Annotated in this window: 55 protein-coding genes and 1 tRNA gene (2 of these 56 cut by a window edge); 30 read left to right on the forward strand and 26 right to left on the reverse strand. The window is 63.6% G+C overall.

Translation table 11 applies throughout. The features are described 5' to 3' along the window. On the forward strand, positions 1-202 hold the 3' portion of the coding sequence (locus tag AA309_RS16790; RefSeq protein ID WP_047190158.1) for a methyl-accepting chemotaxis protein. Its footprint begins 1,778 nt before the window's first position; 202 of the gene's 1,980 nt are visible here — the last part of the coding sequence; its start codon lies beyond the left edge, outside the window; its stop codon occupies positions 200-202. On the opposite strand, the gene AA309_RS16795 is transcribed toward AA309_RS16790, so the two are convergent. Next, positions 160-1,590: a class I SAM-dependent methyltransferase gene (locus AA309_RS16795; RefSeq protein WP_084731321.1), complete on the reverse strand. Its 1,431-nt coding sequence runs from the start codon at positions 1,588-1,590 to the stop codon at positions 160-162. The two genes, AA309_RS16790 and AA309_RS16795, sit on opposite strands and share 43 nt — an antisense overlap. Positions 1,591-1,658: 68 nt before the next feature. Then, positions 1,659-1,895 carry a DUF1674 domain-containing protein gene (locus AA309_RS16800; protein ID WP_047190159.1) on the reverse strand — a complete coding sequence of 79 codons (237 nt, stop codon included), beginning with the start codon at positions 1,893-1,895 and terminating at the stop codon, positions 1,659-1,661. Between the two features lie 132 nt (positions 1,896-2,027). On the opposite strand from AA309_RS16800, the gene htpX reads away from it, so the two are divergent. The 3 genes from htpX (at position 2,028) to AA309_RS16815 (ending at position 6,172) form a co-directional block, all read left to right on the forward strand. Beyond that, positions 2,028-2,948, forward strand: coding sequence for a zinc metalloprotease HtpX (gene htpX / locus AA309_RS16805; RefSeq protein ID WP_047190256.1), 921 nt, complete (start codon positions 2,028-2,030; stop codon positions 2,946-2,948). A gap of 5 nt (positions 2,949-2,953) precedes the next feature. Then, complete coding sequence (locus AA309_RS16810) at positions 2,954-4,264, forward strand: RsmB/NOP family class I SAM-dependent RNA methyltransferase (RefSeq protein ID WP_047190160.1); 1,311 nt, start codon at positions 2,954-2,956, stop codon at positions 4,262-4,264. 147 nt (positions 4,265-4,411) lie between these two features. Further along, a complete protein-coding gene (locus tag AA309_RS16815) occupies positions 4,412-6,172 on the forward strand; it encodes a heparinase II/III family protein (RefSeq protein WP_047190161.1) in 1,761 nt (586 codons plus the stop codon). A gap of 168 nt (positions 6,173-6,340) precedes the next feature. Here AA309_RS16815 and AA309_RS16820 read toward each other — a convergent pair whose 3' ends face one another. Beyond that, a complete protein-coding gene (locus AA309_RS16820) occupies positions 6,341-6,673 on the reverse strand; it encodes a GYD domain-containing protein (RefSeq protein WP_047190162.1) in 333 nt (110 codons plus the stop codon). 700 nt (positions 6,674-7,373) lie between these two features. Here AA309_RS16820 and purH point away from each other — a divergent pair. Both purH and AA309_RS16830 read left to right on the forward strand, forming a co-directional pair. Continuing rightward, positions 7,374-8,966 (forward strand): bifunctional phosphoribosylaminoimidazolecarboxamide formyltransferase/IMP cyclohydrolase, encoded by a 1,593-nt coding sequence (gene purH, locus AA309_RS16825; RefSeq protein WP_047190163.1) that lies wholly within the window; start codon positions 7,374-7,376, stop codon positions 8,964-8,966. A 42-nt stretch (positions 8,967-9,008) separates the two neighbouring features. Next, positions 9,009-9,329 carry a heavy metal-binding domain-containing protein gene (locus AA309_RS16830; RefSeq protein WP_047190164.1) on the forward strand — a complete coding sequence of 107 codons (321 nt, stop codon included), beginning with the start codon at positions 9,009-9,011 and terminating at the stop codon, positions 9,327-9,329. Between the two features lie 4 nt (positions 9,330-9,333). Here the strand turns inward: AA309_RS16830 and AA309_RS16835 are convergent, their stop codons facing one another. The 3 genes from AA309_RS16835 to AA309_RS16845 form a co-directional block, all read right to left on the reverse strand. Next, entirely contained in the window at positions 9,334-10,674 is a 1,341-nt protein-coding gene (locus AA309_RS16835; protein ID WP_047190165.1) for an MFS transporter, read from the reverse strand. 66 nt (positions 10,675-10,740) lie between these two features. Next, positions 10,741-15,591: an NAD-glutamate dehydrogenase gene (locus tag AA309_RS16840; RefSeq protein WP_047190166.1), complete on the reverse strand. Its 4,851-nt coding sequence runs from the start codon at positions 15,589-15,591 to the stop codon at positions 10,741-10,743. Between the two features lie 114 nt (positions 15,592-15,705). Continuing rightward, a complete protein-coding gene (locus AA309_RS16845; protein ID WP_047190167.1) occupies positions 15,706-16,056 on the reverse strand; it encodes a winged helix-turn-helix transcriptional regulator in 351 nt (116 codons plus the stop codon). A gap of 96 nt (positions 16,057-16,152) precedes the next feature. On the opposite strand from AA309_RS16845, the gene AA309_RS16850 reads away from it, so the two are divergent. Further along, positions 16,153-17,169, forward strand: a complete 1,017-nt coding sequence (locus AA309_RS16850; protein WP_047190168.1) for a zinc-binding alcohol dehydrogenase family protein — start codon at positions 16,153-16,155, stop codon at positions 17,167-17,169. A gap of 283 nt (positions 17,170-17,452) precedes the next feature. Then, complete coding sequence (locus AA309_RS16855; RefSeq protein WP_047190257.1) at positions 17,453-17,833, forward strand: DUF2794 domain-containing protein; 381 nt, start codon at positions 17,453-17,455, stop codon at positions 17,831-17,833. A 94-nt stretch (positions 17,834-17,927) separates the two neighbouring features. Here the strand turns inward: AA309_RS16855 and AA309_RS16860 are convergent, their stop codons facing one another. From AA309_RS16860 to AA309_RS16880, 5 genes are all read right to left on the reverse strand, one after another. Continuing rightward, on the reverse strand, positions 17,928-19,175 hold the full coding sequence (locus tag AA309_RS16860; protein WP_052954780.1) for an MFS transporter: 1,248 nt from the start codon (positions 19,173-19,175) through the stop codon (positions 17,928-17,930). Positions 19,176-19,184: 9 nt separating this feature from the next. Next, positions 19,185-19,721: a GNAT family N-acetyltransferase gene (locus tag AA309_RS16865; protein ID WP_047190169.1), complete on the reverse strand. Its 537-nt coding sequence runs from the start codon at positions 19,719-19,721 to the stop codon at positions 19,185-19,187. A gap of 96 nt (positions 19,722-19,817) precedes the next feature. After that, positions 19,818-20,582 carry a Bax inhibitor-1/YccA family protein gene (locus tag AA309_RS16870; RefSeq protein ID WP_047190170.1) on the reverse strand — a complete coding sequence of 255 codons (765 nt, stop codon included), beginning with the start codon at positions 20,580-20,582 and terminating at the stop codon, positions 19,818-19,820. Between the two features lie 233 nt (positions 20,583-20,815). Further along, entirely contained in the window at positions 20,816-23,401 is a 2,586-nt protein-coding gene (locus tag AA309_RS16875; protein WP_047190171.1) for an ABC transporter permease, read from the reverse strand. 13 nt (positions 23,402-23,414) lie between these two features. Further along, the gene (locus AA309_RS16880; RefSeq protein ID WP_047190172.1) at positions 23,415-24,107 is read right to left on the reverse strand and encodes an ABC transporter ATP-binding protein; all 693 of its coding nucleotides are present in this window, start codon (positions 24,105-24,107) and stop codon (positions 23,415-23,417) included. 72 nt (positions 24,108-24,179) lie between these two features. On the opposite strand from AA309_RS16880, the gene AA309_RS16885 reads away from it, so the two are divergent. From AA309_RS16885 to AA309_RS16915, 7 genes are all read left to right on the forward strand, one after another. Next, positions 24,180-24,839 (forward strand): arylesterase, encoded by a 660-nt coding sequence (locus AA309_RS16885; RefSeq protein ID WP_047190173.1) that lies wholly within the window; start codon positions 24,180-24,182, stop codon positions 24,837-24,839. 65 nt (positions 24,840-24,904) lie between these two features. Continuing rightward, positions 24,905-25,948 (forward strand): aldo/keto reductase, encoded by a 1,044-nt coding sequence (locus tag AA309_RS16890; protein WP_047190174.1) that lies wholly within the window; start codon positions 24,905-24,907, stop codon positions 25,946-25,948. A 191-nt stretch (positions 25,949-26,139) separates the two neighbouring features. Continuing rightward, positions 26,140-26,676, forward strand: a complete 537-nt coding sequence (gene thpR / locus AA309_RS16895; RefSeq protein WP_047190175.1) for an RNA 2',3'-cyclic phosphodiesterase — start codon at positions 26,140-26,142, stop codon at positions 26,674-26,676. Positions 26,677-26,713: 37 nt separating this feature from the next. Further along, the gene (locus AA309_RS16900; protein ID WP_052954781.1) at positions 26,714-27,352 is read left to right on the forward strand and encodes a histidine phosphatase family protein; all 639 of its coding nucleotides are present in this window, start codon (positions 26,714-26,716) and stop codon (positions 27,350-27,352) included. Between the two features lie 41 nt (positions 27,353-27,393). Continuing rightward, a complete protein-coding gene (locus AA309_RS16905) occupies positions 27,394-28,404 on the forward strand; it encodes a YeiH family protein (protein WP_047190260.1) in 1,011 nt (336 codons plus the stop codon). Between the two features lie 46 nt (positions 28,405-28,450). Then, positions 28,451-28,774 (forward strand): 4a-hydroxytetrahydrobiopterin dehydratase, encoded by a 324-nt coding sequence (locus AA309_RS16910; RefSeq protein WP_280136913.1) that lies wholly within the window; start codon positions 28,451-28,453, stop codon positions 28,772-28,774. A gap of 4 nt (positions 28,775-28,778) precedes the next feature. After that, positions 28,779-29,189: a GFA family protein gene (locus AA309_RS16915; protein ID WP_047190177.1), complete on the forward strand. Its 411-nt coding sequence runs from the start codon at positions 28,779-28,781 to the stop codon at positions 29,187-29,189. A 2-nt stretch (positions 29,190-29,191) separates the two neighbouring features. Here the strand turns inward: AA309_RS16915 and AA309_RS16920 are convergent, their stop codons facing one another. Next, on the reverse strand, positions 29,192-29,977 hold the full coding sequence (locus AA309_RS16920) for an SDR family NAD(P)-dependent oxidoreductase (protein ID WP_047190178.1): 786 nt from the start codon (positions 29,975-29,977) through the stop codon (positions 29,192-29,194). 120 nt (positions 29,978-30,097) lie between these two features. On the opposite strand from AA309_RS16920, the gene AA309_RS16925 reads away from it, so the two are divergent. From AA309_RS16925 to AA309_RS16945, 5 genes are all read left to right on the forward strand, one after another. Next, positions 30,098-30,448 carry a YkvA family protein gene (locus AA309_RS16925; protein ID WP_425286889.1) on the forward strand — a complete coding sequence of 117 codons (351 nt, stop codon included), beginning with the start codon at positions 30,098-30,100 and terminating at the stop codon, positions 30,446-30,448. A 280-nt stretch (positions 30,449-30,728) separates the two neighbouring features. Continuing rightward, a complete protein-coding gene (locus tag AA309_RS36555) occupies positions 30,729-31,469 on the forward strand; it encodes a hypothetical protein (protein ID WP_244470387.1) in 741 nt (246 codons plus the stop codon). 141 nt (positions 31,470-31,610) lie between these two features. Beyond that, positions 31,611-32,936 (forward strand): dual-specificity RNA methyltransferase RlmN, encoded by a 1,326-nt coding sequence (gene rlmN / locus AA309_RS16935; RefSeq protein ID WP_200902001.1) that lies wholly within the window; start codon positions 31,611-31,613, stop codon positions 32,934-32,936. Between the two features lie 102 nt (positions 32,937-33,038). Next, on the forward strand, positions 33,039-33,470 hold the full coding sequence (locus tag AA309_RS16940; RefSeq protein ID WP_047190179.1) for a hypothetical protein: 432 nt from the start codon (positions 33,039-33,041) through the stop codon (positions 33,468-33,470). Further along, entirely contained in the window at positions 33,467-33,976 is a 510-nt protein-coding gene (locus AA309_RS16945) for a hypothetical protein (RefSeq protein ID WP_047190180.1), read from the forward strand. Before AA309_RS16940 ends, AA309_RS16945 begins: the two co-directional genes overlap by 4 nt. Here the strand turns inward: AA309_RS16945 and AA309_RS16950 are convergent. Continuing rightward, a complete protein-coding gene (locus AA309_RS16950) occupies positions 33,948-34,589 on the reverse strand; it encodes a LysE family translocator (protein WP_047190181.1) in 642 nt (213 codons plus the stop codon). The genes AA309_RS16945 and AA309_RS16950 overlap by 29 nt on opposite strands. A gap of 149 nt (positions 34,590-34,738) precedes the next feature. Between AA309_RS16950 and AA309_RS16955 the strand changes: the two genes are divergently transcribed. Genes AA309_RS16955 through AA309_RS16965 form a run of 3 tightly spaced genes read left to right on the forward strand, consistent with a single transcriptional unit; the run spans position 34,739 to position 36,773 of the window. Continuing rightward, the gene (locus AA309_RS16955; protein ID WP_047190182.1) at positions 34,739-35,344 is read left to right on the forward strand and encodes a LemA family protein; all 606 of its coding nucleotides are present in this window, start codon (positions 34,739-34,741) and stop codon (positions 35,342-35,344) included. A 4-nt stretch (positions 35,345-35,348) separates the two neighbouring features. Further along, positions 35,349-36,164: a TPM domain-containing protein gene (locus tag AA309_RS16960; protein WP_047190183.1), complete on the forward strand. Its 816-nt coding sequence runs from the start codon at positions 35,349-35,351 to the stop codon at positions 36,162-36,164. Then, positions 36,165-36,773 (forward strand): TPM domain-containing protein, encoded by a 609-nt coding sequence (locus AA309_RS16965; protein ID WP_047190184.1) that lies wholly within the window; start codon positions 36,165-36,167, stop codon positions 36,771-36,773. A 3-nt stretch (positions 36,774-36,776) separates the two neighbouring features. Here the strand turns inward: AA309_RS16965 and AA309_RS16970 are convergent, their stop codons facing one another. The 8 genes from AA309_RS16970 to AA309_RS17005 form a co-directional block, all read right to left on the reverse strand. Next, positions 36,777-37,514 (reverse strand): DUF1223 domain-containing protein, encoded by a 738-nt coding sequence (locus AA309_RS16970; RefSeq protein WP_047190264.1) that lies wholly within the window; start codon positions 37,512-37,514, stop codon positions 36,777-36,779. Between the two features lie 29 nt (positions 37,515-37,543). Then, positions 37,544-38,503: a lipid A biosynthesis lauroyl acyltransferase gene (locus AA309_RS16975; protein WP_280136911.1), complete on the reverse strand. Its 960-nt coding sequence runs from the start codon at positions 38,501-38,503 to the stop codon at positions 37,544-37,546. Positions 38,504-38,618: 115 nt separating this feature from the next. Continuing rightward, positions 38,619-39,641: a zinc-binding dehydrogenase gene (locus AA309_RS16980; protein WP_047190185.1), complete on the reverse strand. Its 1,023-nt coding sequence runs from the start codon at positions 39,639-39,641 to the stop codon at positions 38,619-38,621. Between the two features lie 270 nt (positions 39,642-39,911). Further along, entirely contained in the window at positions 39,912-40,658 is a 747-nt protein-coding gene (locus AA309_RS16985) for an SDR family NAD(P)-dependent oxidoreductase (RefSeq protein ID WP_047190186.1), read from the reverse strand. A gap of 3 nt (positions 40,659-40,661) precedes the next feature. Next, positions 40,662-41,942 (reverse strand): beta-ketoacyl-ACP synthase, encoded by a 1,281-nt coding sequence (locus AA309_RS16990; RefSeq protein ID WP_047190187.1) that lies wholly within the window; start codon positions 41,940-41,942, stop codon positions 40,662-40,664. Positions 41,943-41,954: 12 nt separating this feature from the next. Then, positions 41,955-43,073 (reverse strand): beta-ketoacyl-ACP synthase, encoded by a 1,119-nt coding sequence (locus AA309_RS16995; RefSeq protein ID WP_047190188.1) that lies wholly within the window; start codon positions 43,071-43,073, stop codon positions 41,955-41,957. Next, positions 43,073-43,534, reverse strand: a complete 462-nt coding sequence (locus tag AA309_RS17000; protein WP_047190189.1) for a 3-hydroxyacyl-ACP dehydratase FabZ family protein — start codon at positions 43,532-43,534, stop codon at positions 43,073-43,075. The genes AA309_RS16995 and AA309_RS17000 overlap by 1 nt, the downstream gene beginning before the upstream one ends. Positions 43,535-43,661: 127 nt before the next feature. Continuing rightward, entirely contained in the window at positions 43,662-43,943 is a 282-nt protein-coding gene (locus AA309_RS17005; RefSeq protein WP_047190190.1) for an acyl carrier protein, read from the reverse strand. A 311-nt stretch (positions 43,944-44,254) separates the two neighbouring features. On the opposite strand from AA309_RS17005, the gene AA309_RS17010 reads away from it, so the two are divergent. Further along, the gene (locus AA309_RS17010) at positions 44,255-44,977 is read left to right on the forward strand and encodes a fused DSP-PTPase phosphatase/NAD kinase-like protein (protein ID WP_047190191.1); all 723 of its coding nucleotides are present in this window, start codon (positions 44,255-44,257) and stop codon (positions 44,975-44,977) included. A gap of 135 nt (positions 44,978-45,112) precedes the next feature. Here the strand turns inward: AA309_RS17010 and AA309_RS17015 are convergent, their stop codons facing one another. Continuing rightward, positions 45,113-46,894 (reverse strand): ABC transporter ATP-binding protein, encoded by a 1,782-nt coding sequence (locus AA309_RS17015; RefSeq protein WP_047190192.1) that lies wholly within the window; start codon positions 46,892-46,894, stop codon positions 45,113-45,115. A 179-nt stretch (positions 46,895-47,073) separates the two neighbouring features. Here AA309_RS17015 and AA309_RS17020 point away from each other — a divergent pair, with 179 nt between their 5' ends. Then, a complete protein-coding gene (locus AA309_RS17020) occupies positions 47,074-47,700 on the forward strand; it encodes a LysE family translocator (protein ID WP_047190193.1) in 627 nt (208 codons plus the stop codon). A gap of 174 nt (positions 47,701-47,874) precedes the next feature. Here AA309_RS17020 and AA309_RS17025 read toward each other — a convergent pair whose 3' ends face one another. From AA309_RS17025 to AA309_RS17035, 3 genes are all read right to left on the reverse strand, one after another. Next, positions 47,875-50,271 carry a transketolase-like TK C-terminal-containing protein gene (locus AA309_RS17025; protein ID WP_047190194.1) on the reverse strand — a complete coding sequence of 799 codons (2,397 nt, stop codon included), beginning with the start codon at positions 50,269-50,271 and terminating at the stop codon, positions 47,875-47,877. A 141-nt stretch (positions 50,272-50,412) separates the two neighbouring features. After that, complete coding sequence (locus AA309_RS17030; protein ID WP_047190195.1) at positions 50,413-51,561, reverse strand: AAA family ATPase; 1,149 nt, start codon at positions 51,559-51,561, stop codon at positions 50,413-50,415. A 113-nt stretch (positions 51,562-51,674) separates the two neighbouring features. Then, positions 51,675-51,749, reverse strand: a tRNA-Gly gene (locus AA309_RS17035). A 162-nt stretch (positions 51,750-51,911) separates the two neighbouring features. Here AA309_RS17035 and AA309_RS17040 point away from each other — a divergent pair. Genes AA309_RS17040 through AA309_RS17055 form a run of 4 tightly spaced genes read left to right on the forward strand, consistent with a single transcriptional unit; the run spans position 51,912 to position 54,337 of the window. Then, complete coding sequence (locus tag AA309_RS17040) at positions 51,912-52,439, forward strand: prolyl-tRNA synthetase associated domain-containing protein (RefSeq protein WP_047190196.1); 528 nt, start codon at positions 51,912-51,914, stop codon at positions 52,437-52,439. A 52-nt stretch (positions 52,440-52,491) separates the two neighbouring features. Next, positions 52,492-53,397 carry a thioredoxin gene (gene trxA, locus AA309_RS17045; protein WP_047190197.1) on the forward strand — a complete coding sequence of 302 codons (906 nt, stop codon included), beginning with the start codon at positions 52,492-52,494 and terminating at the stop codon, positions 53,395-53,397. A 29-nt stretch (positions 53,398-53,426) separates the two neighbouring features. After that, entirely contained in the window at positions 53,427-54,098 is a 672-nt protein-coding gene (locus tag AA309_RS17050; RefSeq protein WP_047190198.1) for an LON peptidase substrate-binding domain-containing protein, read from the forward strand. Positions 54,099-54,106: 8 nt separating this feature from the next. Continuing rightward, positions 54,107-54,337, forward strand: coding sequence for a Trm112 family protein (locus AA309_RS17055; protein WP_047190199.1), 231 nt, complete (start codon positions 54,107-54,109; stop codon positions 54,335-54,337). A 107-nt stretch (positions 54,338-54,444) separates the two neighbouring features. Here the strand turns inward: AA309_RS17055 and AA309_RS17060 are convergent, their stop codons facing one another. Next, the gene (locus tag AA309_RS17060; RefSeq protein ID WP_047190200.1) at positions 54,445-55,326 is read right to left on the reverse strand and encodes an HpcH/HpaI aldolase/citrate lyase family protein; all 882 of its coding nucleotides are present in this window, start codon (positions 55,324-55,326) and stop codon (positions 54,445-54,447) included. A 168-nt stretch (positions 55,327-55,494) separates the two neighbouring features. On the opposite strand from AA309_RS17060, the gene AA309_RS17065 reads away from it, so the two are divergent. Continuing rightward, a protein-coding gene (locus AA309_RS17065; protein WP_047190201.1) for a DUF429 domain-containing protein crosses the window boundary here: on the forward strand, positions 55,495-55,855 show its start. Its footprint extends 386 nt past the window's final position; 361 of the gene's 747 nt are visible here — the first part of the coding sequence; the start codon lies at positions 55,495-55,497; its stop codon lies off the right edge, out of view.

Here is a 55,855-nt window from a genome sequence, read left to right on the forward strand (position 1 = left end):
CAGAGAGATTTCGCGCAACGTGCAGGAAGCCGCCCGTGGCACGGAACAGGTGACCAGCAATATCGGCGTGGTGCGTCGCGGGGCGGGCGAAACCGGTGCGGCGGCTGCCCAGGTCCTGAGCGCCGCCCAGGAGCTATCGCGCCATTCGACCAGCCTCGGTCAGGAGGTCGACAGCTTCCTCGCGGGCGTACGGGCCGCATAGCCCGGCAGCCGAGCGGCTGCCTGGAGGCCAACCCGAGCGAGAGGTCGAATTTGCGAAGTGTCCGTTGTGAAAACAGCGGACATTTTCGGTTTAGCCATACAGACCGCCCGGCTCGGCGGCAGGCCTGATGGCCCACGCGTGCGCTTGGAAACCAGCGTCTGGTTCACGCCCACCGCTGCGCGCTCGAAGGCCAGCGAACAGCCGGCGAGGTAGAGAAGCCACATGCGGGTTTTCTCCTTGCCCACCATGGCCTCGGCCTCTTTGCGCCTGGCGCTCAAATTCTCCCACCACAGGCGCGTGGTGCGCTGGTAATGCTCGCGCCAGCCCTCCACGTCATGCACCTCGAAACCGAAGCGCTCAAGATTGGCGATCGACATGCCGAGGTGATCGAGCTCGCCGCCGGGAAAGATGTAGCGGGTGAGCGCCTTGGATTCGGGCTTGAGCTTGCGGAAGGCACGTTCGCTCCTCTTCGCGCGCCGCGCAATGGTGTGGTGCAGGTAAAGACCGCGCGGCCTCAAGAGACGATGCACCGAGCGGAAGTAGGTCGGGTAGTTCCTGATACCCACCTGCTCGAACATGCCGATGGAAGAGATCTTGTCGAACTCTCCCTCGATCTGGGTGAAATCCTTCAACAGAACCTCGGCCCGATCCTGCAGACCGAGACGGGCGATCTTGTCCCTGGCGAGCTTCGCCTGCTCCTCGGCCAGCGTCACGCCGGTGGCTTTCACGCCGTAGTGCTGTGCCGCATGGCAGATGAGAGCCCCCCAGCCACAGCCGATATCGAGGAAGCGGTCACCGGGTTTCAGCCGCAGCTTGCGGCAGATCATGTCGAGCTTGTCCGCTTGAGCGCGAGCGAGATCGTCATGCCAGTCCGGCTGGAAATAAGCGCAGGTGTAAACCATCTTCGGATCGAGGAAGAGCCGGTAGAAGTCGTTCGAGACGTCGTAATGGTAAGCGACGTTCCTCTTGTTGGTCTGTGGCCGTCCGTCCCTGGCCTGAGGATTCTCCTCCACCTTGTCGAGGGGGCGCGGCATGTCGGCAGGGGCGCGCAGAAAGTGATAGGCAGCCCTCAATGCCTTGACCTTGCTCACCTTTCTCAGGCGACGTCCGGCCTTCTGCGGGCGCTGGGCGGCGAGATCGAAGAGGGTGCCGTTCCTGAGGTCGAGCAGGCCCGAGACATAGGCGTTGAGCACCGTGTCCAAGTTCGGGCGGCGGAGAAGGCTCGCGATGACGTTCTCGTGCCGGATCACGAGGCGCATGGCATAGGACGCCAAGTCGGCGGGAATGGTAGAACCATCCCACAATTCGAAGCCGAACTGCAGATCGAGCGCCCGATGGGCCTCCTCCAGAAGATCGCGGAAAAGCCTGAGCCGCTCTGCCCCGTTCATCACCCCACAACCCTTGTTGCTTCGTGTTGTGCCCGACACTAAGCGGGGGTGCGCCTGGATACAATAACTTAAAAGTCGCTGGCGAGGCCTTTCACCTCCCAATCATCGTAGCGCACGGGCTCCAGACCGCCGCGGCCCTGGTGCTCTTTCTCCCTGGCGATTTCCGCCGCGCGGGCATCGATCTCCTGCCGCCGCCGGGCAGCCTCTTCCAGGGCCCGCCGGGCCGCAGGCGAGAGGGTTTTTCCGGGCGCAGCCCCTTCGAGGGCAGGAGCCAGAGTCTTTTCGGGGATGTCGCTGGTGTTCATGACAGGCCTTTATCAGCTCCTTGACCCTCATGGGAGAGGGTATCCCTGGTCGAGGGCACTCTTGGTCGAGAGCTGGACCATTCCCACATGAAGATTCAAACGGATGAAGTCCTTCTCGAGGTGGAGACCCCGATGAACACCGTCAAGACCGGAATGCTGCTAGCAGGCCTCATGGCCCTGTTTGGCGTTGTCGGCTACATGCTGGGCGGCGCGACCGGCATGATGATCGCGCTGGGCCTGGGCCTGGCGACCAACCTCTTTGCCTATTGGAACTCCGACCGGCTGGCGCTTGCCGCCCACCATGCCATCGAGGTGGATGAGAGAACCGCACCGGAGTTGGTCCATATGGTGGGTGATCTCGCCCGCAATGCGAACCTGCCGATGCCGCGGGTCTATATCATCGAGAACCCGCAGCCCAATGCCTTTGCCACCGGGCGCAACCCGGAAAACGCAGCGGTGGCTGCCACGACAGGCCTTCTCGACATGCTTTCCCATGACGAGATCGCGGGCGTGATGGCCCACGAGCTGGCCCATATCAAGAATCGCGACACGTTGATCATGACGGTCAGCGCCACGATTGCGGGCGCGATCGCGACGCTCGCCCAGTTCGGTTTCCTCTTCGGTGGGCGCGGCGATGACAGACCCAATCCCATCGTGATGCTGGCGACCATTCTCATTGCTCCCTTTGCGGCCATGATCATCCAGATGGCGATCAGCCGCTCGCGCGAATATGACGCCGATCGGATGGGCGCCGAGATCTGCGGCCAGCCTCTTTCGCTCGCCTCGGCGCTGGCGAAGATCGCGGGCGGCGTGGCCCATGTGCCCAACATGGATGCAGAGCGTCATCCGGCCACCGCGCCGCTTTTCATCATCAATCCGCTCTCCGGCCACGGCATGGACAATCTGTTCTCCACCCATCCGGCGACGGAAAACAGGATTGCGGCGCTGCACGCTTTGGCGCAGGAGATGGGAGCAGCGCCGCAACCCGGCTTCTTCGTGCAGAGTTCATCGAGTCCCTGGGGCCAGCCGCCCCGCCGCGGACCTTGGGGTTAAGTGTTTTGAATCAATCGGATGATCAGGTGGGCCTCGGCCCCCGTCGCCTCGCCTGGATGGCGGTGACGGAAACCATGAAGCGGCGCGTGCCGCTCGACGACGTACTGGAAGAGCTTTCCCCGAAGGAGAACCTCTCCCCGCGCGACGAGGCCCTGGCGCGGGCCATTGCCATCGTCACCTTCCGCCGCCTCGGCACCTTGGGACGCGCGCTCAACGAGCGGCTCAACCGCGGGCCGAAGGATGAGCGCCTCCTCCATCTTCTCGCCATCGGCGCCGCGCAGATCCTCTTCCTCGACGTGCCGGACCATGCCGCCGTGGACAGCGCCGTGCGGCTGGCGCAGGAGGATGCGAAGCTGGGTCACGCGGGCGGCTTCATCAATGCCGTGCTGCGACGCGTGGCGCGCGAACGCGACATGATCCTCTCTCAGCAGGAATCCTGGCTCGACACACCCACTTGGCTCGAAGAGCGCTGGGTGGCGCAATATGGCGAGGAGCTTGCGACGAAGATCGCCGAAGCCCATCGCTCCATGGCCTCGGTGGACATTTCCGTGAAAGGCGATGCAGCCGGGTGGGCCGAGCGTCTTGGCGGCATTTTTCTGCCCACGGGCAGTATCCGCCTCGTGGAACGCACCGCGATCCGCGATCTGCCGGGCTTCGATGAGGGTGCATGGTGGGTACAGGATGCCGCCGCAGCTCTTCCCGCACGTCTGCTTCACGCCAAGCCCAACGAGCGCATCGCCGATCTTTGCGCCGCGCCTGGGGGCAAGACGGCGCAACTCGCGGCAGCCGGAGCCGAGGTGCTGGCGGTGGATCGTTCTGCGAAGCGCCTGAAGCGGCTGGAAGAGAACCTCGCGCGCCTGAACCTCAAGGCCGCAACCCGCGCCATCGATGCGGAAAAGCTCGATGAAGCGCCGTTCGACGCGATCCTGCTGGATGCGCCCTGCTCCGCCACCGGTACCATCCGCCGCCATCCGGATGTCGCCTGGACCAAGAGCGAAGAGGACATCCGCAAGCTCTCCGGGCTGCAGACGCGCCTGCTCGACAAGGCGGCAAGCCTGCTCAAGCCCGGCGGACGCTTGGTCTATTGCACCTGCTCGCTCGAAGCCGAAGAAGGCGAACGTCAGGCGGAAGGCTTCCTCGCCCGTCACCCTGAATTTGTGCGTCAGCCCATCAGGGCGGATGAGATCGGGGGTCTTGACCAATGCCTCACGCCAGAAGGAGATGTGCGCACCCTGCCCTGCCATCTCGTTTCCCCTGAGCACGAGCGCAGCGGACTCGACGGCTTCTATGTCGCACGATTTGTGAAGGCTTCTTGATTCTCGCGTGTTTTGCTCTGTCCTCATCCTGAGGACAGTCGCTGTTTAAACCAATCAAAACAGCGGGTGCTTACGTGTTGTTAACCAGTCAGCAGGAACTCCCCTCTATGCTGGCGCGGACGAACATGACTTGAAGGAGCGCCACGGGTGGATTTCGGGCCAGATCGCTGGCGTCTCTACAAGCTTGCCTTATCCGAGGCAGGCCGCGCCATGCGTGGAGGAATGGTCTGGAGCCTATCCAAGGTGTTCGTAGGAACGCCGAGTCCGACGCGCCTGCTCTTCGCGCCGCAGGATCTGCGCACGGCCGATCCCACCATCGCCACCGATATCTATTCCGGCTTCTTCGCTTTTGCAGGCCGCGCCATCACCACGAGCGGACGCTCGCCCTTCGCTTTCACGCCACCGAGCAAGGCATGGGCCGAGGCGCTCTATGGTTTCGGCTGGCTGCGCCATCTGCGCGCGGCGGGCACCGCACTCGCCCAGGCCAATGCACGCTCGCTGGTGGACGAATTCGTCTCCTCGAAATTCGGCGACAGGAGCGTTGCCTGCGATACGCAGATCATCGCGCGCCGTCTCATGTCCTTCATCAGCCAATCGCCGCTGATCCTGGAGGGTGCGGATCACGCTTTCTACCAACGCTTCCTGCGCCTGCTGGGCCAGCATGTGCGCGAGTTGGAACGGCACGTGCGATCCGGCGCTCTGCCGCAGAAACAACTGATGGCGGCGATTGCGCTGTGCTATGCGGGCTTGTGCTGCGAAGGTCTCGACCGGCACCTGCGACGCGCAAGCCGTCTGCTCGCGCGCGAGCTGGAACGCCAGATTCTCGCCGATGGCGGACATGCGAGCCGCAACCCGCGCATCATCGTCGATCTTCTGTTCGATCTCCTGCCCTTGCGCCAGATGTTCGCGAGCCGTGAGGTCGATACGCCGGAGGCGCTCCTCAACGCCATCGACCGCATGCTGCCCATGGTGCGTATGTTCCGGCATGGTGACGGCACGCTCTCGCATTTCAACGGCATGGGTGTGACGGCGGCGGATCACCTCGCGACGCTGCTCACCTATGACGACATGCGCAGCCAGCCGATCCAGCACGCGCCGCATACCGGCTACGAGCGCATGGAGGCCGGCCGCACCCTGCTGGTGGTGGATGTGGGCGCGCCGCCGCCGACCTATCTGTCGACCGAAGCCGGCGCAAGCTGCCTCTCCTTCGAGTTCTCCAGCGCTTCGCAGCGCATCGTGGTCAATTGCGGCACGCCGCGGATCGCGGGCGACACGATCATCCAGGCGTCGCGCTCGACGGCGGCTCATTCGACCGCCTCGATCAACGACATCTCGTCCTGCCAGATGGTGGGCGACCGGGGCAATTGGCTGAACCGCCGGGTCGCACGTTGGCTCTTGCGCCGCATCGGGCCCGTGGTGCTGAGCGGCCCCGAGCGGATCGCCTCGGAGCGCAGCGAGCGCGAGCATGCGCAAGTTCTCACCGCCAGCCACGACGGCTACCGCGAGCGCTTCGGCCTGACCCACGAGCGGCGGCTGCAGCTTTCCCCCAAGGGCAACATCCTGGAAGGTGAGGACGTGTTCTGGGGCGAAGGCACAGGCGCCTCCTCGGCGGAAGCCGTCATCCGCTTCCATCTCGCCCCCGGCATCAAGGCGAGCCGCGCCCAAGGCGGGCGGGTCGTCATGCTCGTTCTGCCGAACCAGGAGGCTTGGCAGTTCACCGCCGTCCCGGTCGGGGCCCATGTGGAGGACAGCGTGTTCCTCGCCGCCCCCGACGGCATGCGTCGCACCGAGCAGATCGTGCTCAGCATCCGCCCGAGCGAGACTCCTTCCGTCCGCTGGCGCTTCGAGCGCTTGGCCCGCACGTTCAATCCGGGTCAGTCGGCAGAGGCTACGCCAGAGCCGATCTGAACGCAGGCTTGGCGACCCGCTGACTATGCCACGTGGGGGTTTCAAGTCCCTTGCCTCTGCCCCAAGTCGGCATAACGGCAAGCCGTATTCCGACAGGGCCGTCTATGGAATCGGGAACACCCGTTTTTTCGATCAGGTCCGAGAAGCGATACCTAACGGCTGAATGCGCTATGCCTTGTCTCCCGGCGGCCGATACGTAATCGATGAGGCCTTTTGCATGGCTGCAAGTGTCTCCTCAACAGTCAACAAGACCGTCGTCTGGATCGAGCTTAGCGCTCCGCCAGCGCCAATCGCGAGCGCCGTGGCTGCCATCGAGACGTTATCCGGAGCCTCCCACAAGGTGTATCCGTCGTGATCCCCGAAGGCATACCAGAAGCCGTGCAACCTTCCGCCGACCGCTTCGATGTACTCCTTGGCTGCCGCTCGGCGGTCCTCGGGGTTCTTGATGAGCTTCGCCCATGTTCCTGGCGTGTAACTGAACCGGGTCAGGTAGAACGGCATCTGCTCCTCCCTCACTGACCATCTCTGGCGGGGGCGAAAGAATAGCACCTTTGGCCGTTGTGGAACTGGAGATCACTCTTTGTAGCCATTTCCGATAAGGCCATTCGTACAATGGGACTGTCTCGGACACCTCGAACGCTGATGCCGATGAAAGTGGCTCGCCCGCCCTTTTTGAGAGGCAGGCGTAAGGGTGCCCACGGCCTTTCGGGCGCACAATCCCTTCGGGATACTTGCGGCTAATGCACCACCCTTCTCGACGGCTGTCGAACTTCGCCTCATTTGGCTCATAACGCCTCAGGACTTTCGCCCCATAGTGCTCCTTGAGAATGGCTACTCCAACTTTTCATCAGGGAGGATGTCGGCCACATCTGGATATGATGTCGGGGTCTCCTGGCACTCCGGAGCAATCGAGCAGGTCAAATAGAGCTTCAAAGGCACTTCCTGCCCCAGTCCGATCCCCGAGACGCTGGAGATGAGAAGCAACCCAAGCCAAATTCCAGTTCAACGGCGCTTCATCCGCAAACCCCTCAGCAATTGGTACTGTATAGCAGACATATAAAGGCGAGCAGCTCCAAGCACCTCGGCTCATTGCACCCCACAGGCAAAAGGGGAATGGCTGAAACCCTAGCCTCCCCGGTTCCCATCCTTAGCCGGCCGTGCTATCGCGCCCGCATCTTTTACCCTTCATGGAGCAGCCGCCATGCCGAGCGATCCGAAGCGCGTTTCCCGCGCTCTGCTTTCCGTATCCGACAAGACGGGTCTCGTGGACTTCGCCCGGGCGCTGTCCGAGCGGGGTATCGAGCTGGTCTCCACCGGCGGCACGCATAAGGCGCTGAGCGAGGCGGGCCTGCCCGTGAAGGACGTGAGCGACCTCACGGGCTTCCCCGAGATGATGGACGGGCGCGTGAAGACCCTGCATCCGTCCGTCCATGGCGGCCTTCTCGGCATCCGCGCCAACCCCGAGCACCAGGCGGCCATGCTGGCCCATGGCATCCAGCCCATCGACCTGCTGGTGGTGAACCTCTACCCCTTCGAGGCCACGGTCGCGGCGGGGAAACCTTATGACGATTGCATCGAGAACATCGATATCGGGGGACCGGCCATGATCCGCGCGGCGGCCAAGAACCACGGCGACGTGGCCGTGGTGGTGGACGGCGCAGACTATGCCGCCGTTCTCGACGATCTCTCGGCTCATAACGGCGCGGTGACATACACGCTTCGCCGCCGCCTCGCCCAGAAAGCCTATGCCCGGACAGCCGCCTACGACGCGGCGATCTCGAACTGGTTCGCGGCCGAGCTCGGTGAGGAGACGCCCCCCTTCCGGGCGCTCGGCGGCGCGCTTGCCGAGGTGATGCGCTACGGCGAAAACCCGCACCAGAGCGCCGCCTTCTACCGCACGCCCGAGCAGCGCCCGGGTGTCGCCACGGCCCGCCAGGTGCAGGGCAAGCAGCTTTCCTACAACAACATCAACGACACCGACGCGGCCTATGAGGCCGTGGCCGAGTTCCTGCCCGAGCGCTCAGCCGCGATCGTCATCGTCAAGCACGCCAATCCCTGCGGCGTGGCGGAGGGCACGACGCTCCGCGAGGCCTATGAGAAGGCGCTTCGCTGCGACCCGGTCTCGGCCTTCGGCGGCATCGTCGCCATGAACCGCCCGCTCGATGCGGAAGCGGCGAAGGCCATCACCGAGATCTTCACCGAAGTAATCATTGCGCCTGACGCGAGCGAAGAGGCCATCGCCATCGTCGCCGCCAAGAAGAACCTGCGCCTCCTGCTCGCGGGCGGCCTGCCGGATCCGCGTCAGGAGGGATTGACGCTGCGCACGGTGGCGGGCGGCTTCCTGGCGCAGTCGCGCGATAACGCCGTGGTCGATGCCATGGATCTGAAGGTGGTGACAAAGCGTGCCCCCACCGAGCGCGAGCTCGCCGATCTGCGCTTTGCCTTCCGCGTCGCCAAGCACGTGAAGTCCAACGCCATCGTCTACGCCAAGGACCTCGCCACCGTCGGCATCGGCGCAGGTCAGATGAGCCGCGTCGATTCCTCCCGCATCGCCGCCTGGAAGGCCGCGGAAGCAGCAAAAGCAGCCAACCTGCCGGAAACTCTCGCCAAGGGTTCTGTCGTGGCTTCAGACGCCTTCTTCCCCTTCGCGGACGGCCTGCTCGCCGCAGCCGAAGCCGGCGCCACCGCCGTGATCCAGCCCGGCGGCTCCATGCGCGACGACGAGGTGATCAAGGCCGCCGACGAGGCGGGCCTTGCCATGGTCTTCACCGGCTACCGCCACTTCCGTCACTGAGAACCAATCCCCACATCAGGGTCTCCACCTGAGGAGACCCTGATGATCATCACCACCACGCCCAGTGTCGAAGGCCGCCGGATTGCCGCTTACCGCGGAATCGTTTCGGGGGAGGCCATTCTCGGCGCGAATGTCTTCCGTGATTTCTTCGCCTCCATCCGCGACGTGGTGGGTGGGCGCTCGGGCTCTTACGAACGCGTGCTGCGCGACGGGCGCGATACGGCGATCCGCGAGATGATCGACGAGGCGCAGCGCCTCGGCGCCCATGCCATCGTCGGCGTCCACATGGATTACGGCGCCATCGGCAAGAACGAAGGCATGATGATGGTGACGGTGAGCGGCACGGCGGTGACGCTCGAATAAGGGCTCACGCCTTCTTCACGCCGCTCAGTAACGCGAAGCCCACGAACAGGAACAGGATCAGCACCGCTGGCCCTGCCGCTTGCGTCCGGAAGGTCGCGGTCGCCACCGCAACGGCGAGCGGCGCGAGGAAGGACGTGACTTTGCCGGAAAGCGCTAACAATCCGAAATAACGGCCGGCCTCGCGTGCGGGCACGAGCCGCGCCAGCATGCTGCGTGAGGAAGCCTGCAGCGGTCCGGCCACGGATCCGATGACAAGGCCGAGAGCTAGGAAGAGCTTTTCCGGTGCGCTGGCATAAAGACCTTCGCCCGCGGCCGCCGTAGGAATGACGAAGAGGATGTGCTCGCGCCCCAGAGACAGCACGCCGACGCAGACGAGCGCGAGCACGAGAATCGCGCTCAAGATCACGGGCTTCGCGCCGAAGCGATCATCGAGACGCCCGCCGATCAGTGCGCCCATTGTCCCGGTGATGGTGAGCAGGATGCCGAAGAGGCCGAGTTCCGTCGCCTGCCAGCCGAATACCCCCGCCCCGTAGATTCCGCCGAAGGCGAAGAGCGCAACGAGTGCATCCTGATAGACCATGTTGGCGATGAGAAAGCGCAGCACGCCCTCATGCCGCTGTGCATCGACGAGCGTGTTTTTCACCTGCACCAACCCCTGTTTCACGGCCTCTCCCAAACGCAGCTTGGAGCGGGCGATGTCAGGCGTGAAGAGGAAGAGCGGCAGGATGAAAACGAGAAACCACAGGGCCGAGAACGGGCCTGTGATCCGGTCTCCCTCACGTTGCGCGGGATCGAGCCCGAAGAGCGGCGTGAAGCCGAGCACCGTCTTGCCGCTGCCCGCATCGGCGGCGAGAAATCCCAGCACGATGACGAGCGAGACCAATCCGCCGAGATAACCGACGGCCCAGCCGGTGCCGGAGAGGCGTCCGAAGCGCTCGGGCGGCACGAGATGCGGGATCATCGCATTGTTGAACACGGCAGCGACTTCGACGGCGACCGTCGCGAAGGCGAAGCCGAGAAGCGCGATGGAAATGTCGTGAGGCTGGCCCGGCGCGGCATACCAGAGGGCGAAGGAGGCCACGAACAGCACGAGGCCGCAAGCGGCGATCCAGGGCTTCTTCGGCCCCGTCGCGTCGGCCACCGAGCCTAGGACCGGCGAGAGGATGGCAAGCGCAAAGCCCGCTGCCGCCGTCGCATAGCCCCAGAGGCTCTGGCCTGTGACCGGATCGGGCGCGAGGGACGCCGCGAAATACGGCGCGAAGACGAAGGTGGTGACGAGGGTGAAGAAAGGCTGGCAGGCCCAATCGAACAGGAGCCAGCCTAAGATGGCGGGGCGCGATGCCATGGCGGGCTTGATCCGAAGCTCGCTCCCGCTCACCGATCTATTCCTGTCACCATGCGCCTCGCGCTTTTAGCCTGTTCTTGCGAGATCGCCGAGCAGGCTCGCCGCCACGGTGATCTTCGACAGCGTTAGACCCGAAGAAACGATGCTGTCTACTGCGCTTCTGATGCGGCTGACATCCGCACCCCGCTTTTCGCTCCAGGCATGAACAGCATCCGCGCCGGAGAGATCATGCACGGCAACTTCCGCCGTGAGGCCGCGATGAGCATAGGCGATGCTGTCGACGGCACGATCAAGCGCAAGGCGGTCGAAGTAGTCGCTGACGGAGATCTCGCGCGCTGCCCCGATGAGCGAGCCGAGACGGAACGCGGCTTCGAGGGCAAAGTGAGTGCACGCAATGTCGCCGACGGGCTTGCCCGTCTTCTGCGCGGTGAGCGCGATATCGGGAGCTGCCACGAGATCCGGCAGGGCTGCGATGCGACGCGCCAGCGCCTCGGGCGTGCCCTGATCGACCAGCGCCTTTATCCGTGCGTTCCAAGCCTCATGCGCCTCAGGAGAAAGGGTTTTCTGGAGACTGCGCTCGACCTCCGCAATGCCGGCCTGATAGGTGCCGATGATCGTGTCGAGGGAATGGGTGGCGAAATCCACATTGCGGATGAACCATACGATGCGGTTCATGAGCAGATCCTGCAGCTCGCCATAGAGGCGCAGCTGCAGCTTGCCCGGCACCACGCCATCGAGCGCATCGATGGCGTTGTTCATGTCGGTCAGGCCGAAGGAATCGCGGGTTGCCGCATAAGCCGCCGCAATCGTCGGCGCGTCAGCCCCGGTCTGATCCACGAGACGCGCCACCATGGTGGGACCGCCCCTGTTGATGATCGCGTTGGCGAGCTGCGTTGCGATGATCTCGCGGCGCAGACGGTGGCTCGCAATCGCATCCGGGAAACGCTCACGCATGGCGGCCGGGAAATAGCGCTCCAGCTCCTTGCCGAGATAGGGATCGTCCGGAACGGCGCTGTCGAGCAGTTCGTCGTGCAGCGAGAGCTTGGCATAGGCAAGCAGCACGGCGAGTTCCGGACGGGTGAGCGCCTCGCCACGGCGGGCGCGCTCGGTGAGAGTCGCGTCGTCGGGCAGGTATTCCACCTTGCGGTTGAGACGGCCTTGGGCCTCTAGCATCTGCATGAGACGGCGCGCGAAGCCGAGATCGGCGACCCCGCGCTGCTCGGAGAGCGAGAGCGCCAGACTCTGCAGGTAGTTGTTGCGGAGCACGAGGCCCGCGACTTCATCCGTCATGTCGGCGAGAAGCTGATTGCGCGCCTCTTGGCTGAGGCGTCCATCGCGCTCAGGCGTGGTGAGCGCGATCTTGATGTTCACCTCCACGTCCGAGGTGTTGACGCCCGCCGAATTGTCGATGGCATCCGTATTGAGGCGTACGCCGTTCTGCGCCGCCTCGATGCGTCCGCGCTGCGTGGCACCGAGGTTCGCTCCCTCGCCCACCACCTTGGCCCGCACATCCGCGCCGGTGATGCGGATGGCGTCGTTGGCGCGGTCGCCCACCTGCTCGTCGGTTTCAGAAGACGCCCGGATATAGGTGCCGATGCCGCCGAACCAGAGAAGGCCCACATTGGCTTTCAGGACAGCAGTCATCACCTCGGCAGGCGTCGCCTCAGCCTTGTCGAGATCGAGCAGCGCCTGCACTTCGGCTGAGAGCGGGATCGACTTCGCACTGCGCGAGAACACGCCGCCGCCATTGGAGATGAGCGACTTGTCGTAATCCTGCCAGCTCGAACGGGCTAAATTGAACAGGCGCTCGCGCTCCTTGAACGACAATTCCGGATCCGGATTCGGATCGAGGAAGATGTCGCGGTGGTCGAAGGCTGCCACGAGCTTCAGGGCCCGTGACAGCAGCATGCCGTTGCCGAACACGTCGCCCGACATGTCGCCCACGCCCGCCACCGTGACAGGCTCTTTCTGGATGTCGATGTCTATCTCGCGGAAGTGGCGCTTCACCGCCTCCCATGCGCCGCGAGCCGTGATGCCCATCTTCTTGTGGTCATAGCCCTGGCTGCCGCCCGATGCGAAGGCATCGCCGAGCCAGTGGCCCTTCTCGATGGAGAGCGCATTCGCCGTGTCGGAGAAGGTGGCCGTGCCCTTGTCGGCGGCGACCACGAGATAGGGATCGTCCCCATCGTGGCGCACGGTATCCGCGGGCGGCACCACGTGATCGCCTTCGATATTGTCGGTGAGCTGCAGGAGCGTGCGCACGAAGATGCGATAGCTCTCCGTGCCTTCCGCGAGCCAAGCCTGCCGGTCGCTTGCCGGCGGTAACTGCTTCGGCACGAAGCCGCCTTTCGCACCGACCGGCACGATCACGGCGTTCTTCACCTGCTGCGCCTTCACGAGGCCCAGCACCTCGGTGCGGAAATCCTGCGGACGGTCGGACCAGCGCAGACCGCCGCGTGCCACCTTGCCGTAGCGCAGGTGCACGCCTTCGACACGCGGCGAATAGACGAAGATCTCATAAAGGGGCTTCGGCAGCGGCAGACCTTCCACCTTCGCACATTCGAACTTGAACGCGATGGTCTGGCGCGGCAGGCCGTTGCCTTCGAGCTGGAAGAAGTTGGTGCGGATGGCGGCTTCGATCAGGTTGATGAAGCGGCGGAGAATCCGGTCATCGTCCAGGCTCGTGACGGCCTTCAGCTGCTCTTCGATGCCGGCACGGATGGCGGCTTCTGACTTCGCCCTCGAATCCTTGCCCGAGCTCTTGTCTTCATGGCGTGGATCGAAACGCGAGTAGAAGAGCTTCACGATGTTCTTGGTGATGTCGGGATGACGGGCGAGCGTGCTCGCCAGGTAATCCTGCGCATAAGTCACCTGAATCTGGCGTAAGTATCGGCCGAGCGTCCTCACCATCGCCACATCGCGCCAACCGAGACCCGCTTCGAGCACGAGACGGTTGAAGCCATCCGATTCCGCAAGGCCCCGGAACAGAGCAAGCAGAGCTGCTTCGATGAGCGTCTGGATCTCGTCACTCTTGATCGCGCCGCCGGCCGAGCGCTCCAGCGCCATATCATGGAGCCACACGCGGTCCGTGCCGGTCACGCCGGCCGAGACCACGCGATAGGTTCGCTCGTTCACGACGCGGAAGCCGAGGTTTTCGAGCAGCGGCACACGGTCGGAGAGCGGCAGAGCCGCGCCGCGCGAGAAAACCTTCAGATTGACGCGGGTCTCGTCATCGCCCTCGCGGCGATAGAGATCGACCGCACGGGGGCGCGCCTCGGAGAGCTGCTCCAGGAGCGCGATATCCGCGATGGCGTGCTCTGCTCCGAAGGCTTCGCGATAGGCGGCACTGAAGGCATCGGCATAGCGAGCGGCCAAGGCACGGGCGCGAGCGCCGCCGATGGCTTCGTCGAGCTCATCGCGCAGGGCATCGCCCCAAGTGCGCACGATGCTCGAAATGCCTTTTTCCAGCGTGTCGCGGGAAACCTGCGGCGTGTGCCCCTCGTCGCGCCCGATGATGTAATGAGTGCGCGCCAGCGGGCCTTCCGGATAGGCGGGATAAGAGGCTGAGACGCGTCCCTCGTAGATGCCGGCAAGGAACTGGCCGATGCGCAGGCGAACGCCCGTGTCGTAGCGGTCCTTCGGCACGAAGACCATAACGGACACGAAGCGATCGAATTCATCCGCACGCGCCAGCGCCCGCACGCGCGGACGCTCCGAGAGGCTCATGATGTCGATTGCAAAGTGGTAGAGCGTTTCCTCGTCGATCTGGAACAGCTCGTCGCGCGGATAATTCTCGAGAACGTTGAGAAGCCCGCGTCCCGAGTAGCTCGCAGGATCGAAGCCGGCGCGGGCGATCACCTTCGCCACCTTGTGGCGCAGATACGGCACCTCCGCCGTGGTGTTGGTATAGGCGCTTGCCGTGAAGAGGCCGACGATGCGCAGCTCGCCTTGCAGCCTGCCGTCCGCATCGAAGAGCTTGACACCGATATAATCGAGGTGCGCGCGGCGATGGACGCGGGATTTGACGTTAGCCTTGGTGATGATGAGCGCCTTGGGCTGGGCGAGGAAGGCGCGGATTTCCGGCGTCATCGCCACGAGCTCGCGGCCACGGCGCAGCACGCGCACGCTCGGATCGCGCAGGAGGCCGAGGCCCGATCCTTCCACCGGATCGGCAGCCGTGTCGTCCTTGGGCAGGCGATATTCGCGAAGACCTAAGAACGTGAAGTTGTCGCGCGCAATCCAGTCGAGGAAAGCCACCGCTTCCCTCACCTCGTCATCCGGAAGCGGCGGCGGGTTGAGCCGGTAGTTGTGAACGATTTCGGTCAGGCGGGCGCGCATGCCGGGCCAGTCGTGCACGGCGAGCGACACGTCCTTGTGGACGCGGCGCATGGCTTCGATCAGGCGGCTGCGGGTCTCGACATCGTCGATGCGTGGCAGATGAACGTGAATGAAGCTCTCGCGCTTCACGCCATGGCGGACGGCCGCCGTGGCCTCGCCGACGAGGCGAACGAGGCCGCCATTGGCATCGCGCTCCACCGCGAGAATCGGGTGCGCCACGAGGTAGGGGTCGTAGCCTTCATCGACCAGCTCGGCGAGGGTCGAATCGAGCAGGAAGGGCATGTTGTCGTTGACGATTTCGAGAATCGTCACATCGCGGCGGCGGCCTTGGCGCTCAACTTCCAGATCGATGAGGCGGATATCCTCGCCACCGCCCACACGCGGCGCTTTGAGATGCTCATAAGCTGCTGCGGCCAACTCCGCCAGGGCTGATGGCGAATAGGCGGCGAGATCTTCGGGTGGCACGCGCCCATAAAGATCGCGGACAAAGGTGGGTGGAATGGCTTTGTGTCCGGCTTCCAGAACCGCAACGGCCTCGGCCGTCAGTTCGCTTCCGCTGGTCGGCGTTTCCAGCTTCATGCGCGTATCCTCTTATGATCGTTGCGGGAGCGTTGCCACAGAGTACCAGGTCGCGCAACAAAACCATGCGGTTCTGCACATGGCAGGGTTAAGTTTCTGCAGCACACAGCAATTTTATGCTGCCTCGGCCTCTCGAGACGACAGATTCGTGTCTCCCCAATGTTTTAGGGCCAGAAGCACAGGCTCCAAGCTTTGCCCCCGCGTGGACAGCGAATATTCGACTCGCGGCGGAACCTGCGCGTAAACCACGCGGACGATCAGCCCATCGGCCTCCAGTTCACGCAGCTGATGGGTGAGCATGCGCTGCGTCACGCCGGGGATGAGGCGACGCAACTCGTTGAACCGCAAGGTTCCCCGCAGCAGCTTGTAGAGGATCACGATCTTCCACTTGCCGTCGATGAGGCTCAGAGCCCGCTCGACGGAGCAGCCGGTCGAGGTTTGGGCCTTCTTCACGGCACGCGGCATCACGGTATCCTTTTTGACACTATGGGCTTTAATTGTGCGTTCTTGCGAGCTTAATCCCTATGCTCAACTATGTCTCTACCAAAAAGGAGACATGCCATGCGCGCGGTTGGTTACCAGCAATCCTTAGCCATTACAGACGAAGCCTCCCTGGCCGATATCGAGCTGCCCCGCCCGGAACCAGGCGCGCGGGATCTTCTGGTCGAGATCAAGGCGGTGTCTGTGAATCCCGTGGATACCAAGGTGCGCATGCGGGCGGCGCCCGAACCGGGTGCCTACAAGGTTCTGGGCTACGACGCCTCCGGCATCGTCCGGGCGGTGGGATCGGATGTTTCGCTGTTCAAGCCGGGCGATGAGGTGTTCTATGCAGGCGCCATCACCCGCTCGGGCACCAATGCCGAGTTTCATCTGGTGGATGAGCGCCTCGTGGGCGCAAAGCCCAAATCCTTGAGCTTCGAGGAGGCCGCCGCCCTTCCGCTGACCACCCTCACGGCCTGGGAAACCCTGTTCGACCGTCTCGACATCAAGCGCCCGGTGAAGGGCGCCGCCAATGCCATCCTGATCGTCGGCGCAGCCGGTGGTGTGGGCTCCATTGCCGTGCAGCTCGCGCGCAGGCTCACGGACGTGACGGTGATCGCCACCGCCTCGCGCCCGGAAACACAAGCCTGGGCCCGCGAACTCGGCGCGCATCACGTGATCGACCATGCCAAGCCCCTTGCCGAACAGGTAGAGGCTTTGGGGATTGGCGCTCCGGCCTTCGCGTTCTCGATCACGCATACGGATGCGCATTTCCCGGAAATCGCGAAGGTCATTGCCCCGCAGGGACGTTTCGCCCTGATCGACGATCCGAAGACGCCGATCGATATCAGCCTGTTAAAAGGCAAGAGCGTTTCAATTCATTGGGAATCCATGTTCACCCGCTCGACCTTCCAGACGGTGGACATGGAGCGACAGCATGAGATCCTGAGCGAGGCCTCGCGCCTCGTGGATGCTGGCACCATCAGAACGACGCTCGCCGACGTGCTGGGCCCGATCAATGCAGCCAATCTCAAGCGGGCTCACGCTTTCATCGAAAGCAACCGCGCCAAGGGCAAGATCGTTCTGTCGGGGTTCTGAAAAGAAAAAGGCCGCCTGGAAAGGCGGCCGATGTCTCGAGGGTTGTGGCCCGGCTCTCCAAAAGCCTGGAGGGCTGGGGGGCTGACGTGTCCAAGCCGATGGTCGAACCGGGCCGTCGAGGCAACTTGAGTATTTACCGTACCCAGTGAGGCACCTTAGGGGCGCGATTGCGGCAGGAATAAGATTTGCAAAAGAAGCGGTGATTCATTTCACCGCGACGGCTTGATCGATTCCTTAGCCGGACCCATCATCAGGTTTAAGTGAACCAATGATGGGAGATTTCATGAGCGAGGGTGACGTCTCAGAGTCGCTGCGCGGCGGCTCGATGCAGGGCTCGGCTCATATCCTGCCCTTCCCCGCCGCGCCGAAACAGGTGGCCTTCGACCGTAGCGAGTTGCAGACCATTCTCAATCTCTATGGCCGCATGGTGGCCGCCGGCGAATGGCGGGATTACGCCATCGACTTCACGCCCGACAAGGCGGTTTTCTCGATCTACCGACGCACCTCGGAAATGCCTCTTTATCGCATTGAAAAGGATCCCAAGCTCGCGAAGAAGCAAGGCGCCTATTCGGTGATTGTCTCGACAGGCCTGATCCTCAAACGTGGGCACGAGCTCGCTCGTGTGCTGCGCGTGCTCGACAAGCCGAAAGTGGTGTCGAACTAGCGTATTGTGCCGACCCGAAGGGCCGCGTCAGCGACCCGCAGGGCCACGTCAGTGAAAAGTGGACCCGGTTTTCCGCATCCAACGATGCGCTGCTCTAAGTCGTCACGTTTCGAGGTATTGCAAGAAGCCATAGGCTCGAAGCGAAAACGCCAAAGGCCCCGATCCAGAGAATCGGCCGGATGCCGACGAGATCGGCCATTGATCCCGCAAGCAGCGCTGCAATGAGACCGAGCCCGGAACTTAAGAGATGCACGACGCCACCTTCTCGCCCGCGCAAGGCATCGGGCGTCATCGTCTGGCGCAAAGCGGCTGCATTGGTGTGGAAGACCACGTAAAGCCCGTCACCGCAGAGTTGTCCCAAACACAGCAGCCCCACCGCCAACCATAGGGGCCCCTGAGCCAGCGGAATGAAGCTCGTGACAATTCCATAGGCGAGAAGCACGCCGATCAGCAGCTTGCGGGACGAGACGCGTTCGCCGGCCCATGCCGCCAAGCGCGCACCAATGATGGCGCTGAATCCGCCAAGAGCAATGACGAAGCCCAGGATGCCTGGAGGAATGCCGAGGTCGCGCACGGCATAGAGCACATAGAGCGGCGCGAAGAAGGACAGGAAGAACATGAGCGTCGAGAAGCACAGGGTCAGTGGCCTCAACACGGGGTGACTGAAGACAAAGCGCAGCCCCTCGGCCATCTCGCGCCAGAGATTGGGCGCATGCTCGCCCGTTTCGATGGGCTTTTCGGGCCGCCGAATGGAAGCGAGCAACGCTGCCGACCACAGGTAAGACAGGGCATCGAAGAGAACGGCGAAAGGCGCGGTGAAAAGCTGGATCGCAACGCCTGCGGCGGCAGGGCCGACGACTTCGGCGACCGCGTCGGTGGTGGCGAGTTTCGCATTGCCTTCCAACAACTGATCCTGCTCGATGACGCTCGGCAGATAGGCGTTGTCCGCCGTCTGGAAGATCATGGAGAACAGCGCGACGATCGTGGCGACACCCATCACCTGACCGATGGTGATGGTGTGATACCAAGCCGCCATCGGCAGGCTCGCCAATGCAGTGGCACGAACGAGATCGGCCATGATGAGCACGCGCCGACGGCGGGTGCGGTCGATCCAAGCCCCGACGAAGGGGCTCAACAGCACGCCCGGCAAGGCGCTGAGCGCGATGAGCAGGCCGAGATCCATTGCCGTGGCGCCAAGCGACAGGGCCGCGATGATGGGCAGGCCCTCGCGCGTGAAACGGGTGCCGATTGCGGACAGGCTCTGGGCCGCCCAGAGGCGCAGAAAGTCCGGATTGTTCCAAAGACGACCGCCCCGCGGCCGGGTCAGGAAATCAGCGGCCATGATGGGACACTACTTGATAGGCCGGGTGGGCGGCTCGCTCATGCCACGCCCGAGGGGGCGCTGCATGAGCACGGTGGAAAGCCAGCGTCCATGCTTGTGGCCGATGCCCCTGATGATCCCGGCAAGCTCGAAGCCGAGGCTCCTGTGCAGGCCGATGGAACCCTTCGATTCCTCATCGCCGATCACGGCCACCATGAGCCTGAAGTCCCGCGCCTCGCATTCCCTGATCAGTTCGGTGAGCAGCGCATGCCCGACACCCTGCCCTTGAGCGGACGGCGCGATGTAGATGGAATCCTCCACCGTGGAGCGATAGGCAGGCCTGGTGCGGTAAGCGCCTGCATAGGCATAGCCGAGGATCTCGCCATCGCGCTCCGCCACGAGATAGGGATAGCCGCCCACGAGAACGGCCGCGCGGCGGCTGGCCATTTCCTCTTCGCTGGGCGGCTCAAGCTCGAACGAGGCCGTGCCGTGCAGCACTGCATGAGCATAGATGGCGGCAATGGCGGGGATATCGGTTTCAGTCGAGGGGCGGACGAGGAGGCTCATGCGCCATTGGTAAGATGAAGCCTTGCCGTACGCAATCCATCAACAAAAAGCCCCGGCTTTGAGGCCGGGGCTTTAAGATCATGCGACCGCTCGCTCTTACTCGTTGCGATTGCCCAGCAGCGAGAGGAGGAACTGGAACATGTTGATGAAGTCCAGGTACAGCTGCAGGGCACCATAGACCGACACCTTGGCGGCCGCCTCGGTGTCATAGTTGCCGTACAGGTACATCTCCTTCAGCTTCTGCGTGTCGTAGGCGGTGAGGCCCGCGAAGATCAGAACGCCGATCACGGAAATGCCGAACTGCAGCGCGCTCGACGCAACGAAGATGTTCACGATCGAGGCGATGATCAGGCCGAACAGACCCATGATCAGGAACGAGCCCATGCCCGACAGGCTGCGGCGGGTAGTGTAGCCCCACAGCGACAATGCGCCGAAGGACGCCGCCGTGATGAAGAACACCTGCACGACGCTCGCGCCCGTGTAGCGGAGCAGAAGTGTCGAGAGCGAAGCACCCATCACCGCAGCGAAAGCGAAGAAAGTGCCACGTGCCGCAGCAGCCGACATGCGGTCCATGCGGAACGAGAAGAAGAAAATGAAGGCCAGCGGCGCCAGCGCCACAACCCACATCAGAGGCGTGCCATACAGAACGCGTCCGAACTCGGTGAGCGCAATGCGGCCAGCGCCGTCCGTGGTCACAGCCAGCATGTTCACGCCTAGCGCGACGAGAGCCGAGATGGCCAGACCCAGGATCATGTTGTTGTAGACGCCGAGCATGAAGGCGCGCAGGCCCTGGTCGACCTGTGCCGCCGTCCGGGCAAAGCCGGTGCCATAGGCGGTTTGGTTTTGCTCATACGGTTGCATCGGAGCCCTTTCTCACGGTGTCCCGTTGATGTTCCCTCGAAAGGCTGGGGAGTCAGCCCTCGGCCGCCGCGATTCCCGGCGACAGAGAAAATATGAGGGGACAACCCTGGTTCCGCAAGAGGCAGCGCCAAGCTTCAAACCTTTGTGAAAAAGAAGTTTGAAGAGCAGAGTAGGTGCTGCTCCTCATAAGCCCAGGCCTGTTCTTTTATAACGCGGATTTGAAGCCTCTGATCTCAAAGGTTTCTTAAGTATTGCGCCGGCTTTTGACTCAAGATCCGCCACGTGCCCATCAATCCTAGCGCAACCGTCACCAGAACGGCCAGGGCGGAAGCCACAAGTGCACCCGACAGATCTAAGCTAAAGCTAAGGTTCATGAGGCGGGTCACGATGAAATAGGATGCGATCCCGCCCGCCAGGAGCCCGAACACGGCCGTAGCCAAGCCCAGCAGCCCATATTCGAGGGCATAGGCCGAGAGCAGCCGGGCACGGGTGGCGCCCAGGGTCTTCAGCACGACTGCATCGTAGAGACGTGCCCGATGACCGGCCGCGAGCGCACCCGCGAGAACCAGAATGCTCGCGATCAGCGCAATCGAGCTCGCGCCGCGAATGGCCATGACGAGCTGCGAGACCACGTCGTTCACGGCTTCGAGCGCATCCTTCACGCGCACGCTCGTGACCATGGGAAAGGCCTGAGCGGAACTCCGCAGGATCTTGGCATCGGTCGTGGCGTCCGACCCGTTCGGGAAGGTGACGGTGGCGAGATGCGTATGCGGCGCCCCGGCAAAGGTGTTGGGCGAGAACACCATGACGAAGTTGATGCCGAGCGAACGCCATTCCACCTCGCGCAGGTTCGCGATGGTGGCCGTGATGTTGCGGCCGAGCACGTTAACGGTGATCTCGTCGCCGATCTTGAGGCCCAATCCCTCCGCGATCTTGCGGTCGAAGGAGACGAGCGGCTTGCCGCGGTAGTCTTCGGGCCACCATGCGCCCTGCACCAGGTTCGAGCCCTCGGGCGGCGTCCTGGAATAGGTGATGCCGCGATCGCCCTCCAGCACCCAGGAAATATCCTCGGGAGCCTTGACCTCGGACACGGGCCGCCCGCCGAGCGTCACAAGGCGCCCGCGCATCATGGGCACGCGCTCGATCTGCGCGTCTCCCGCCTGCTGCTTCAGGAATCCTTCGAACGCATCCGCCTGCTGGTTCGGGATGTCGAGGAAGAAGAAGCTCGGCGCGCGTTGCGGTAGGCTCTGGGTCAGCTGCCTCGTCAGGTTGGTGTCGATGAGCGAGAGCGTCACAAGAAGCGTGATACCGAGCCCGAGCGACAGCACGAGGGATGGCGTGAGCGCACCGGGACGGTGGATGTTGGCAAGCGCCAGACGCGGAGCCGTGCGACGGGGGCGCGGGAGACGGCGGGCGAGCGCCATCAGCCCAAGCGCCACGATGCGCAGCAACAGGAAGGAGCCTGCCGCTGCCGCCACGAACATCAATGCGATGCGCCGGTCATAGGCCGCGACCACCGCAAGAGCGACGAGGGCTATGACGGAAACGCCGAGCGCCGCGAGATACCGCTTGCGCGGCCAGCGCCGCTCGGGATCGATCTGGTCGCGAAACAGGCCGGACACCGGCACGTCATGGGCGCGACCGAGCGGTGCGATGGCGAAGACGAGTGCGGTGAGCACACCGTAGAGAAGCGCGATTCCGAGTTCAGGCAGGGCGATGACCGGCTCGATCGGAATCGGCAGCAGATGACCGAAGAGAGCCGTGATGATGAATGGCAAGGCCGCGCCGATGGCCAGACCGATCACGATACCGAGCGCTGCGATCAGCATCACCTGCGTGAGATAGAGCATCACCACCTGCCCGCCCGGCGCGCCGAGGCTTTTCAGCGTCGCGATGGAAGCGCGCTTGCGGTCCACGAAACCGCGCACCGCATTGGCGACGCCGACGCCGCCGACGAGCAGCGCCGTGAGGCCGACGAGCGTCAAGAACTGCGTGAAGCGCTCGATATTCTTGGCAAAGCGCGGATCGGCATTCAGGCGGTTGCGGATTCGCCACCCCGCCTCTGGCAGAACGCGGTTTGTCTCCGCCTCGATCTGTGTCAGTCCCTCTTCGGTATTCGAGGCCTGCGGCACGGTGAGCCGGTAGGTCCAGCGCACGAGACTGCCGGGCTGGATGAGGCCCGTGGCCTTCAGGGCCTCCTGCGAGATCAGCAGGCGCGGGCCGAAGCCGATGCCATCGGCGATCTGGTCGGGCTCTTTCACGAGACGCGCGCGCAGCTCCACATTGGCACTGCCGACGGTCACCCGGTCGCCGACCCTCAAGTCGAGCCGTGCGAGAAGCGCCGGATCGACGACGGCACCGAAAGCGCCATTCCGCTCAGCGAAGAGATCGGCGGGCGAGGCTTGAGGATCGGTCTCGAGCGTGCCGACCGTGGGATAGCCCGCATCCACCGCCTTCATCTCCACGAGGCCGGAGCCCTTCTCGCCAGCAACCGCCATGGCGCGCATGGAGGCGATGACATTCACCTGTCCCTTGGAGTCGAGAAAGGCCCGCTCAGGCCCGCTCGCCTCGCGCTGGATGAGGGAAAACGCCATGTCGCCGCCGAGAATCCGGCGGCCCTCGCGAGAGATGCCTTCCGTCAGCGAGCGCGAGAGGGAGGAGACGCTCGCAATCGCCGCAACGCCGAGCGCAATGCAGGCAAGAAAAATGCCGAAGCCTTTCAGGCCCCCACGAAGCTCACGCAAGGCGAGGCGCAGGAGGAGCGGCAGGGAGGAAGAAGGTGCCTTGCGCCGCTGCGGCGTTGTCAGGGTGCCGTGCATGAGCCCGCTCCCCTTACGCTACGGCCGAGGCCGCATCGGCCTCCACCTGACCCGAGCGCAGGCGCACCATGCGGTCGCAGAGGCGAGCGAGGTTGAGATCGTGGGTCACGAGCACCAGGGTCGCGCCGCGGTCGCGTTTCAAGGCGAAGAGCAGCTCCACGATGGACTGGCCCGTATTTTCGTCGAGATTGCCGGTGGGCTCGTCCGCCACGAGGATCGCAGGGTTCGGCACGATGGCACGGGCAATCGCCACGCGCTGCTGCTCGCCGCCGGAGAGCTGGGCCGGATAATGGTGCAGGCGAGACCCTAAGCCCACGGCCTGCAGCTCGGCCTCCGCCCGCTCGAAAGCCTCGTCCTCGCCGGCCAGCTCCAGGGGCAGCGCCACGTTCTCAAGCGCCGTCATGGTAGGCACGAGGTGGAAGGACTGGAACACGATGCCGATTCGCCTGCCTCGAAAACGGGCGAGCGCGTCCTCGTCGAGCCCCGATAAATCGGTGCCGTCGACGATGACCTTGCCCGAATCAGGGCGCTCGAGACCGGCCATGGTCATGAGCAGAGTGGATTTTCCCGAGCCCGAGGGACCGACGAGGCCGACCGCTTCACCCTTGTTCACATTCAAGGAAATCCCTTTCAGGATATGCACCCGCGCGGCCCCGCGCCCGAGGCTCAAATCGACATCGTGAAGCGCGATGGCCTTGTCCTTCATGCCCGTTCATCCGATCTGTTGGAGACTTGTTCGAAGACGTTGTTTAGTCCGGCATAGATGGGAAGCCTATCAATGAAGCGCCAATCAGGCCCGTTCATGACGATCATTTTTGCGTGTGCGGCGGCCCTTGCCGCCATGATCGCCCCCTCCACCGCGCCTGCTCGGGACGGGACGCTGCGCCTCGTGGCTTTGGGCGACAGCCTGACCGCGGGCTACGGCCTGCCCCAGGAAGCCGCCTTCCCGGTGGCGCTGGAGAAAGCCCTCAAAGCCAAGGGCTACAAGGTCGAGATCGCCAACGCGGGTGTCTCGGGCGACACCTCCTCCGGAGGCCTCGACCGGCTCGACTGGTCCATCCCGGACGGCACGGACGGGGTGATCGTGGAGCTTGGCGCCAATGACATGCTGCGCGGCCTCGATCCGGCCGTCACGCGCAGGTCCATCGAGACCATCGTGGAGCGCCTTAAAGCTAAGAACATCCCCGTGATGCTCGCCGGCATGTATGCCTCGCGCAATCTGGGTCAGGACTACGTTCAGAAATTCGACACCATCTATTCCGACATTGCGAAGAAGTACGACCTTGTGCTCTATCCCTTCTTCCTCGATGGGGTGGCCGGTGAGCGGTCTCTCAGCCTGCCTGACGGCCTGCACCCGACGGTGAAGGGAGTGGAGATCATCGTCGATCGCATTCTGCCCACAGTCGAAGGCTTTCTCACCCGCCTGACCCAGCGCTGATCATCGTCAGCGCTTCCGATTTCCCTCAAACGCGGCGGCCTCATCCGCCGCGAGGAGCCTTGAATATGGAATATCGCCGCCTTGGCCGCACCGATCTCAATGTCAGCCTCATCTGTCTGGGAACCATGACCTGGGGCCAGCAGAACACCGAGGCCGAGGGCCATGAGCAGATGGATTATGCCCTCGACCAGGGCATCAATTTCTTCGACACCGCCGAACTTTATTCGATTCCCCCGCGGCCTGAGACGCAAGGCTCCACGGAGCGGATCATCGGCTCCTGGTTCAAGTCGCGCGGCACCCGCGACAAGGTGATTCTCGCCACCAAGGTGGTGGGCCGTTCCGACAGCACCTGGTTCCGGGACGACGGCTCCAAGGCCGAGCTCTCCCGCAAGCAGATCGAGGAGGCTGTGAACAAGAGCCTGAAAAGGCTCCAGACCGATTATATCGATCTCTATCAGATCCACTGGCCCGACCGCCCCATGCTCTGGGGTTCGAACCCGACGATCTACAAGCACCAGGAAGGCGATTCGCACCCGATCGGCGAAACGGTCGAGATCATGACCGACCTCGTGAAGGCCGGAAAGATCCGTCATTTCGGCCTCTCCAACGAGAGCGCCTGGGGCACCATGAGCTTCCTCAAGCACGCCGAGGCCAAGGGTCTGGCGCGGGCGCAATCGGTGCAGAACGCCTACAACCTGCTCAACCGCACCTACGAGGTGGCGCTGGCCGAAATCAGCACACGCGAGAACGTGAGCCTGCTCGCCTATTCGCCGCTGGCTCAAGGCTATCTGACGGGCAAGTATCTCGACGGCGCCCGCCCGCCGGGAGCACGCACCACGCTCTTCAACCGTGGCCAGCGCTATGAGAACGCAACGGCGGAAGCGGCCATCCGCAAATATCTGGCGCTCGCGAAGGAATTCGGCCTCGATCCGGCGCAGATGGCGCTGGCCTACGTGAATTCCCGCCCCTTCGTGACGTCCAACATCATCGGCGCGACTTCCATGGCGCAGTTGAAGACGGACATCGCCTCCATTGAGGTCAAGATCACACCGGAGCTGGAAAAGCGCATCGACGCCATCCACGTCGAGCACTGCAATCCCTGCCCGTAAATACCTCTTCCGTCATGGCCGTCCCCGGACTCGATCCGGGGATCAGACCCGGCCATCCACGTCTTGAACGGGTGGAAGCGTGGATGCCCGCACTTGTTGCGGGCATCACGGCGGAGCAGTCCTGACCGGAACAAAGCCTGCTGTCCATCGTCTGTTTCTCAAAGCGTAAGCCAAAGCTCGGGAGGCGCCGCATGCCACGTCTGTTCACCGGCATCGAGATTCCCGCCGAGATCGGCTTGGCGCTGTCCACCTATCGCGGCGGGTTGCCGGGCGCGCGCTGGGTCGATCCTGAAAGCTACCACATCACCTTGCGTTTCATCGGCGATGTGGACGAGCGCATCGCCGATGACGTGTGCTCGATCCTTGGTGATTCCCGTTGGCGCGAGCCCATCACCATCACCTTCGACAGGCTCGGCACTTTCGGCGGATCCAAGCCCCGCACCGTGTTCGCTCATACCTCCGACAACGGCGAGCTCGCCGATCTGCAGGCCGAGCAGGAACGCATGATGCGCCAGATTGGCTTGCCCCCCGAAGCCCGCAAGTTCACGCCACACGTCACGCTGGCGCGCCTGAAGAACGCCTCGCCCATCGATGTGGCGGATTACATGGCGACCCGAGGCCATTTCCAGAAGCTCACCTTCACCATGAACCGCTTCGTGCTCTATTCGTCGAAGGCGTCCGTGGGCGGCGGGCCATACGTTATCGAAGCGGCGTACCCCTTAAGCTAGCTCGACGGCCAAGCTCCGAACCGTTACGCCAAGGTTCATGGCAGCACTTATTTTTCTCACTCATCCCGAAGTCGTCATCGATCCGCAGGTGCCCGTCCCCCGCTGGCCCTTGAACGACACGGGCCGCAAGCGCATGAGTCGCTTTGCGGATGCGCTCTCGGGCACGCGCCTTTCCTCGATCCACGCCAGCACGGAACAGAAGGCGATGGACGGTGCCGCCATCGTGGCGGAGCGTTTTGGCCTGCCCTATCAAGCGCATGAGGATGTCGGTGAGAACGACCGCTCGGCGACAGGCTATATCGCGCCACCCGAATTCTGGGAGGTGGTGGATGCCTTCTTCGCCAACCCGCACGAGAGCATCCGCGGCTGGGAGCGCGCCATCGACGCACAATCGCGCATCGTCAATGCCGTGAGACGGATCGCGGCGGAGGACGACGGCTCCGGCGATACTCTCGTTGTCGCCCATGGCGGCGTGGGCTGCCTGCTCATGGCTCATCTGCAGCAGGTGGAGATCGGGCAGGAAAGCCGCCCTCGGCATTCGGGGGGCAGCTGCTTCATCGTGGTCGACCGCGAGACGCTCTCGCTCAGGCAGGATTGGCGCACCATCGAGGAAGCCGCGTTCCCCGTGAGCCGACATTCAGACTTTGACCTTGCTTCGCGGCGAACTCAGGGATAGCCCTCCCCTTCATCGACGACATGAAGGACAAGAGCGATCCGATGGACGGCGCGCGCCTGGCAAAAGTCATCCCCGGAATCGCTTTGTGCGCAACCATCTCCGCTGCCGCGATCGGCCTGCAGATGCTCGAGGAGCACTGGACCGGCCGGCCCTGGATCGAGGCGCTCGTCATCGCGATCCTCATCGGCACGGTGGTCAGAACTCTCTGGACGCCGGGTGCCCGCTGGGTTCCGGGCATCGGATTTTCCGCCAGGACATTGCTTGAGATCGCCGTGATGCTGCTGGGCGCCTCCATCAGCTTTCAGGCGGTGCTGCAGGCAGGCTCCGGCCTCATCCTGGGTATCGCCGTGGTGGTGGCTCTTGCCATCGGCGCGAGCTACGGTCTGTGCCGCCTGTTGGGCTTGCCCTGGCGCATGGCGGTTCTGGTCGCTTGCGGCAACTCGATCTGCGGCAACTCCGCCATCGCGGCTGTGGCCCCCGTGATCGGCGCAAAGTCTGAGGATGTGGCCTCCTCCATCGCGTTTACCGCCATTCTCGGCGTGATCGTCGTGCTCACCCTGCCTCTGCTGATGCCTCTGCTCGGACTTTCCCTCACCCAATACGGTGTGCTTGCGGGTCTCACCGTCTATGCGGTGCCGCAGGTGCTCGCCGCGACCGTGCCGGTGAGCATGGTCAGCGCGCAGATCGGCACGCTCGTCAAGCTCGTGCGCGTGCTGATGCTGGGACCTGTGGTGATTGCGCTGTCGCTGAGAATGGGCCGGGAAACGGCCACGAAGAGCCTGTCCCTGAATCGCTTCGTGCCCTGGTTCATCATCGGGTTCCTTGGACTGGCGGCGCTTCGCTCGCTCGGCGTGATCCCCGATGCGATCCTCGGCATCGTCACGCCGACAGCGACCCTGCTCACGGTGATATCCATGGCGGCCTTGGGGCTCGGCGTCGACCTGAAGATCCTCGGCCGGGTCGGCGGGCGCGTGACCCTGGCGGTGACGCTCTCGCTTCTCGTGCTGATCGCGATCAGCCTGGGGCTCATCCGGCTGCTTGGGATGGCGTGAGGGCTTGAAACATCTCACGCGTGCTTCATCACTAAGTCATCTCATCCTGTCAGAAACGAAGCCGCCCATGCCCCGCTTGACCGAAGCCGAACGCCAGGAACTTCTCTCCGCCCTCGATGGCTGGGCTCTCGTGGAGGGCCGCGACGCCATCGAAAAGCGCTTCGTGTTCGACGATTTCAATGCAGCCTTCGGCTGGATGACCCGCGTGGCGCTGGTGGCCGAGCCCATGAACCATCATCCGGAATGGTTCAACGTCTATAACAAGGTGGACGTGACGCTCTCGACCCACGATGCCAATGGCCTCACCCGTCGCGATATCGAGCTGGCGCAGCGCATGGACCAGCTCGCCGTCGGACTGACGAAGGCCTGACGCTATGGCGGAGCAGAACATTCTCACCGGCGGATGCGCCTGCGGGCAGCTGACGTTTCAGGTGCGTGGAGCGCCCAAGCGCGTGGGCCTCTGCCATTGCATGACCTGCCGCAAGATGAGCGGCAGCGTCTTCAACGCCTTCGCAGTCTTCCCCGCGGATCAGGTGACGATTTCCGGCGAAAGCCGAGGCTGGGAGGCTTCGCCCGGCAGCCCGCGAGACCGCTTCTGCCCGCGATGCGGCTCGCAGGTGTTTTACTGGGATGGCGGCGACGAGATCGAGATCAAGCTCGGCGCTTTCGATCGGACGGATGTCTTCACGCCTACCTATGAGACCTGGACCAAGCGTCGCGAATCCTGGCTCCGCACCCCGGATCTGATCAGCTATCCGGAGAACCGGGGTGAGAGAACCTCATAAGGTTACTTCGGCTGCATGCGCAACGCGCCGTCGAGACGGATGCCCTCGCCGTTGAGCATGTCGCTCTCGATGATGCTCTTGACGAGCTGCGCATATTCCTCGGGCCGTCCGAGGCGCGAGGGGAACGGCACGTTGGCTTCCAGCGCCTTGCGATAATCCTCCGCGATTCCTTCGAACAGCGGCGTTTGGAAGAGGCCCGGCATGATCGTCATCACGCGGATGCCGAATCCCGACAGATCGCGCGCCACCGGCAGCGTCAGCGCGAGCACGCCACCCTTGGAAGCGGAATAGGCCGCTTGCCCGATCTGCCCGTCCTGGGCTGCGACCGAGGAGGTGTTGACGATGACGCCGCGCCCACCATCCGGCGTCACGGGCTCCAGCGCCGCCATGGCGGCGGCAGACTTCGAGATCATCGCATAGGTGCCGATGAGGTTGATCTCCACCGTCTTGCGGAAGCTCGCGAGATCGTGCGGGATGAGCTCACCCGTCTCGCGCTTCTTCGTGACCGTGCGGCGGCCCGGCGCAATTCCTGCGCAGTTCACGAGAATGCGCTCGACGCCGTTCCTCTCGCGCGCCTTTACGAGTCCCACGTCGATGGAGGCCTCGTCCGTCACGTCCACCTGGCAGAACAGACCGCCGATTTCGCGGGCAACCGCCTCGCCGCGCTCCGCGTTCATATCAAAGATGGCGACTTTCACGCCCTGTGCCGCGAGCATGCGCGCCGTCGCTTCACCGAGGCCGGAAGCGCCTCCCGTGACGATAGCGGCCATCAATTTGTCGAGCTTCATGGGTTTTCTCCTCCCTTGAGGATGCTTGTAGGCAATCCTTAGATAGGTGGATACCTAGACTGTCGAAGGAGCATAAGGAGCATGAGCGAGCCCTTCATGAAGCCTTTCACCAAGGCCGAGATGGACGCCATGCGCGCGGCCACCCGTGACGAGGAGAGCCTGAAGCAGCGGTTCTGGGACAAGCTGAAGCGCGTTGCGGGCAAGATCCCCTTCGCGGAAGATCTCGTGGCCGCGTTCTATTGCGCCACGGACTCCAAGACTCCGAGCCGCGTGAAGCTGATTCTCCTAGGTGCCATCACCTATTTCGTTCTGCCGCTCGATGCGGTGAGCGACCTCCTGCCGCTCATCGGCTTTGCCGATGACGCCGCCGTGCTGGCTGCGGCAATTACGCAGGTCGCAGGTTCCATTACGGAAGAGCATCGGGCTAAGGCACGGAAGACGCTAGGGGAAGTTACCCCGGAGCAGGAATGAGCAACGGAAATTTATAAGATTTTATTCAGAAATGATGAATATTGACTTATTGCAACATTATAATCTTTCCTCTATACAACACTTGTTCATCAGAAGTTATTTCAATTCCTCCTTTTCGAACAACGAACAGCTTTTCCAAGGACAACTCGGCGGGCCGCTTTTGCGGCCCCTTATTTTTGCCCGCCGAATAATGCCGCGTTTCGACGCATCGCCAACGGGCAGAGGGCGGGTTACGGCATGGTGAAGAGTTCTTAACCATCCTCCTTTATTGTCCGCCCCCATGACGACAGCATCTCTCCAGCGCGGCATCGCCGCGGGCATCCTTTCCGCCGTTCTCGTTCTCGGAACCGGGCCTGCAGCTCTGGCTCAGTCCCGCCCGGCGCAGAAGCCTCCTGCAGCCAAGACGGCTCCTGTAAAGACGGCTCCTGCCAAGCCGGCGGCTGCGGCATCGAAGGTGAAGCCCACAGCCACGACGAGCAAAGCCACCTCGGCCGCGAAGCCCGCGGCTGCCGCTGCCGCAGCAGGTGCTGGCGCCGCGGCGATTGCAGCCAAGCCTGCCCAAGCGGCCACGGGTCCGGGCGGCGCCTCGCTGGTGACGTCTTACGGCGATTGGGGCGTCTATACGGCTCAGGCCGGACGCTCGAAGATCTGCTACGCCCTCAGCCAGCCCCAGGACCGGCTGCCGAAGAGCGTGAACCGGGATCCGGCTTATCTCTTCGTGTCCTTCCGTCCGGCGGAGAACGTGAAGAACGAGGTCGCCCTGGTGCTTGGCTTCGCCGCCAAGGAGAACGGCCCGGCGGAAGCCGCTGTCGGCAACACGTCCTACGCGCTGATCACCAAGGCCTCCAATGCGTGGCTGAAGAACCCGGCCGAGGAAGGCCAAGCCATCGCCACCATGGCCCGCAGCGGGACGATGACCGTGAAGATGCAGTCCGCCCGCGGCTCCAGCCTGACGGACCGCTATTCGCTGAACGGCTTCAGCAAGGCCCTGGAGCATGCCCGCAAGGAATGCGGTGTTTAAATCGCCATACCTTGCAAATCACGCTGCCAATGAGCATCTTCCGGGTCTCGCGCCCGGAATTTTGCTTATCGGAGCTCACGGTTTCGGCGCAATCGTGTTATAGAGCACGCCAATTCCCAACAACGAGGCTCGAGATTTCCCATGGCGACGGCGCTCGACATCGCCAAGCGTAACCCCAATGCGGCCCCTCTGGCCGTGAGCGATGCCGCACGCGCGGCCGGGTCGACCGCTTTGTCCATTGAAAAGACGGCCGAGATGCATGTGGCGGCGGGAGCCGCCCCCGGCGGAGCCTCGCTCGTCGGCCTCACCCGCGACCAGCTGAAGGACTCCCTTGCGGCCATCGGCGTGCCCGAGCGCGAGCTGAAGATGCGCGTCGCCCAGCTCTGGCACTGGATCTATTTCCGCGGGGCAACGGACTTCTCCGAGATGACCAATGTGGGCAAGGAGCTGCGCGCCAAATTGGCCGCCGCCTACACACTCGCCCGGCCTACGGTCGTCTCCGAGCAGGTGTCGAAGGACGGCACCCGCAAATGGCTGATCCGCATGCCCTCCACCGGCCCGCTCGACAAGGGCGCGGAGATCGAGTGCGTGTATATTCCGGAAGTCGATCGCGGCACGCTCTGCGTGTCGAGCCAGGTCGGCTGCACGCTCACCTGCTCCTTCTGCCACACGGGCACGCAGCGCCTCGTGCGCAACCTGACCTCCGCCGAGATCGTGGCGCAGCTCATCGTGGCGCGCGATGCCATCGGCGACTGGCCCCACGCCACGCCGCCGGAGGGTGCTTTCGTGCCGACCGATGGCGGACGCTTCGTGTCCAACATCGTGTTCATGGGCATGGGCGAGCCGCTCTACAACATCGACAACGTGATCGACGCCATCGGCGTCATGTCGGACAACGAGGGCCTCGGCCTCTCGCGCCGCCGCATCACGGTGTCCACCTCCGGCGTCGTGCCGCAGATGGAGCGGCTGGGTGCGGAAGCCAACACCATGCTCGCCATCTCGCTCCACGCGGTGCGCGACGACCTGCGCGACGTGCTGGTGCCGATCAACCGCAAATACGACATCAAGCAGCTGCTCGATGCCTGCCGCGCCTATCCGGGCCTGTCGAACGCCCGCCGCATCACCTTCGAATATGTGATGCTCAAAGGCGTGAACGACTCGGACGCCGATGCGCGCGAGCTCGTTCGCCTGCTGAAAGGCATTCCGGCGAAGATCAACCTGATCCCGTTCAACCCCTGGCCCGGCTCGAAATACGAGTGCTCGGACTGGGAGCGGATCGAGCGCTTCTCCGAGATCGTCTACCGCGCCGGCTACGCCTCGCCGGTCCGCACCCCGCGCGGCCGCGACATCCTGGCCGCCTGCGGCCAGCTCAAGAGCGAGACCGAGAAGCTGCGCGCCCGTGCCCGCATGATGGCCGAGCAAGGCATTGGGGCCGAGGGCGTCTACGCGCTGGGGGATGGGGAGTAAGGCTCCCTCGAAGAGAGCCCCATCCAAACGCAGCACTGTTCCGCTCCGATCGGAATGTGATATCAGAGCCCCGAGCTGGCCAATGCCAGCTTGGAGAAGCCCATGGATCGCCAACTCAAGGGGATTGTTGCCGCTACTCTGGCAGCTCCCTATGTTGCCAGCCTTCTGATGGCACTACGGATCGTCATCTTCGAGTACCGGAGTGCAAACGCGCTCTTCACAGAACGTTTTTACGGTGACATCGCCCTCCTAGGCACCATCGGGCTGTTCTACGCTGGTCTTCCCACGCTGATCCTGTCGCTGATCGCTGCCAGTATTCTCAATATGCTGAAGTTGCGATCGGTAGCGTCATCTCTCCTCTTCGGTTCGGTCGTTGGCTCGGCCTTCGGCCTGTTCCTGAGTGCATCCAGCTTCAGAGACAATGTCCACCTGATGCTGATCTTCGCGGCGTCCGGCGCCATCTGCGGCTGGATCTACTGGCGCATCGCCATCAGGCGGACACCTCCGAACGGCCATGCTATAGAGGCGGAATGATCCGCTGGCTCCTCCTGATCCCCTTCGCACTCCTCATCGCCATCGGCATGAGCAGCCTGTTCTTCTTCATCGCCTCCATGGTCGATCCGCTCATGGCGACGCTCACGGGGGAGACGCTGTTCGTCGGATTCTGGCACCTCCTGGATGCGGTGTTCTCATCCGACGATCCCGCTCCCATCGTGGCCGATGCCATGCTCACCGTGGGGCGCATCATGTTCACGCTGCTCGTGCTGCCGCCGCTGGTGATTGCGGTGATCAGCGAGGTGCTGAGGATGCGCAGCCTGCTCTGGTATGCGCTCGCCACCGGCATTCTGACGGCTGCGGTGCCATGGATTTTGCGCGGCGCGGCACGCGTTCAGAACCCCGAAGAATTGCATGTCAGCGCGATCCTCGGCCTCACCGGCGCGGTGGCAGGCTTCATCTATTGGGCCATTGCAGGCCGCGATGCGGGAGGGCGGACCGCTCCTCCGGCACCGCCTACCTCGCAGATGCCGTCAGGATCTTGACCGCGAAGGCTCCGAACAGGCCCGCGAAGGAATAATCGATTCCCCGCATCACCTTGGGGTGGTTGCGCAACAGCGCGATCACCTTCTCGGCGCCCAGGATCATGATGGCGCCCATGGGGGCGGTGAGCGCGATGAAGTAGAGGCCGAGGAACAGGAGCTTGTCCGACGCATGCGGGTCTCCCGCATCGACGAATTGCGGCAGGAAGGTCACGAAGAACAGAACCACCTTCGGGTTCGTGAGATTGATGCCGACACCCACGAAGAAGGTCTTCCAGAACGAGACCTCGACCCGGCTCTCCTCCTTCACGGACAAAGCCGAGCCGTTGCGCACGGCATCGAAAGCAAGCCACAGGAGATAGAGCGCGCCGACGACTTTCAGAATTGTGAAGGCCGTGACCGAGGCCGCCAGCAGGGCCGAGAGGCCCAGAGCGGCAAGAAGCGTGTGGACGCAGCACCCCGCCATGGCGCCCAGCATGGAGGCCATGCCGGCCTTTCGCCCGCCGGACATGGTTTTTGCCAGGAACAGGCTCATGTCCGGCCCTGGCGTGATGAACAGCACGAAGCAGGCGAACGAATAGGCGAGCAGGGTGCTCAAATCGGGCAGAAAGGTCATAGGGGTTAAGCCTCGTCCACGGGCGGCCGGATCATGCCTCAATCGCCTGTTTACGGCCAGAGAAAATCGCCTTGTTGAAACAGCATACTTGCCCCATGTCTTGAACCGGCCAAGTTTGTGGAACTTATGAAAATGCGAGAAGGACAGACATGAAGGCTTCGCCCCTGTGGACCCGGATCCGCATCGCCCTGACCGGATTAACTCTCGCCTTCGGCCTGTCCGCCTGCGGGATCAACAACGTGCCGACCTATGAGGAACAAGCCAAGGCCGCCTGGAGCGAGGTGCAGAACCAGTATCAGCGCCGCGCCGACCTGATTCCGAACCTGGTGGAGACCGTCAAAGGCTTCGCCCAGCAGGAGCGCGAGGTGCTGACCCAGGTGACGGAAGCCCGCGCCAAGGCCACTCAAGTTCAGGTCGATGCCTCCACGGTGACCGACCCTGAAAAATTCCGCCAGTTCCAGGAGGCGCAGAACCAGCTCTCCGGCGCGCTCGGCCGCCTGCTCGCCACCGTCGAGCGCTATCCGGAGCTGAAATCCAACGCCAACTTCCTGGCGCTCCAGTCGCAGCTGGAGGGCACCGAAAACCGCATCGCGGTGGCGCGTCGCGACTACATTGCGGCCGTGCAGGCCTACAACACGGAGCTGCGCACCATTCCGGGCCGCTGGATCGCAGCGGTCATCTATCCCGACGCCAAGCCCATGGAGACCTTCACGGCCACCGCCGGCTCCGAGCGGCCGCCGCAGGTAAAGTTCTAACCACATGACGAGCGCAGGCGGCTTTCCCTCCGCCCTCGGCGGTCAGGTGCGGCTGCATCACGCCGCCGCGCTCGTCCTTGCGCTCTTTTTCGTTTTCTGGCCACTCGCGGCTCTCACCCAAACCTTCCCGCCCCTCACCGGCCGCGTGGTCGATACGGCCGATCTCCTGAAGCCGGAGGAGCGGGCGGCATTGGAGTCCAAGCTCAAGGCGCATGAGGACAAGACCTCCGATCAGGTGGTCGTCGCCACCGTGCGCTCCCTCGAAGGCACGAGCGTCGAGGATTACGCCAACCGCCTCTTCCGCACCTGGCAGCTCGGGCAGAAGAAGAACAACAACGGCATACTGCTGCTGGTCGCGCCCAACGAGCGGAAGGTCCGCATCGAGGTCGGCTATGGACTGGAGGGCGCGCTTACCGATGCGCTCTCAAAGGTGATCATCACCACGGCGATTGCCCCGCAATTCCAGAAGGGCAATTTTGCAGGCGGAATCGAGGCCGGCACCGATGCCATCCTCTCGATCCTCACAGGCGATGCGGAGCAGTGGCAGCGTCGGGCCGAGCTGCGCGAGGATCAGACCTCGAGCATGGATACGATCATCACTTTCCTGATCATCGCCTTCATCGTCTTTCAGGTTTATCGCGCCATCCGCGGGGCCGGCAGGCCGGGTGCCTACCGCCGTCGCCGCAGTTCCGGCCCCTGGATCATCCCCACGGGAGGCGGCTGGTCCGGTGGTGGAGGCTGGTCGGGCGGTTCAGGCGGCGGAGGCTTTTCGGGCGGAGGCGGCTCGTCGGGCGGCGGCGGAGCGTCGGGGAGCTGGTAGATGATTTCGGAACACGATCGACACAGGCTCTCACAGGTCATTCACGAGGCGGAAAAAGGCACCGCGGGCGAGATCTTCGTCGTGGTGGCCCGCCAGGCCAGCGCCTATCGCGCGATCCCGGCCCTTTTAGGTCTCTTTGTCGCGCTCATCATGCCCTGGCCGCTGATCTGGTTCACGAGCCTCGGGCCCTCGCGGATCTTCCTGATCCAGCTCATCGTCGCCTTTGTGCTGAATTTCGTGCTGGCTTGGCCGCAGATTCACTTGGCGCTGATCCCGGGCAGCATCAAACGCGCGCGGGCCCATGAAGCGGCTTTGCGGGAATTCGCGAGTCATGGGCTCTCGCGCACGCAAGGGCGGACGGGCGTGCTGATCTATGTGGCGGCAGCCGAGCATTATGCCGAGATCATCGCCGATATCGGCATCGCCGACCGGGCCGGCCCCGCCGCTTGGCAGGAGATCATCGCGGAGCTGATCGAGGCAATCCGTCAGGGCAGGCCCGGCGACGGTCTCATCCAGGCAGTGCAGCGTGCGGGCGCAATCTTGGCCCAGCATGCGCCGCCTCAGACGCATGACACGGACGAGCTGCCGAATAAGGTCGTGATTCTTTAGAAATCAGAGACCAGCGCTCTTCGCGGCACCCAGGATCACGCTGGGCCTGTCGTCATGCGAAGTCTGCAGCAGCACCACATAGCCATCTCCGCCACCGCGGGCGGTCTCGACCGGCACCTCGAAGCGGGCGGAGCCGCCGTGCCATTCGCCGATGCGCTTCAGTCCACGCACCACATTGGCATAGGTGACCGTCTTGCCTTTGTTCTCGCCGCGCTCGATGGGGACCGTCTGCGAACGCAGCACCGGCAGCACCCACACTTGCGCTTCGCGCTGCATGGTCTCCCCCGTCTCCAAAACCGACACGGTGACCATGCCATTCTGCTCAGCGATCGTGACATCGACCGGAAGAGCTGAGCGGCCCTTCAGGGTCATCTGGATCGCTTTCTCGATCTGCACCTGGTCGGAGCCGATGCACGATTTCTTGCCGTTCACGATCATCTGCGGCGTGAAGATCTGACGGTCGCTCCGGGCGTGGGCATAATTCTTCTGACGCGCCGTGAAATCGGCGTGGGCCAGCGTGTCCTTCCAGCCGAGATAATCCCAGTAGTTCACGGGAAAGGAGAGCGCCACGATATCAGGTTGCCTCGAATACTCGACCAGCAGCGCATCGGCCGGCGGGCAGTTCGAGCAGCCCTGGCTGGTGAACAATTCCACAACCGCCCGGGGCGGCTCCGCAAAAGCGGGTTCCAGGAGCGCGGCCAGGCCGGTCGCGGCCAGAAAGAGTTTCAGTCGAGACGCCATGATGCCTGTCATCAAACACCAAGGGTTGCTCAATGGGAACTCACGTTACCTTGAGCTTCACTCCCGGCTTTGGCCGGAACCCGCCAGCGGCGGTGCATCCACAGCCATTGTTCAGGGTATTCGCGCACCCATTGCTCCACCACGGAGGTCATGGCCTGCATGGCGCCTTGCACATTGATCTGCCCGTCAGGATCGCGGGGCAGGTCGAGCGGAGGCGTGAGCTGCAGGCGGAAGCGGTGATCGGCCAAGCGGATGACGCGCACGCCATGGACCGGACAGTCGAACTGTCGGGCGAACTTGCCGAGGATCGGATTCACCAGGGCCGGACGGCCCATGAAGTTCACGATCACACCCCGGGTGAAATGCTGGTCGATGAGCATGCCGAGATGCCCGCCCTTCTCCAGCGCCCCCTGCATGGCGAAGGCCGCGCCCTGGCGGGCCGCCTCCAGGTTGCCCATGGTTTCGCTGCGGATTTCGTGCAGCACCCGGGCAATGGCCGGATCGTTGGGCGCACGGAACACCGCCGTGGCGTCGAGCCCGAAGCGGGCGGCGCAGATCGCGGGCAGCTCCCAATTGGCCAAATGGGAGGAGAAGATAATACCGGGCTTGCCGTCGTCACGAAGCGCCAGGAAGTGCTCGATGCCATCCACTTCCGTGCGGCCGGGAACAGGGCTGTCCGGATCGAAATCGAACAGGTTGCCGAGATGCGGATATTCCCCGCCCGTACGGCCAAGATTGTCCCAGGCGGCCCGGGCGAGCGCCTTCACCTCGGCTTCGGTTTTTTCCGGATAGGCGGCCCGGATATTGGCCAAAGCCGTCCGGTGCGCCTTCAACAGCGGCCCGATAGTGCGGGCGAGCGCAGCACCAATGGCCCCCGAACGTTCGGGGCCGATGGCCCGCGAGAAGGCAAAGACGCTCCGCACGATGCCGACCATCACCGCCTCGGAGAGACGCGAAAGAAGGCTGCGGGGGCGGTGGCTCTGCTGCACGATGGGGAAATCCGGTAGGGCAAGGAAAAGGCTCCGCGTGTTTTTCGCGAGGAGCCCGCTTCGTCAAGATCTATGGTTGCAAGATCTACGGTTGAAGGACTTTCCGTTCCAGGCGTCAGAAGGTCACGATGACCTTGCCAAAGACCTTGCGGCCTTCCAGCCGCTCCAGGCCCTTCTGGAACTCGTCGAGGGGGAACACGGAGTCAATGACCGGGGTCATGCCCTTGGCCATCTTGTCAAGGGACTGGGCGATGTTCTCGATGCGGCAGCCGAAGGAGCCAAAGATCCGGTATTGCTGCTGGAAGAGCTGCATCAGGTTCATGGTGGTGGACACGCCCGAGGTCGAGCCGCAGGTGACGAGGCGGCCGCCGCGCTTGAGGCAGAGCAGCGAGCCGTTCCAGGTCTCCGCGCCCACATGCTCGAACACCACATCGACGCCCTTGCGCTTGGTGAGCTGACGAACCTCGCCCTCGAAGCGTTCCTTCCGGTAATTGATGACGTAATCGGCGCCCAGAGCCTTCGCCTTCTCGCCCTTCTCGTCGTCGCCGACCGTGGTATAGACCGTGCAGCCGATGGCTTTGGCCATCTTGATCGCCGCCGTACCGATGCCCGAACCACCTGCATGGATCAGGATCGACTCGCCGGGCTCGAGCTTGGCGTTGTCGAAGAGCATGTGCTGGACCGTGCCGAAGCCGATCGGGGCGCAAGCCGCCTGCTCGAAGGTCACACCCTTCGGCACCGGGATGACGAGACGCTCGGGACGGTTGATCAGCTCGCGGGCAAAGCCGTCGATATGGAAGCCCATGATGCCGGCGACGTTCTCGCAAAGATTATCGCGACCCTCCCGGCAGGCCTTGCAATGGCCGCAGGTCTCGGCGCCGTACATGGTGACCGGGTCGCCAACCTTGAACCGGGTGACGCCCTCGCCCACCGCAGCGATCTCGCCCGAGGCCTCGACACCGACCGCCTGCGGCATCTTGCGCTTGGCAAAGGCCATGCCGCGGAAGCCCCAGACATCGAGGTAGTTCAACGCCAGCGCCTTGACCCGCACCTGCACCTCGCCCGCGGCGGGCTGCGGTGGGACGTCGATCTCGGTGATGCGAAGGTCACGATCGCCGAAAAGCTGAAGGGAGCGCATGCGGTAATTCCTATTCAGCGTCATCCCCGGACGTGTTCCGGGGATCCACGTTTTGGATGGATCAGACATGGATGGCCGGGACAGGCCGACCATGACGGGAAACTGTTTCGGCGGCTTAAAGGGCGAGCGGATGAATGGCAAGGTCCAGCCATTCAGGCAGCCGTCCCGAACCGCGCCCCTTTTCCCTCGCCGCAAGGGAGAGGGAAAAGGGCCATTCCCATTGAACGATCCGGGCTCTGCTGCGCAGCCCCTGGGATGCCGCATTGGGCCTTACCGATGAACTCCAAGCATCGACGTGAGGCCGCCATCGATGGGCAGCACCGCGCCGGTGATGTAGGCGGCAGGTTCGCTCAGGAGGAAGGAGGCCAGACCTGCGATCTCCTCCGGCTTCGCGAAGCGCCCGGCAGGGATCTGCTTTTCCATGGTCTCGCGATAGGCCGCGTAGGGAGCCATCATGTCCGTGTCGATGAAGCCCGGCGCGATCACGTTGACGGTGACGCCGCGCTTGGCTGTCTCGACGGAGAGCGTGCGGCAATAGGAGAGGAGCGCACCCTTGGACGCTGCGTAGGCAGCATTGCCCGGATTGCCCTGAAGCGCCGCCACCGAGCCGATGGCGACGATGCGGCCCGCCTTGCTACGGATCATGCCGCGCATGAGGGATTTGGCGATGCGCGTCAGCGACCAGAAGTTCACCTGCATGGCGGCTTCGGCCTTGTCCTGCTGCATCATGGCGGCAAGCGCGTCATAGGGCTGGCCGGCATTGTGGATGAGCGCGAAAAAGCTTTCGCCCTCCAGCATCTCACAGAAGGATTCGAGCGCCGCCTTGTCGGCGAGGTCGACCTCATGCGCCCTGATGGTGCGACCGGGATTCGCCTGCATCAGCTCATCGGCCAGAGCCCTCGCTGCATCGCCCGACGAGCGATAGGTGAAATCGACGTCGTGACCCGCAGCCACAAGCGAGCGCACGATGGCAGCTCCAACACCTTTGCCGCCACCGGTGACGAGAACGCGCGTCATGTCTTACGCCCCCTTGGGCTCGGCCCCGAAGACGAGGCAGGTGTTCTGGCCGCCGAAGCCGAACGAGTTCGAAAGCACGTATTTCACGTTCCCATCGCGCGCGACATTCGGCACCACATCGAGCGGGATCGCGGGATCGGGCACCTGATAATTGATCGTCGGTGGAATGCGGCCCGTCGCAATCGTGAGCAGCGACATCACCGCCTCCACCGCGCCTGCTGCGGTGAGCGTGTGGCCGATCATCGACTTGTTCGACGAGATCGGAAGGCTTGCCATGCGCTCGCCGAACACGGCGGTGCAGCTCATGGCCTCCATCTTGTCGTTCTCCGGCGTCGAGGTGCCGTGCGCGTTGATGTAGTCGATCTCGTCGGGCGCAACGCCGGCATCGTCGAGCGCCTGTCTGATGGCCGCAATCGCGGGTGAGCCATCGGGCGACGAGCGCGTGCGGTGGAAGTTATCGCCCTTCTCGCCGCAGCCGAGCACGTAGCCGAGGATCGTTGCGCCGCGCGCCATCGCGGCTTCTGCGTTCTCCAGCACGAGGGCGGCACCGCCCTCGCCCATCACGAAGCCGTCGCGGTTCTTGGAGAAGGGCTTCGACGCGCCTTCCGGATTCTCGTTCTGCGTCGAGAGAGCCGACAACAGCGAGAAGCGGATGAGCGACTCCGGGTTCACCGAACCGTCGGTGCCGATGCAGAGCGCCGCATCCGTCTCGCCGCGGCGGATCGCCTCGACGCCGAGCTGGATGGCGGTGGCGCCCGACGAGCAGGCCGTGGAGAGCGAAATCGGCGAGCCCTTCGTTCCGAACCGGTCGGCGACGCGGTCGGCAACCGTGCCGAAGATGAAGAGATCGTGCCACTTCTTGAACTCGCCCGTGGCTGCGGCCTTCAGCAGATCCTTGTAGGTGATCTCACCGGTCTGGCCCGAAGCCTTGGCGAGTGCCTCACGCTGCGGCCATTCCATCTCGACCGGCGGCACGGCGATGAAGAGCGCGCCGGGAAATTCACTCGATGCGAGGCCCGACTGGCCGATGGCCTCTTCCGCCGCCAGCATCGCGAGACGCTCGGAGAGCATCGGCGCACAGAAGGGCTCCACATCGATGAAGTCGATGGTGCCCGCGATCGTGGTGCGCAGGCCGTCCGTGGGGAAGCGGTTGATGCGGTGAATGCCGGACTTTCCCGCCGTCAGCGCGGCCCAGGTGGCATCCTTGCCCTGGCCGAGGGAGGTGACCACGCCCATGCCGGTGACGGCAACGAGCGGACGGCCCTGTTTGTCGCGAAGCGCCATGCCGTTCTCCTCTTAAGCCTTGGTGACGCGCATGGCGCCTTCGCCGCGCCAATGGCCGATGGACGTGACGAGGGCGTCGCTCGCCTTGCCATTCGCGATGAGGCCTGCTGCCAGCGCGACGCCCGCCGGGGCCTGCGCCTCCATGGTATGGCCGATCACGTCGCCGCTCGCATGAACCGGAGCGCCCGGAGCGATGTCCTTGAGAGCCGCGAGCTCTTCTTCCGTGATGCCCTTCACGCCTGTCGCGCCGGAAATCACCACGTCGGGCTTTCCATCGAGCTGCTTGGAAAGGCCATGGAGCGCCTGTTCGACACTGCCCGGCTTACGGCGCGAGCGGCCGGAGGCAACGCCCGAAAGCACGGCCAGCGGCTCTGCGCCGCGTGCCTGAGCGTGTTCGCGGGATTCGAGCACAAGGAAGCAGGCCGCGGAACCGAGAATCATGCCACCGCCGTCAGCGGGGCGGCTCAAGACCGGCGCATAGGGCTTCTTCCAGAGAAAGCCACCCATCTCGTAGATCAGCAGCACGTCGGGCCGCTCGGCATTGTAGGCGCCGCCGACAAGGAAGATGTCGTCCTGGCCCGCCGCAATGCGCTCCTTGGCGATGCGGATCGCATCGACGCCGCTCGATTCCTCGCCCATGAAGGTGCGCGATCCGCCCGTAACGCCATGGACGATGGAAATATTGCCCGCGAGCAGATTGGAGAGCTGCGCCAGGAAGAGCGTGGGGCGCAGGTCGCCCATCAGGTGCTCGTTGAGGAACACGCCCGGGTTCTCGGCACTGCGAAGTCCCGTGAGAATCTGCCCGTCGACCGCATAATCGCGCTCACCGCCGCCGGCCGCCACGATGAGCTGCATACGGTTTTTGAGCTCCGCATCCTCCTTCGCGCCAGCAGAGTCGAGGGCGAGGCCTGCGGCATAGCAGCCGAGCTTCTGCCAGGCTTCCATCTGCCGCTGGTCGGATTTCTTCGGAATCTGGCGATCCCATTCGGGCGCCGTGACGGGATGGACCGCGTAAGGCGCGAAGGTCTCGGCATCGGTCTTCGGTGCGCCCGAGAGCGCAGCGAGATGCACGTCCAGGCCCTCGCCTGTACAGGAGACGATACCAATTCCGGTGATGACGACGTCACGCATTAGACCGTCTCCTCCAACAGGCCAATGCGCTTGGCTTGCGCGCGCATCTGGCCGTCCATGCCTTCGGGGAAGGGCATGATCCTAAACCTCAGCTCAGCATCGCAGATCGGCTTGCCCCCGGCCAAGATCTTGGCCTTCGTCACCGCATAGCCCGAGCCTTCGTGCTCCAGCTGCGCCTGGACGGTGAGCACCGTGCCCGGGCCGACGAAGGTGCGGAAGCGCGCCTTGTCCACGGCCATGAGGAACGGCATGTGAGTAAAGCCCATGAGCCCCAGCACGAGATAACCGGAGGCCTGGGCCATGGTCTCGGTGAGAAGAACGCCGGGGACGAGGGGATGGCCCGGGAAATGGCCCTCGAAGACGGGGCTTTCCATGGGAACGGTGGAAGTCATCTCGATCCGCTTGTTCTCGCGGTCGAGCGCCACCACCCGGTCGATCATTTCAAAATACTCGAGGCGCATCCCGATCCTGGGTCCTATCGCTCCCGGCGGGTGGAACAGGAAAAGGAATCCATGAGGCAGGGCTCTAGAATGGATCGCCTCTCCGGACAGGCCTTTGGAACCTGCCCGCCGGGAAGAGTTTTGGATTTTAAGCCTGCTTGGCGGCCACGAGCGCGTCGATACGCGCCACGAGGTTCTTGAGAACAAAGTATTCCTCGGCCGGAGCCTTGCCCTCGTTCACTTCCTGGGTCCACTGCTCGAGGGGCAGCTTGATCCCGAAGGCCTTGTCGATGGCAAAGGCGATGTCGAGGAAGGCGAGCGAGTCGATGCCCAGGTCCTCGATGGCATGGCTCTCGGGCGTGATCTGATCGCGCGGGATGTCGGCGGTCTCTGAAATGATGCCGGCGACGGTCTCGAAGGTGGACGACATGACGCCGCTCTCCTGAAATGCTGCTCTCAACGATTCCGCCGCTGCCGGACCGTTAAGGGCCCAGATCCCAGCCGCTCTTCTCGTCAAGGAGGGTTGTATTGGAACGCCCCCCCTTACACGACGGTGGGCTCAGCGGCAACAGATTGGTTGCATTTCAGGCATCTTCAGGGCAGGGCGCGAGGTGGAACCTGCGGCAGGGGTCAAAAGGATGGCTGATTGATTAATCGGCTGCCATGGTCAATAAGGGCCGCCTCACGGTCCAAAGGACCCTGGTTTTCTCTTTAAAAGCGAACGCTTAAGACTGGATCAACGTGCTCAACAGGTTCCGCAGACCTGCCGTTCGCCGTGCCCGACGCATGGCCCGCATCGCCCGGTGGAACAGACCCATCGAGGGCACTTTCGGCCGTCTGCGCGCCTGGATCAACATGTTGCTCATCGATCATGGCGTGCTCCGCCTGATCTATCTGAACAAGCACAGGGTTTCGGAGCAGGTGTGGCGCACGGCCCAGCCCGCGCCGCACCAGATCGAGTTGCTCGCCAAGGAAGGTGTGCGCACCATCATCAACCTGCGCGGCGGGCGCGAGCACGGCTCCTGGCAGCTCCAGAAGGAGACCTGCGACCGGCTTGGCATCGAGCTGGTCGAGTTCGTCGTCCGCTCCCGCGGCGCACCGGACCGCAAAACCCTGCTCAGTGCCAAGGACTTCTTCGACAGCGTGGAATATCCGGCGGTGATGCACTGCAAGTCCGGCGCGGACCGGGCCGGATTCATGGCGGCGCTCTATCTCATCCTGCAAGAGGGCCGGAGCGTGGACGAGGCCCAGAGCCAACTCCACGTCCGCTACGGCCATTTCCGCTTCTCGAAGACCGGCATCCTCGATGCCTTCTTCGACATGTACCGCCGTGAGGGCGAGGCCAAGGGCATGTCCTTTCTGACCTGGCTCGAAACCTCTTACGACGCCAAGGCCCTGGAACAGGAATTCCGACCCGGCTTCTGGTCGACCCTCCTGGTCGACCTGATCATGCGGCGGGAGTAGCCATCTCACTCGGCGTCATCACCGGCCTTGTGCCGGTGATCCCAATCCATCAAGCGCCGCGCTCTTCTTACCGGGATGGCCGGGACAAGCCTGGCCATGACCGACATGGGTTGCTTCTGGGCGAACTGCCGAAGATCAGGAAACAGCCAAACTCATCTCGATGTCCTCCGACAGCTGCAGGCGGTGCAGGCGGGCATAGGTACCCCCCTTCGCGATCAGGGCCTCGTGCGGCCCCATTTCCACGATGCGTCCGGCCTCCATCACGACGATCCTGTCCGCATCGCGCACGGTCGAGAGACGATGGGCAATGACAAGGGTCGTACGGCCCTTCATGAGCTTCGCGATGGCATCCTGAACCAGGCGCTCGGATTCCGAATCGAGGGCGCTCGTCGCCTCGTCCAGCAGGAGGATCGGCGCATTCTTGAGGAAGGCGCGTGCCAGGGAGATGCGCTGGCGCTCACCGCCCGAAAGACGCCCGCCGCCGGTGCCGACGATGGTGTCGTAGCCCATGGGCTGCTTCATAATGAAGTCGTGTGCCGCCGCAGCCTCTGCGGCTTTCACGATCTCCGCCTCGGAAGCGCCCGGGCGACCGAAGGCGATGTTGGCGCGGATGGTATCGTCGAAGAGCACCACGTCTTGGCTCACGACTGCGATGGCCTGACGCAGGCTCGCCAGCGTCACGTCGCGGATGTCCTGCCCGTCGATGAGGATCGCGCCGCCGTTCACGTCGTAAAGACGCGGCACGAGGGACAGCAGCGTCGATTTGCCGGAGCCGGAGCGGCCCACCAGTGCCGTGGTGCGACCAGCCTCGGCGACCAGATCGATGTGATCGATAGCTGTTGCGCCGCCATGGTAGGAGAAGGACAGATCAGAGAAGCGGACCTCGCCGCCTTTCAGCACGAGCGGCTTGGCATCCGGCTTGTCCTGGATCTTCGGGGCCTCGTCCATGATGGTGAAGGTACGATGGAGAGCGGCGGCCGCCTCCTGCAGGATGGCGTGGAGATTGCCGAGCGCCCGAATCGGCTGGGCGGCGATCAGCAGGGCACTGACGAAACCGGTGAAATCGCCCACTGTGCTGTTCTGGGACAGGATGCGCTGGCCGATCAGCACCAGGACCGCAGCCACCGCCACGCCGCCGCCCACTTCGAGCAGCGGATCGAGCCGCCCACGGGCATTGGCGCCCTTCATCCTGAGACGGCGGATTTCGTCAAACGTTTTGGCAGCCTTGGCCTTGAGATAGCCCTCAAGCCTGTAAGTCTTGGCGAAGCGCGAGCCCGCCAGGCTCTCGGTGATGAGGCCTGCCATCTGGCCCGTCTGCTCCTGCGTGGATGCGGCGACGCGGCGCAGCTTGCGGCCGATCTTCTCTACCGGATAGACGAAGAAGGGCACGGTAAGGCCCGCCACCAGCGCCATCATCGGGTCGATCCAGATCATCGCGCCGACCAGCGCGAGAACGGTCGTGACCTCGCGCAGGAACACGGTGGACAGGCGGGTGAGCGCCTCTTTGATGAAGACAAAATCCGTGGTGAAGCGCTGGGTGAGCGCGGCCGGGCTCTCGCGCCCGACTTGAGCGAGGTCCGCCTCGATCAGATGACCATAGAGCTTGGTCTGCATATCGGCCTCGATGCGCGTCACCACCTTGTTGGTGAGCACGGTCAGCGCCAGCAGCGAAAAGCCTTTCACGGAAGTCACCGCAATCACGAAGAGCGGACCGAGATAGATCGCCGCCACGTCCTTCGTGTCGAAGGCATCGAAAGCCGCCTTGATGAGCACCGGGTAAAGCCCGGTTGAGCCCGCGACCAGGGCCACGAACACGAGCACGGTCAGCAGCGTCTTTGCGTGCGGGCGCATCCAGTCGCGCCAGAGGCGCCTGATCAGGGGAAGGGTCTCGCCTGTAAAAAGGCTTTTGCGGGCCATAGCGGTGCTTCAAACTCTCAGTGACAGGCCGCGAGTTACCACGCGAAGCCCGTCACCGGCAAATTCCGCTCCGTCGCACCTGAAGCATTATTGCAGCGCCACTTTGGGAAAGCTCAGCCCTTCCCTCGACACTTCCCCGTTTCTGTGGCTGAGTTCGCCTCGTTTGGAGAGGAATAGCCGTGCCCCTTGAAACCTGGCTCGCCTTTACCGCTGCGGCCGCCGTGCTGCTCGTCGTTCCGGGGCCGACCATCCTGCTGGTCGTGTCCTACGCGCTCGGACAGGGCTGGCGCACGGCTTTACCCATGGCGGTTGGCGTGGCTCTCGGGGATTTCACGGCCATGACGCTGTCGCTGCTGGGTCTTGGCGCCTTGCTTGCCGCATCGGCGACGGTTTTCACGGTCCTGAAATGGATCGGGGCCGCCTATATCGTGTGGCTCGGCATCAAGCTCTGGCGAGCGGGCGGAAGCCTCGATGTCACGCCTCGGACGGATGCCGCATCGTCCCTGAAGATGCTCGGCCACGCATGGCTCGTGACGGCTCTCAACCCGAAGGGACTCGTGTTCTTCGTGGCCTTCCTGCCGCAGTTCATCGACCCGAAGCTCGCCTTTCTGCCGCAGGTGAGCGTATGCACCGCAACCTTTCTGATTCTGGCCTTCGCGAACGTCCTCACCTATGCGCTCATCGCCTCGCGGGCCAGGCAGGCCGTCCGCAATCCACGGACGATCGGCCTCATCAACAAGGCCGGCGGCAGCTTCCTGATCGGTGCAGGGATCGCGACCGTGGCGTTGAAGGCAGGACAATCCTGAACCAGGCCCAATCCTGAACTCTGTTCTTAAGCCCTCGTCCTGAGGAGACCTTTAGGCCGTCTCGAAGGACGAGGGCGTCTCCAGTGCTGCCTGGATCATCCTTCGAGACGCAGCCTCACGGCTCTGCCTCTCGGGATGAGAAAGGGAGTGATAACCCCTCTCGGAATACTGGCGTCACACAGCCTTGAGGTATCGCATCGGACGGCCCGGTGCGATCATCTCGGCGGCGGCGATGATGCCTTGCGCATCGATGCCGAAATGGCGGTAGAGATCCCTGATCGTGCCGGTCTGGCCGAAATGCTCCACGCCGAGCGAGCGGGTGCGATGGCCCATGACGGAGCCCATCCAGGCGAGCGTCGCCGGATGACCGTCGATCACGGTGACCAGCCCGCAATGGGCCGGCACGTCGGCGAGCAGCCGTTCCACATGGCTCCTGGCGTGCACGAGGCCGCGCTCGCGGGCACGCTGCGCCGCCGTCCAGCCCGCATTGAGCCGGTCTGCCGAGGTAATCGCCAGCAGTCCGATGTCGCGACGATCCTCTGCCATCAGGCCCACCGCCTCGATGGCTTCCGGCGCGACCGCGCCCGTATAGGCGACGACGACTTGAGCATTGGGGCCAGGCTTTCTGAGCCAATAGGCGCCCGCCATGATGTCGTCGGCGAGGTCCGGCATCATCTCGCGCTGCGGCTGTTCGAGGGTGCGCGTGGACAGACGCAGGTAGACCGAGCCGCCGGTCTCGTCGCGCAGCCAGGTCTTCTCGTTCGGCTCGCCCTCGCCGTTGCGCTGCATGTAGTCGAAGGCCCAGCGCATGATGACGGCGAGTTCATCCACGAAAGCGGGCTCGAACGACGCGAGGCCGTCCTGCGCCATGCCGACCAGCGGCGTACCGATGGATTGATGCGCACCGCCCTCCGGCGCGAGCGTCACGCCGGAAGGCGTGGCGACGAGCATGAAGCGGGCATCCTGATAACACGCATAGTTCAGCGCATCCGCGCCGCGGTAGATGAACGGATCGTAGAGCGTTCCGATGGGGAGCAGCCGCTCGCCGAAGATCGAATGCGAGAGGCCCAAAGCGGAGAGCACGATGAAGAGGTTCATCTCCGCGATGCCGAGCTCCAGATGCTGGCCCTGCGGCGAGAACTCCCAATTGTAGGTCGAGGGAATCCGCTCCTTCTTGAAGGTATCGACCATACTGTTGCGGGCAAAAAGCCCGCGCCGGTTCACCCAGGCACCGAGATTGGTCGAGACCGTCACGTCCGGCGCGGTGGTGACGACGCGATCGGCGAGCGCATGGTTAGAGCGCGCGAGCTCATTGAGGATGAGGCCGAAGCCCTGCTGCGTGGACATGGACGGGTTCGTTGGGAACGAGAGCTTTTCCGGCACCGGCACTGTTGGCGCGGAATAACGCCGCCGTCCCTTCTGCACGAAGGGCACCTTTTTCAGGAATTCTTCGAGCTCTCCTTGAGGGATCTTAACACCCTCGAACTTGTCCCACTCATGGCCCGGGCGCACGCCCTGCGTCTCGCGCCAAGCCTCCATCTGTTTCGGCGTCAGAAGGCCAGAATGGTTGTCCTTGTGGCCCGCAAGCGGCAGGCCGAAGCCCTTGATGGTGTAGGCGATGAAACAGACCGGCTTGTCGTGGTGCCGCGCCTTCTCGAAGGCGTCCAGCAGGCTCGGCAAATCATGCCCGCCGAGATTGGACATGAGCCGCGCCAGTTCCTCGTCGGTCCGCTTCTCGATGAGGCGCGTGACGGGGCCCTGATCGCCGAGATCGTCGAGCAGACGCCTCCTCCATGCAGCCCCACCCTGGAAGGTGAGCGCGGAATAGAGCTGATTCGGGCAGCAATCGATCCAGGCCTTCAGCTTGTCGCCGCCGGGCTCGGCGAAAGCCTCCTTCATCAGCGATCCGTATTTCAGGATCACCACCTCCCAGCCGAAATTGCGGAACAGCGCCTCAAAGCGCTCCCACAGGCCTTCGCGGATGACGGCATCGAGGCTCTGTCGGTTGTAGTCGACGATCCACCACGTATTGCGCACGCCGTGCTTCCAGCCTTCCAGCAGCGCCTCGAAGATGTTGCCCTCGTCCATCTCCGCATCGCCGACCAGCGAGATCATGCGGCCTTCCGGATGATCCTTCGCCCAGCCATGGGCCTTCACGTAATCCTGCACGAGGCTCGCAAAAAGCGTCTGCGCGACGCCGAGACCCACGGAGCCCGTGGAGAAATCGACATCGTCCACGTCCTTGGTGCGGGAGGGATAGGATTGCGCGCCCTTGTAGCCGCGGAAATTTTCGAGCTTTTCGCGGGTCTGATTGCCGAAGAGATACTGGATCGCGTGGAAGATCGGGCTCGCATGGGGCTTTACCGCCACCCGGTCCTCCGGTCGCAGCACCGAGAAATAGAGCGCCGTCAGGATCGTGGAGAGCGAAGCCGAGGACGCCTGGTGCCCGCCGATCTTCAACCCGTCCTCGTTGGGACGCAGGTGATTGGCGTTGTGAATCGTCCAGGTCGAAAGCCAGAGCACCTTGCGCTCGAGTTCCTGAAGACAAGCAAGACGCCGTGCGTCGACCATCGTATCCTCCAAGGTTTGCCCCAGATGCCGCAGATCTCCCCTCGATCGAGGCCGAAACAGGATGGCATCAGGCATTATTGGTGTTCAACCGTTATCAGAGGGCGCTCCCCGCTGCCACCGCGACGGAAGGTGCAGAGGCTCTCATGCGTCCTCCGCCTCTTCCTCCCCAAAATCCCCGTTGAGCCGGAGACCGTCAATCCAGGTTTCACCCTTTCTCTTGACGACCCGTCGCGGTGAGACCCCGCCATAGCGTGCAATGGCGTCGGCAAGCGGCTCGGAATGGGTCACCAGCCAGACCTGCGTGCGTTTCGAGGCCGCTACGATCATGCGCGCGAGCGGTTCGAGCAGATCGGGATGCAGGCTCGTCTCGGGCTCATTCAGGGCAATGAAAGGCGGGAGACGATAGGAGAGAAGCGCTCCGGCGAGCGCCAGGAAATGCAGCGTGCCATCGGATAATTCGGAGGGCTCGAAGACGCGCTTCGGAAAGTCGGGGAAGATCACGCCAAAGGTGGCATGCCGGTCGGGAGCCGGAATGACGAGGCGTGCTCCGGGAAAGGCATCGTCGAAGGCCCTATCCAGGTCCACCGTATCTTCCCGGATATGGGCCAAGGTCGCGAAGACCGCTGCAAGGTTGGAGCCGTCGGAGGCGAGCGTCGGCGAGGTCACCGCAAGGCAGGGCTGGCGGAGAGCGGATCCAGCATCGGTGCGGAAATCATGAAAGAACCGCCATTCGAGCATCGTGCGGCGGGCCAGGTGCAAATCGGGAAAAGCGGCCGCATCCTGCAATGAGCCGAGAGCTGTCTCGGAAGGCAAAATCTCGCTGCCCAAGGGGCGCTTCAGTCCCTCCTCGTCCAGGCAATGCCCTCGTGGGCCCCGCCTCTCTAGAAGTGTCTTCGAACGTTTGCACGCTTCATAGACAAGAGTTTCCGCCTTGATCTGGGGCTCAAGCTGAAAACCCGCACCCAATAATTCGACCAGCCCTGTCTCGACATTGTAATCAAGATTATAGTCGCCGGTCCCCTCTCCCGACAGGCGGACCCCGAGGCGCACTCGCACTGGATCCCTGGCGCTGCGCTGGCCCGCCCAATAAACGGCGTCGAAACCACCTTCTGCCGCGAGGTCGCGGGTGAGCGCTCCGGTGGCGGCCGATTGCAGGAGCTGGAGCGAGCGGTAGAGGTTCGTCTTTCCCGTTCCGTTCGCGCCTACGAAGACGGACAGAGGCTCGACGGGAAAGCGGATGTGCCTGAGGGAGCGATATCCTGCGGCAAAAACTTCTTTGATCACGAGCATGAGGTGGACACATCACAATTGAGCATGTGACCTTATCCGGTCCAAACGCCAGCCGCAAAAACGAAAAGCCCGCCTGGCGGCGGGCCTTCGTGAAACCCTCAAACTGAGAGAATTGGAGCGGGCGAAGGGATTCGAACCCTCGACCCCAACCTTGGCAAGGTTGTGCTCTACCCCTGAGCTACACCCGCGCTCCGCAATGCCGAGGCATCGTTGCGAGGCCGCTGATTTGCCCCAAAACGATTCACATTGCAAGGGGTTTTCGCCAAACTTTTTGACGCGGCGCTTGAGCCTGCTTTCCCGGGCCGGTAGAAGCCTGGGGCACGTTGGAGTTTCAAGAAAGTTCTTTCCCCTTGCCTCATCTCTCTCCCAAAGAACTCCTGGACCGCCTGGACGCGCTCGGCATTCCGTCCGAAACGGTGGAGCACGAGCCCGTCTTCACGGTGGCCCAATCGAAGTCCGTCAAGGAGCAGGTCCCGGGAGCCCATTCCAAGAACCTGTTCGTGAAGGACAAGAAGGGGCGCTTCTTCCTCATCTCTGCCAAACACGACACCGCCATCGACCTCAAGCGCACTCATGAGGCCATCGGCGCCTCGGGCCGCCTGTCCTTCGGCTCCGCCGAGCAGCTGCGCACCATGCTCGGCGTCGAACCCGGCTCCGTCACCGCTTTCGCGGTGGTGAACGATACGGACGGCAAGGTGACGATGGTGCTCGATGCCAACCTCATGGAGCATGAGCGGGTGAACTTTCATCCGCTGGTCAATTCCATGACCACCGGCGTCTCGCGGGAGGATCTGGTGAAGTTTCTTCGCGCAACGGGCCACGACCCGCTGATTCTTCGCCTGCCGGAGCCGCCTGCGGAATTGCCAGAGAGTGCTTAAGCTCCCATCTAGGCCAAAAGCTTCTTCTCACGATGAGCCCTTCGAGGATCGCATGTTGACCGATAACCCCTCCCCTGGAATGCCGTCCGACGATCTCGTGAAGGACACCACCACCGCCAATTTCCGCCAGGACGTGTTGACCGAATCGATGAACCAGCCGGTGCTGGTCGATTTCTGGGCGCCCTGGTGCGGCCCCTGCAAACAGCTCACCCCGGTTCTGGAAAAGGTCGTGCGGGCTGCCGGCGGCAAGGTGAAGCTCGTGAAGATGAACATCGACGAGCATCCGCAGATCGCGGGCCAGCTCGGCGTGCAATCGATTCCCGCCGTTTTCGCCTTCCAGCGCGGCCAGCCGGTGGACGGCTTCATGGGCGCCCTGCCGGAAAGCCAGCTGAAAGGTTTCATCGAGCGTCTCGTTGGCCCCTTGGGCCCGGGCGCGGTGGAAGAAACTCTGGCCGAGGCGGACCAGCTCGTGGCCGCCGGCGACATGGCAGGCGCGGCCGAGCTCTATGCCGCCGTTCTCTCGCAGGATCCCGAGAACACCACGGCGCTCGCCGCCCTCGTGAAGCTCCATGTGGAGGTGGGCGATCTGGAGGGCGCCAAGCGCTTCCTCGCCATGGCGCCTGCTGCCAAGGCGAGCGATCCGGTGATGGCGGGCGCGCGCGCTGCCGTGGAGCTCGCCGAACAGGCGGGCTCGCTCGGCGATATGGCCGAGCTTCAGCGCAAGGTCGAGGCGGATCCGCTCGATCATCAGGCGCGATTCGACCTCGCGGTTGCGTTGAATGCCCGCGGAAAGCGCGAGGAAGCGGTCAATCACCTCCTTGAAATCGTTCGCCGCGACCGCAATTGGAACGACGACGGCGCACGCAAGCAGCTCGTTCAGTTCTTCGAGGCCTGGGGCCCGATGGACGAGATGACCATTGCGGGGCGGCGGAGGCTCTCTTCGCTTCTGTTCGCCTGACGCCTCTGAACGCCAACGGAGAGATCGGCATGGGAATGAACGCGGTATACCGGGGGCCGGACGATTGCCCATCGGTCATCGCCGTCTTTCCCCTGCCCGGCGCGCTGCTTCTGCCGCGCGGGCAGATGCCGCTCAACATCTTCGAGCCGCGCTACATCGCCATGGTGGATCAGGCGCTCAGGACCGACCGCGTGATCGGCATGATCCAGCCGGATGCCGACAGCGATCCCCATTCCATCATCCCGAAGCTCTATTCCGTCGGCTGCGCGGGCCGCATCACGCAATTCGCCGAAACAGGTGACGGCCGCTATCTCATCACGCTGATCGGCATCTCGCGCTTTCGCGTGGAGGAGGAGTTGCCGCCCATCGATTCCTTCCGCCGCTGTCGCGTGACCTTCGAGCCCTTCGTGAACGATTTCACCGCGCGTGCCGGAGAAACGGAGGTCGACCGTGCCGGCGTCGTGAAGGCCCTGCGCGATTTCGTCGATGCGGCGCATGTGAAGGTGGATTGGCGTGGCATCGAGGAAGCCCCCAACGAGGCACTCGTGAATGCCTTATGCATGATGAGCCCCTTCGGCATCCGTGAGAAACAAGCGCTTCTCGAAGCGCCAGATTTGAAAACCCGTGCGGAAGTTCTCATCGCGCTGACCGAAATCGAACTGGCGCGTGGCGGCGTCAGCTCCGACTCGACGCTGCAATAGGATAGATCATGTCTGCAGAGATAGGTGTTTCACCCCAAGCCGACGCTCCCCAGCCTGTGGAGGCGACGCGCATCGACCCGAAGCTCCTCGAGCTTCTCGTCTGTCCACTGACCAAGGAAACGCTGGAATACGACGCCAAGCGCCAGGAGCTCATCAGCCGCCGCGCGAAGCTCGCCTACCCGATCCGCGACGGCATCCCGATCATGCTGCCGGAAGAGGCCCGGCAGCTGACGGATTGAAAGTAAGAATGCTTGTAATGGCCGGGCTCGTCTCGGCCGTCCACGCCTTTCGACACGGGTAAGGCGTGGATCCCCGGAACAAGTCCGGGATGACGAAGAGGGTGTCATCAGTCCCTCTCCGCAATCGCCTCGGCCAGCGCCAGCGTACGCTTGGCCATTTCCGCATGAAGCCGTTCCACCATGCGGCCGTTGTGGCTGATGGCGCCCTTGCCTGCATTCTCCGGCAATTCGAACAGGGCGACGATGTCGCGCGCCTTTTCGACATCGTCGCGCGATGGCGCGAAAATCTCGTTCGCCACCGCGATCTGGTTGGGATGAATCAGCGTCTTGCCGTCAAAGCCGCAATCGCGGCCCTCGATGCATTCCGTGCGCAAGCCTGCCTCGTCCGACAGGTTGTTGTAGACGCCATCGAGAATGTCGATGGCATAGGCGCGCGCTGCGGCCAACGCCGTCATGAGCCAGGGCATCATTGCCGCACGTCCGGGGTTGAGACGCGCGCGGGTGTCCTTCGCGAGATCGTTCGTGCCCATGACGAAGCAGGAGAGACGCGAGGCGTCGTCCTGCGCCACGGCGGCGATGGCCTGCGCCTGCAGGATCGCGAGCGGTGTCTCGATCATCGCCCACACACGGGTCTTCTCCGGCGCATCGAGCGCGTCCAAGCGCTTGCCCACCTCAAGCAGGTCGTGGGGTGACGAGACTTTGGGAATGAGGATTGCATCCGGCGCAGCCGATGCTGCCGCCGCCAGATCCGCCTCGCCCCATGGCGTGTTGAGCCCATTGATGCGGATCACGAGTTCCCGCGCGCCATAGCCACCTGTGTTCACCGCCGCGCAGACCGCCTCGCGCGCTTCTGTCTTCAGATCAGGCGCGACGGCGTCCTCCCAATCGAAGATCACCGTGTCGGCGGGAAGTGTCTTGGCCTTCTCGACGGCGCGGCCATTGGAGCCGGGCATGTAGAGAGCACTGCGGCGGGGGCGGATCGCGATCATGATGGTTCCTCGAAAACGCATTCGGTTTTAATGGAGGCTCTAACCGAATAGCAATGTCATTCCCGGCCGGATTGTCAGAGGAGGGGGAAGGGGATCCACTCACACGCCGCGGCGTGGATCCCCTTCCCGGCCCTGTGGGCCGCCGGGGATGACACTGGAGGCATATCGATGACGTGGGTCGCGGGCGTGGACGGCTGCCGGGCCGGGTGGATCGCGGCGCTCATGCAGGTGGGCCATCCCGCCTCTGCCAAGATCGTAGTGGCGTCGACGCTCGCAGCCATCGCCGATGCACCGGAACAGCCTGCCGTGATTGCCGTCGACATGCCCATCGGCCTGCCTGAGCACACGGAAGGCTCCGGGCGAATCCCGGAGCAACTCGTCCGCCCCCTTCTCGGGCAGCGGCAATCTTCCGTTTTCGCCATTCCTTCGCGACTGGCTGTCTATGCGGCCGATTACGGCGAAGCCTGCGCCTTGGCGCTCGCCACCTCCGACCCGCCGCGAAAAGTGTCGCGACAGGGCTTCGGCATCT

The organism is Microvirga vignae, from assembly GCF_001017175.1.
Taxonomy (GTDB): Bacteria; Pseudomonadota; Alphaproteobacteria; order Rhizobiales; family Beijerinckiaceae; genus Microvirga; species Microvirga vignae.

Bases quoted from the DNA above. Each gene is read 5' to 3' on its own strand.
- AA309_RS16795 (WP_084731321.1), bottom strand. From the start codon at position 1,590: ATGAACGGGGCAGAGCGGCTCAGGCTTTTCCGCGATCTTCTGGAGGAG.
- AA309_RS16800 (WP_047190159.1), bottom strand. From the start codon at position 1,895: ATGAACACCAGCGACATCCCCGAAAAGACTCTGGCTCCTGCCCTCGAA.
- htpX (WP_047190256.1), top strand. From the start codon at position 2,028: ATGAACACCGTCAAGACCGGAATGCTGCTAGCAGGCCTCATGGCCCTG.
- AA309_RS16820 (WP_047190162.1), bottom strand. From the start codon at position 6,673: ATGCCGTTCTACCTGACCCGGTTCAGTTACACGCCAGGAACATGGGCG.
- purH (WP_047190163.1), top strand. From the start codon at position 7,374: ATGCCGAGCGATCCGAAGCGCGTTTCCCGCGCTCTGCTTTCCGTATCC.
- AA309_RS16830 (WP_047190164.1), top strand. From the start codon at position 9,009: ATGATCATCACCACCACGCCCAGTGTCGAAGGCCGCCGGATTGCCGCT.
- AA309_RS16835 (WP_047190165.1), bottom strand. From the start codon at position 10,674: ATGGCATCGCGCCCCGCCATCTTAGGCTGGCTCCTGTTCGATTGGGCC.
- AA309_RS16840 (WP_047190166.1), bottom strand. From the start codon at position 15,591: ATGAAGCTGGAAACGCCGACCAGCGGAAGCGAACTGACGGCCGAGGCC.
- AA309_RS16845 (WP_047190167.1), bottom strand. From the start codon at position 16,056: ATGCCGCGTGCCGTGAAGAAGGCCCAAACCTCGACCGGCTGCTCCGTC.
- AA309_RS16850 (WP_047190168.1), top strand. From the start codon at position 16,153: ATGCGCGCGGTTGGTTACCAGCAATCCTTAGCCATTACAGACGAAGCC.
- AA309_RS16855 (WP_047190257.1), top strand. From the start codon at position 17,453: ATGAGCGAGGGTGACGTCTCAGAGTCGCTGCGCGGCGGCTCGATGCAG.
- AA309_RS16860 (WP_052954780.1), bottom strand. From the start codon at position 19,175: ATGGCCGCTGATTTCCTGACCCGGCCGCGGGGCGGTCGTCTTTGGAAC.
- AA309_RS16865 (WP_047190169.1), bottom strand. From the start codon at position 19,721: ATGAGCCTCCTCGTCCGCCCCTCGACTGAAACCGATATCCCCGCCATT.
- AA309_RS16870 (WP_047190170.1), bottom strand. From the start codon at position 20,582: ATGCAACCGTATGAGCAAAACCAAACCGCCTATGGCACCGGCTTTGCC.
- AA309_RS16875 (WP_047190171.1), bottom strand. From the start codon at position 23,401: ATGCACGGCACCCTGACAACGCCGCAGCGGCGCAAGGCACCTTCTTCC.
- AA309_RS16880 (WP_047190172.1), bottom strand. From the start codon at position 24,107: ATGAAGGACAAGGCCATCGCGCTTCACGATGTCGATTTGAGCCTCGGG.
- AA309_RS16885 (WP_047190173.1), top strand. From the start codon at position 24,180: ATGAAGCGCCAATCAGGCCCGTTCATGACGATCATTTTTGCGTGTGCG.
- AA309_RS16890 (WP_047190174.1), top strand. From the start codon at position 24,905: ATGGAATATCGCCGCCTTGGCCGCACCGATCTCAATGTCAGCCTCATC.
- thpR (WP_047190175.1), top strand. From the start codon at position 26,140: ATGCCACGTCTGTTCACCGGCATCGAGATTCCCGCCGAGATCGGCTTG.
- AA309_RS16900 (WP_052954781.1), top strand. From the start codon at position 26,714: ATGGCAGCACTTATTTTTCTCACTCATCCCGAAGTCGTCATCGATCCG.
- AA309_RS16905 (WP_047190260.1), top strand. From the start codon at position 27,394: ATGGACGGCGCGCGCCTGGCAAAAGTCATCCCCGGAATCGCTTTGTGC.
- AA309_RS16915 (WP_047190177.1), top strand. From the start codon at position 28,779: ATGGCGGAGCAGAACATTCTCACCGGCGGATGCGCCTGCGGGCAGCTG.
- AA309_RS16920 (WP_047190178.1), bottom strand. From the start codon at position 29,977: ATGAAGCTCGACAAATTGATGGCCGCTATCGTCACGGGAGGCGCTTCC.
- AA309_RS16925 (WP_425286889.1), top strand. From the start codon at position 30,098: ATGGACGCCATGCGCGCGGCCACCCGTGACGAGGAGAGCCTGAAGCAG.
- AA309_RS36555 (WP_244470387.1), top strand. From the start codon at position 30,729: ATGACGACAGCATCTCTCCAGCGCGGCATCGCCGCGGGCATCCTTTCC.
- rlmN (WP_200902001.1), top strand. From the start codon at position 31,611: ATGGCGACGGCGCTCGACATCGCCAAGCGTAACCCCAATGCGGCCCCT.
- AA309_RS16940 (WP_047190179.1), top strand. From the start codon at position 33,039: ATGGATCGCCAACTCAAGGGGATTGTTGCCGCTACTCTGGCAGCTCCC.
- AA309_RS16945 (WP_047190180.1), top strand. From the start codon at position 33,467: ATGATCCGCTGGCTCCTCCTGATCCCCTTCGCACTCCTCATCGCCATC.
- AA309_RS16950 (WP_047190181.1), bottom strand. From the start codon at position 34,589: ATGACCTTTCTGCCCGATTTGAGCACCCTGCTCGCCTATTCGTTCGCC.
- AA309_RS16955 (WP_047190182.1), top strand. From the start codon at position 34,739: ATGAAGGCTTCGCCCCTGTGGACCCGGATCCGCATCGCCCTGACCGGA.
- AA309_RS16960 (WP_047190183.1), top strand. From the start codon at position 35,349: ATGACGAGCGCAGGCGGCTTTCCCTCCGCCCTCGGCGGTCAGGTGCGG.
- AA309_RS16965 (WP_047190184.1), top strand. From the start codon at position 36,165: ATGATTTCGGAACACGATCGACACAGGCTCTCACAGGTCATTCACGAG.
- AA309_RS16970 (WP_047190264.1), bottom strand. From the start codon at position 37,514: ATGGCGTCTCGACTGAAACTCTTTCTGGCCGCGACCGGCCTGGCCGCG.
- AA309_RS16980 (WP_047190185.1), bottom strand. From the start codon at position 39,641: ATGCGCTCCCTTCAGCTTTTCGGCGATCGTGACCTTCGCATCACCGAG.
- AA309_RS16985 (WP_047190186.1), bottom strand. From the start codon at position 40,658: ATGACGCGCGTTCTCGTCACCGGTGGCGGCAAAGGTGTTGGAGCTGCC.
- AA309_RS16990 (WP_047190187.1), bottom strand. From the start codon at position 41,942: ATGGCGCTTCGCGACAAACAGGGCCGTCCGCTCGTTGCCGTCACCGGC.
- AA309_RS16995 (WP_047190188.1), bottom strand. From the start codon at position 43,073: ATGCGTGACGTCGTCATCACCGGAATTGGTATCGTCTCCTGTACAGGC.
- AA309_RS17000 (WP_047190189.1), bottom strand. From the start codon at position 43,534: ATGCGCCTCGAGTATTTTGAAATGATCGACCGGGTGGTGGCGCTCGAC.
- AA309_RS17005 (WP_047190190.1), bottom strand. From the start codon at position 43,943: ATGTCGTCCACCTTCGAGACCGTCGCCGGCATCATTTCAGAGACCGCC.
- AA309_RS17015 (WP_047190192.1), bottom strand. From the start codon at position 46,894: ATGGCCCGCAAAAGCCTTTTTACAGGCGAGACCCTTCCCCTGATCAGG.
- AA309_RS17025 (WP_047190194.1), bottom strand. From the start codon at position 50,271: ATGGTCGACGCACGGCGTCTTGCTTGTCTTCAGGAACTCGAGCGCAAG.
- AA309_RS17030 (WP_047190195.1), bottom strand. From the start codon at position 51,561: ATGCTCGTGATCAAAGAAGTTTTTGCCGCAGGATATCGCTCCCTCAGG.
- trxA (WP_047190197.1), top strand. From the start codon at position 52,492: ATGTTGACCGATAACCCCTCCCCTGGAATGCCGTCCGACGATCTCGTG.
- AA309_RS17050 (WP_047190198.1), top strand. From the start codon at position 53,427: ATGGGAATGAACGCGGTATACCGGGGGCCGGACGATTGCCCATCGGTC.
- AA309_RS17055 (WP_047190199.1), top strand. From the start codon at position 54,107: ATGTCTGCAGAGATAGGTGTTTCACCCCAAGCCGACGCTCCCCAGCCT.
- AA309_RS17060 (WP_047190200.1), bottom strand. From the start codon at position 55,326: ATGATCGCGATCCGCCCCCGCCGCAGTGCTCTCTACATGCCCGGCTCC.